The sequence below is a fragment of the Campylobacter australis genome (assembly GCF_050586305.1).
Lineage (GTDB): Bacteria > Campylobacterota > Campylobacteria > Campylobacterales > Campylobacteraceae > Campylobacter_A.
This window is the reverse complement of sequence record NZ_JAXUAA010000001.1, coordinates 461,371-519,041: the sequence shown is the minus strand read 5'-3', so window position 1 is coordinate 519,041 and position 57,671 is coordinate 461,371. Positions and strand designations below refer to the sequence as shown.

At 37.0% G+C, this 57,671-nt stretch carries 63 protein-coding genes; 33 read left to right on the top strand and 30 right to left on the bottom strand.

Annotated features, from left to right (window positions below):
• The first annotated feature begins 252 nt into the window (after window positions 1-252).
• The 10 genes from U5B17_RS02675 (at window position 253) to U5B17_RS02630 (ending at window position 8,925) form a co-directional block, all read left to right on the top strand.
• Window positions 253-1,035, top strand: a complete 783-nt coding sequence (locus U5B17_RS02675; protein ID WP_430803811.1) for a MetQ/NlpA family ABC transporter substrate-binding protein — start codon at window positions 253-255, stop codon at window positions 1,033-1,035.
• A 59-nt stretch (window positions 1,036-1,094) separates the two neighbouring features.
• A complete protein-coding gene (locus U5B17_RS02670; RefSeq protein ID WP_430803810.1) occupies window positions 1,095-1,874 on the top strand; it encodes a MetQ/NlpA family ABC transporter substrate-binding protein in 780 nt (259 codons plus the stop codon).
• A gap of 68 nt (window positions 1,875-1,942) precedes the next feature.
• A complete protein-coding gene (locus U5B17_RS02665) occupies window positions 1,943-2,716 on the top strand; it encodes a MetQ/NlpA family ABC transporter substrate-binding protein (protein WP_430803809.1) in 774 nt (257 codons plus the stop codon).
• A gap of 81 nt (window positions 2,717-2,797) precedes the next feature.
• Window positions 2,798-3,439 carry a LysE family translocator gene (locus U5B17_RS02660; protein WP_430803808.1) on the top strand — a complete coding sequence of 214 codons (642 nt, stop codon included), beginning with the start codon at window positions 2,798-2,800 and terminating at the stop codon, window positions 3,437-3,439.
• Window positions 3,440-3,447: 8 nt separating this feature from the next.
• Complete coding sequence (locus U5B17_RS02655; protein WP_430803807.1) at window positions 3,448-4,053, top strand: DedA family protein; 606 nt, start codon at window positions 3,448-3,450, stop codon at window positions 4,051-4,053.
• A 43-nt stretch (window positions 4,054-4,096) separates the two neighbouring features.
• A complete protein-coding gene (locus tag U5B17_RS02650; protein WP_430803806.1) occupies window positions 4,097-4,975 on the top strand; it encodes a lysophospholipid acyltransferase family protein in 879 nt (292 codons plus the stop codon).
• Window positions 4,972-5,862 (top strand): ELM1/GtrOC1 family putative glycosyltransferase, encoded by an 891-nt coding sequence (locus tag U5B17_RS02645; protein ID WP_430803805.1) that lies wholly within the window; start codon window positions 4,972-4,974, stop codon window positions 5,860-5,862. Before U5B17_RS02650 ends, U5B17_RS02645 begins: the two co-directional genes overlap by 4 nt.
• Window positions 5,859-6,938 carry a glycosyltransferase family 4 protein gene (locus U5B17_RS02640; RefSeq protein WP_430803804.1) on the top strand — a complete coding sequence of 360 codons (1,080 nt, stop codon included), beginning with the start codon at window positions 5,859-5,861 and terminating at the stop codon, window positions 6,936-6,938. The genes U5B17_RS02645 and U5B17_RS02640 overlap by 4 nt, the downstream gene beginning before the upstream one ends.
• Window positions 6,935-8,167: an O-antigen ligase family protein gene (locus U5B17_RS02635; RefSeq protein WP_430803803.1), complete on the top strand. Its 1,233-nt coding sequence runs from the start codon at window positions 6,935-6,937 to the stop codon at window positions 8,165-8,167. The genes U5B17_RS02640 and U5B17_RS02635 overlap by 4 nt, the downstream gene beginning before the upstream one ends.
• The gene (locus tag U5B17_RS02630; protein ID WP_430803802.1) at window positions 8,164-8,925 is read left to right on the top strand and encodes a glycosyltransferase family 2 protein; all 762 of its coding nucleotides are present in this window, start codon (window positions 8,164-8,166) and stop codon (window positions 8,923-8,925) included. The genes U5B17_RS02635 and U5B17_RS02630 overlap by 4 nt, the downstream gene beginning before the upstream one ends.
• Here U5B17_RS02630 and mog read toward each other — a convergent pair.
• Genes mog through U5B17_RS02575 form a run of 11 tightly spaced genes read right to left on the bottom strand, consistent with a single transcriptional unit; the run spans window position 8,922 to window position 20,767 of the window.
• Entirely contained in the window at window positions 8,922-9,461 is a 540-nt protein-coding gene (mog, locus tag U5B17_RS02625; RefSeq protein ID WP_430803801.1) for a molybdopterin adenylyltransferase, read from the bottom strand. The two genes, U5B17_RS02630 and mog, sit on opposite strands and share 4 nt — an antisense overlap.
• A gap of 9 nt (window positions 9,462-9,470) precedes the next feature.
• Window positions 9,471-11,135: an AAA family ATPase gene (locus tag U5B17_RS02620; protein ID WP_430803800.1), complete on the bottom strand. Its 1,665-nt coding sequence runs from the start codon at window positions 11,133-11,135 to the stop codon at window positions 9,471-9,473.
• Complete coding sequence (gene mtaB, locus U5B17_RS02615; RefSeq protein WP_430803799.1) at window positions 11,122-12,369, bottom strand: tRNA (N(6)-L-threonylcarbamoyladenosine(37)-C(2))-methylthiotransferase MtaB; 1,248 nt, start codon at window positions 12,367-12,369, stop codon at window positions 11,122-11,124. Before mtaB ends, U5B17_RS02620 begins: the two co-directional genes overlap by 14 nt.
• On the bottom strand, window positions 12,362-13,975 hold the full coding sequence (locus U5B17_RS02610; protein ID WP_430803798.1) for a mechanosensitive ion channel domain-containing protein: 1,614 nt from the start codon (window positions 13,973-13,975) through the stop codon (window positions 12,362-12,364). The genes mtaB and U5B17_RS02610 overlap by 8 nt, the downstream gene beginning before the upstream one ends.
• Complete coding sequence (gene aroB, locus U5B17_RS02605; RefSeq protein WP_430803797.1) at window positions 13,972-15,012, bottom strand: 3-dehydroquinate synthase; 1,041 nt, start codon at window positions 15,010-15,012, stop codon at window positions 13,972-13,974. The genes U5B17_RS02610 and aroB overlap by 4 nt, the downstream gene beginning before the upstream one ends.
• 13 nt (window positions 15,013-15,025) lie before the next feature.
• Window positions 15,026-16,438 (bottom strand): COG3400 family protein, encoded by a 1,413-nt coding sequence (locus U5B17_RS02600; protein WP_430803796.1) that lies wholly within the window; start codon window positions 16,436-16,438, stop codon window positions 15,026-15,028.
• 48 nt (window positions 16,439-16,486) lie between these two features.
• On the bottom strand, window positions 16,487-17,038 hold the full coding sequence (locus tag U5B17_RS02595) for an ABC-type transport auxiliary lipoprotein family protein (protein WP_430803794.1): 552 nt from the start codon (window positions 17,036-17,038) through the stop codon (window positions 16,487-16,489).
• Window positions 17,035-17,955, bottom strand: a complete 921-nt coding sequence (locus U5B17_RS02590) for an MlaD family protein (RefSeq protein ID WP_430803793.1) — start codon at window positions 17,953-17,955, stop codon at window positions 17,035-17,037. The genes U5B17_RS02595 and U5B17_RS02590 overlap by 4 nt, the downstream gene beginning before the upstream one ends.
• Window positions 17,945-18,694 carry an ABC transporter ATP-binding protein gene (locus U5B17_RS02585; protein ID WP_430803866.1) on the bottom strand — a complete coding sequence of 250 codons (750 nt, stop codon included), beginning with the start codon at window positions 18,692-18,694 and terminating at the stop codon, window positions 17,945-17,947. Before U5B17_RS02585 ends, U5B17_RS02590 begins: the two co-directional genes overlap by 11 nt.
• A complete protein-coding gene (locus tag U5B17_RS02580; protein WP_430803792.1) occupies window positions 18,694-19,797 on the bottom strand; it encodes an MlaE family ABC transporter permease in 1,104 nt (367 codons plus the stop codon). Before U5B17_RS02580 ends, U5B17_RS02585 begins: the two co-directional genes overlap by 1 nt.
• A gap of 52 nt (window positions 19,798-19,849) precedes the next feature.
• A complete protein-coding gene (locus U5B17_RS02575) occupies window positions 19,850-20,767 on the bottom strand; it encodes an AEC family transporter (RefSeq protein WP_430803791.1) in 918 nt (305 codons plus the stop codon).
• A gap of 130 nt (window positions 20,768-20,897) precedes the next feature.
• Here U5B17_RS02575 and U5B17_RS02570 point away from each other — a divergent pair, with 130 nt between their 5' ends.
• The 6 genes from U5B17_RS02570 to U5B17_RS02545 all read left to right on the top strand — a co-directional run bounded on the left by U5B17_RS02570 (window position 20,898) and on the right by U5B17_RS02545 (window position 28,912).
• Window positions 20,898-22,076 carry an efflux RND transporter periplasmic adaptor subunit gene (locus U5B17_RS02570; protein ID WP_430803790.1) on the top strand — a complete coding sequence of 393 codons (1,179 nt, stop codon included), beginning with the start codon at window positions 20,898-20,900 and terminating at the stop codon, window positions 22,074-22,076.
• On the top strand, window positions 22,073-23,998 hold the full coding sequence (locus U5B17_RS02565) for a MacB family efflux pump subunit (RefSeq protein ID WP_430803789.1): 1,926 nt from the start codon (window positions 22,073-22,075) through the stop codon (window positions 23,996-23,998). The genes U5B17_RS02570 and U5B17_RS02565 overlap by 4 nt, the downstream gene beginning before the upstream one ends.
• A gap of 1 nt (window position 23,999) precedes the next feature.
• Window positions 24,000-25,337, top strand: a complete 1,338-nt coding sequence (locus tag U5B17_RS02560; protein ID WP_430803788.1) for a TolC family protein — start codon at window positions 24,000-24,002, stop codon at window positions 25,335-25,337.
• Window positions 25,338-25,437: 100 nt separating this feature from the next.
• Window positions 25,438-26,556 (top strand): tRNA guanosine(34) transglycosylase Tgt, encoded by a 1,119-nt coding sequence (gene tgt / locus U5B17_RS02555; RefSeq protein WP_430803787.1) that lies wholly within the window; start codon window positions 25,438-25,440, stop codon window positions 26,554-26,556.
• Window positions 26,557-26,678: 122 nt separating this feature from the next.
• Window positions 26,679-28,154, top strand: coding sequence for an aldehyde dehydrogenase family protein (locus U5B17_RS02550; RefSeq protein ID WP_430803786.1), 1,476 nt, complete (start codon window positions 26,679-26,681; stop codon window positions 28,152-28,154).
• 80 nt (window positions 28,155-28,234) lie between these two features.
• Window positions 28,235-28,912: a metallophosphoesterase gene (locus U5B17_RS02545; protein WP_430803785.1), complete on the top strand. Its 678-nt coding sequence runs from the start codon at window positions 28,235-28,237 to the stop codon at window positions 28,910-28,912.
• A 55-nt stretch (window positions 28,913-28,967) separates the two neighbouring features.
• On the opposite strand, the gene U5B17_RS02540 is transcribed toward U5B17_RS02545, so the two are convergent.
• The 6 genes from U5B17_RS02540 to U5B17_RS02515 all read right to left on the bottom strand — a co-directional run bounded on the left by U5B17_RS02540 (window position 28,968) and on the right by U5B17_RS02515 (window position 33,965).
• Window positions 28,968-29,822 carry an EamA family transporter gene (locus tag U5B17_RS02540; RefSeq protein ID WP_430803784.1) on the bottom strand — a complete coding sequence of 285 codons (855 nt, stop codon included), beginning with the start codon at window positions 29,820-29,822 and terminating at the stop codon, window positions 28,968-28,970.
• Window positions 29,815-31,047 carry a TolC family protein gene (locus U5B17_RS02535; RefSeq protein ID WP_430803783.1) on the bottom strand — a complete coding sequence of 411 codons (1,233 nt, stop codon included), beginning with the start codon at window positions 31,045-31,047 and terminating at the stop codon, window positions 29,815-29,817. The genes U5B17_RS02540 and U5B17_RS02535 overlap by 8 nt, the downstream gene beginning before the upstream one ends.
• Before the next feature lie 243 nt (window positions 31,048-31,290).
• A complete protein-coding gene (locus U5B17_RS02530; protein WP_430803782.1) occupies window positions 31,291-31,608 on the bottom strand; it encodes a TolC family protein in 318 nt (105 codons plus the stop codon).
• Between the two features lie 75 nt (window positions 31,609-31,683).
• On the bottom strand, window positions 31,684-32,415 hold the full coding sequence (fliP, locus tag U5B17_RS02525) for a flagellar type III secretion system pore protein FliP (RefSeq protein ID WP_430803781.1): 732 nt from the start codon (window positions 32,413-32,415) through the stop codon (window positions 31,684-31,686).
• Between the two features lie 9 nt (window positions 32,416-32,424).
• On the bottom strand, window positions 32,425-33,195 hold the full coding sequence (locus U5B17_RS02520) for a flagellar motor protein MotB (RefSeq protein WP_430803780.1): 771 nt from the start codon (window positions 33,193-33,195) through the stop codon (window positions 32,425-32,427).
• 5 nt (window positions 33,196-33,200) lie between these two features.
• Window positions 33,201-33,965: a motility protein A gene (locus tag U5B17_RS02515; protein ID WP_430803779.1), complete on the bottom strand. Its 765-nt coding sequence runs from the start codon at window positions 33,963-33,965 to the stop codon at window positions 33,201-33,203.
• A 124-nt stretch (window positions 33,966-34,089) separates the two neighbouring features.
• Between U5B17_RS02515 and glmU the strand changes: the two genes are divergently transcribed.
• Genes glmU through truA form a run of 7 tightly spaced genes read left to right on the top strand, consistent with a single transcriptional unit; the run spans window position 34,090 to window position 40,400 of the window.
• A complete protein-coding gene (gene glmU, locus U5B17_RS02510) occupies window positions 34,090-35,397 on the top strand; it encodes a bifunctional UDP-N-acetylglucosamine diphosphorylase/glucosamine-1-phosphate N-acetyltransferase GlmU (protein ID WP_430803778.1) in 1,308 nt (435 codons plus the stop codon).
• Entirely contained in the window at window positions 35,384-36,550 is a 1,167-nt protein-coding gene (gene coaBC, locus U5B17_RS02505) for a bifunctional phosphopantothenoylcysteine decarboxylase/phosphopantothenate--cysteine ligase CoaBC (RefSeq protein WP_430803777.1), read from the top strand. Before glmU ends, coaBC begins: the two co-directional genes overlap by 14 nt.
• Complete coding sequence (locus U5B17_RS02500) at window positions 36,547-37,227, top strand: hypothetical protein (protein WP_430803776.1); 681 nt, start codon at window positions 36,547-36,549, stop codon at window positions 37,225-37,227. Before coaBC ends, U5B17_RS02500 begins: the two co-directional genes overlap by 4 nt.
• Before the next feature lie 2 nt (window positions 37,228-37,229).
• Window positions 37,230-37,901 (top strand): polyprenyl diphosphate synthase, encoded by a 672-nt coding sequence (gene uppS / locus U5B17_RS02495; protein ID WP_430803775.1) that lies wholly within the window; start codon window positions 37,230-37,232, stop codon window positions 37,899-37,901.
• A complete protein-coding gene (locus tag U5B17_RS02490; RefSeq protein WP_430803774.1) occupies window positions 37,901-38,653 on the top strand; it encodes a prepilin peptidase in 753 nt (250 codons plus the stop codon). Before uppS ends, U5B17_RS02490 begins: the two co-directional genes overlap by 1 nt.
• A complete protein-coding gene (locus U5B17_RS02485) occupies window positions 38,650-39,678 on the top strand; it encodes an LptF/LptG family permease (protein WP_430803773.1) in 1,029 nt (342 codons plus the stop codon). Before U5B17_RS02490 ends, U5B17_RS02485 begins: the two co-directional genes overlap by 4 nt.
• Window positions 39,678-40,400, top strand: a complete 723-nt coding sequence (gene truA, locus U5B17_RS02480; RefSeq protein ID WP_430803772.1) for a tRNA pseudouridine(38-40) synthase TruA — start codon at window positions 39,678-39,680, stop codon at window positions 40,398-40,400. Before U5B17_RS02485 ends, truA begins: the two co-directional genes overlap by 1 nt.
• 8 nt (window positions 40,401-40,408) lie before the next feature.
• Here the strand turns inward: truA and U5B17_RS02475 are convergent, their stop codons facing one another.
• The 4 genes from U5B17_RS02475 to U5B17_RS02460 all read right to left on the bottom strand — a co-directional run bounded on the left by U5B17_RS02475 (window position 40,409) and on the right by U5B17_RS02460 (window position 43,107).
• On the bottom strand, window positions 40,409-41,023 hold the full coding sequence (locus tag U5B17_RS02475) for a trimeric intracellular cation channel family protein (RefSeq protein ID WP_430803771.1): 615 nt from the start codon (window positions 41,021-41,023) through the stop codon (window positions 40,409-40,411).
• A 153-nt stretch (window positions 41,024-41,176) separates the two neighbouring features.
• Window positions 41,177-41,395, bottom strand: a complete 219-nt coding sequence (locus U5B17_RS02470) for a suppressor of fused domain protein (RefSeq protein WP_430803865.1) — start codon at window positions 41,393-41,395, stop codon at window positions 41,177-41,179.
• Between the two features lie 573 nt (window positions 41,396-41,968).
• Window positions 41,969-42,757, bottom strand: coding sequence for a peptidoglycan metallopeptidase Pgp3 (gene pgp3 / locus U5B17_RS02465; RefSeq protein WP_430803770.1), 789 nt, complete (start codon window positions 42,755-42,757; stop codon window positions 41,969-41,971).
• A 140-nt stretch (window positions 42,758-42,897) separates the two neighbouring features.
• Complete coding sequence (locus U5B17_RS02460; RefSeq protein ID WP_230056304.1) at window positions 42,898-43,107, bottom strand: hypothetical protein; 210 nt, start codon at window positions 43,105-43,107, stop codon at window positions 42,898-42,900.
• A gap of 115 nt (window positions 43,108-43,222) precedes the next feature.
• Between U5B17_RS02460 and U5B17_RS02455 the strand changes: the two genes are divergently transcribed.
• The 10 genes from U5B17_RS02455 (at window position 43,223) to modD (ending at window position 50,548) form a co-directional block, all read left to right on the top strand.
• Complete coding sequence (locus U5B17_RS02455; protein WP_430803769.1) at window positions 43,223-43,669, top strand: Fur family transcriptional regulator; 447 nt, start codon at window positions 43,223-43,225, stop codon at window positions 43,667-43,669.
• Window positions 43,670-43,743: 74 nt separating this feature from the next.
• On the top strand, window positions 43,744-44,061 hold the full coding sequence (locus tag U5B17_RS02450; RefSeq protein WP_430803768.1) for an HMA2 domain-containing protein: 318 nt from the start codon (window positions 43,744-43,746) through the stop codon (window positions 44,059-44,061).
• Window positions 44,058-44,711, top strand: a complete 654-nt coding sequence (locus U5B17_RS02445; protein WP_430803767.1) for a ferritin-like domain-containing protein — start codon at window positions 44,058-44,060, stop codon at window positions 44,709-44,711. Before U5B17_RS02450 ends, U5B17_RS02445 begins: the two co-directional genes overlap by 4 nt.
• A complete protein-coding gene (locus tag U5B17_RS02440; protein ID WP_430803766.1) occupies window positions 44,692-45,066 on the top strand; it encodes a hypothetical protein in 375 nt (124 codons plus the stop codon). Before U5B17_RS02445 ends, U5B17_RS02440 begins: the two co-directional genes overlap by 20 nt.
• An 11-nt stretch (window positions 45,067-45,077) precedes the next feature.
• Window positions 45,078-45,362 (top strand): Cys/Met metabolism pyridoxal-phosphate-dependent enzyme, encoded by a 285-nt coding sequence (locus U5B17_RS02435; RefSeq protein WP_430803765.1) that lies wholly within the window; start codon window positions 45,078-45,080, stop codon window positions 45,360-45,362.
• Complete coding sequence (locus U5B17_RS02430) at window positions 45,359-45,670, top strand: MBL fold metallo-hydrolase (protein ID WP_430803764.1); 312 nt, start codon at window positions 45,359-45,361, stop codon at window positions 45,668-45,670. Before U5B17_RS02435 ends, U5B17_RS02430 begins: the two co-directional genes overlap by 4 nt.
• Window positions 45,639-47,726, top strand: coding sequence for a heavy metal translocating P-type ATPase (locus U5B17_RS02425; RefSeq protein WP_430803864.1), 2,088 nt, complete (start codon window positions 45,639-45,641; stop codon window positions 47,724-47,726). Before U5B17_RS02430 ends, U5B17_RS02425 begins: the two co-directional genes overlap by 32 nt.
• Window positions 47,716-48,060 carry a helicase gene (locus tag U5B17_RS02420; RefSeq protein ID WP_430803763.1) on the top strand — a complete coding sequence of 115 codons (345 nt, stop codon included), beginning with the start codon at window positions 47,716-47,718 and terminating at the stop codon, window positions 48,058-48,060. Before U5B17_RS02425 ends, U5B17_RS02420 begins: the two co-directional genes overlap by 11 nt.
• Window positions 48,061-48,240: 180 nt before the next feature.
• Window positions 48,241-49,719: an alanine/glycine:cation symporter family protein gene (locus tag U5B17_RS02415; RefSeq protein WP_430803762.1), complete on the top strand. Its 1,479-nt coding sequence runs from the start codon at window positions 48,241-48,243 to the stop codon at window positions 49,717-49,719.
• Window positions 49,706-50,548 (top strand): ModD protein, encoded by an 843-nt coding sequence (gene modD, locus U5B17_RS02410; RefSeq protein ID WP_430803761.1) that lies wholly within the window; start codon window positions 49,706-49,708, stop codon window positions 50,546-50,548. Before U5B17_RS02415 ends, modD begins: the two co-directional genes overlap by 14 nt.
• Before the next feature lie 156 nt (window positions 50,549-50,704).
• On the opposite strand, the gene glyS is transcribed toward modD, so the two are convergent.
• From glyS to leuD, 9 genes are all read right to left on the bottom strand, one after another.
• Complete coding sequence (gene glyS / locus U5B17_RS02405; RefSeq protein WP_430803760.1) at window positions 50,705-52,741, bottom strand: glycine--tRNA ligase subunit beta; 2,037 nt, start codon at window positions 52,739-52,741, stop codon at window positions 50,705-50,707.
• Window positions 52,728-52,865 (bottom strand): hypothetical protein, encoded by a 138-nt coding sequence (locus U5B17_RS02400; protein ID WP_430803759.1) that lies wholly within the window; start codon window positions 52,863-52,865, stop codon window positions 52,728-52,730. Before U5B17_RS02400 ends, glyS begins: the two co-directional genes overlap by 14 nt.
• A 3-nt stretch (window positions 52,866-52,868) precedes the next feature.
• The gene (locus U5B17_RS02395) at window positions 52,869-53,780 is read right to left on the bottom strand and encodes an endonuclease/exonuclease/phosphatase family protein (protein ID WP_430803758.1); all 912 of its coding nucleotides are present in this window, start codon (window positions 53,778-53,780) and stop codon (window positions 52,869-52,871) included.
• Complete coding sequence (locus U5B17_RS02390) at window positions 53,777-54,256, bottom strand: tRNA (cytidine(34)-2'-O)-methyltransferase (RefSeq protein ID WP_430803757.1); 480 nt, start codon at window positions 54,254-54,256, stop codon at window positions 53,777-53,779. The genes U5B17_RS02395 and U5B17_RS02390 overlap by 4 nt, the downstream gene beginning before the upstream one ends.
• 61 nt (window positions 54,257-54,317) lie before the next feature.
• On the bottom strand, window positions 54,318-55,481 hold the full coding sequence (locus tag U5B17_RS02385; RefSeq protein ID WP_430803756.1) for a tRNA nucleotidyltransferase/poly(A) polymerase-related protein: 1,164 nt from the start codon (window positions 55,479-55,481) through the stop codon (window positions 54,318-54,320).
• Window positions 55,450-55,803, bottom strand: coding sequence for a CiaD-like domain-containing protein (locus U5B17_RS02380; RefSeq protein ID WP_430803755.1), 354 nt, complete (start codon window positions 55,801-55,803; stop codon window positions 55,450-55,452). Before U5B17_RS02380 ends, U5B17_RS02385 begins: the two co-directional genes overlap by 32 nt.
• Window positions 55,800-56,045 (bottom strand): hypothetical protein, encoded by a 246-nt coding sequence (locus tag U5B17_RS02375; RefSeq protein WP_230056287.1) that lies wholly within the window; start codon window positions 56,043-56,045, stop codon window positions 55,800-55,802. The genes U5B17_RS02380 and U5B17_RS02375 overlap by 4 nt, the downstream gene beginning before the upstream one ends.
• 2 nt (window positions 56,046-56,047) lie before the next feature.
• Window positions 56,048-57,121, bottom strand: a complete 1,074-nt coding sequence (leuB, locus tag U5B17_RS02370; protein WP_430803754.1) for a 3-isopropylmalate dehydrogenase — start codon at window positions 57,119-57,121, stop codon at window positions 56,048-56,050.
• A gap of 8 nt (window positions 57,122-57,129) precedes the next feature.
• On the bottom strand, window positions 57,130-57,615 hold the full coding sequence (gene leuD / locus U5B17_RS02365) for a 3-isopropylmalate dehydratase small subunit (RefSeq protein ID WP_430803753.1): 486 nt from the start codon (window positions 57,613-57,615) through the stop codon (window positions 57,130-57,132).
• Between the last annotated feature and the right edge of the window lie 56 nt (window positions 57,616-57,671).

Genomic DNA, 57,671 nt, shown 5'->3' with positions numbered 1-57,671 from the left:
TTTAAACTTTTTTTAAACTTTTTTTTCATACAATTTCACAATTTTAAAATGAAAGGACAAACATGAAATCAGATATGTGCGAGATGTGTCGCTTTGTAAAGATTAAGGTGTCGAAAGACTAACCCTGAGCACGAATTTCTTTTTAAGTGCTTAGGAAGCTAAACATTTAAAAAGAAATTCTCCGCCCGCACTCAAAGGGCGAAATTTATCCTTTTTAGATGAGTTAGCAAACAAATTTATTAAGGATAAAAAATGTTTTCAAAAAAAATAGTTCTATCATCATTAGTTGCTCTAAGCCTATCGGTTTTTGCTACTGCAAGTGAAAAAATAGTAGTTGGTGCTACCCCTATTCCTCATGCTGAAATTTTAGAAGTTGTAAAACCGCTACTTGAAAAAGATGGTTACACACTTGAGATAAAAGAGTTTAACGACTATACTATACCAAATCTAGCTACACAAGATGGCGATCTTGACGCAAATTTCTTTCAGCATTTACCTTATTTAAATGAGTTTAACAAAAATAAAGGCACAACACTAGTTCATACTGCCGGCGTACATCTTGAGCCTATGGCTGTATATTCAAAAAAGATAAAAAATATAGCAGATCTTAAAGCTGGAGATACCGTTGCAGTGCCAAACGACCCTACAAATGAGAGTCGCGCCCTAGATGTTTTGGCTAGTGCTGGTATAATAAAGTTAAACTCAAATGCTCTAAAAACCATACTTGACATAACTGAAAATCCAAAAAATCTTAAATTTATAGAGACTGAAGCAGCTCAAACTCCTCGCTCTCTTGATGATGTTACGATAGCAGTTATCAATACAAACTACGCACTAAATGCTAATCTAAATCCAGGCAAAGACGCTTTAGTTGTTGAAAGTGGCAAGGATAACCCTTATACAAACTATGTCGTGGTTAAGGATACAAATAAGGATAGCAAAAAGACAAAGGCTCTTGATAATGCGATAAACTCAGACGAAGTTAGAGAATTTATCAAGAAAAAATATGACGGCGCCATCTTGCCAGCATTTTAATCTCGGGGGTTACTCCCCTCCCAAAAAAACACTATACAATAATAACAAAGGACAATATAATGAAAATTTTAAAACTAGTAACAGCACTACTCGTGGCTGTAAATTTATATGCAAAAAGTGATGAGAAGACAATTATTATAGGCGCAACACCTGTTCCACATGCAGAGATTTTGGAAGAAGTAGTAAAACCGATCCTAGCAAAAGAGGGCTATAGCCTTGAAGTGAAAATTTTTAACGACTATGTCTTGCCAAATCTTGCCACAGAGCAAGGAGATCTTGACGCAAACTACTTTCAAGGACTTCCATATATGAAAGCATTTAACAAAGACAACAATACTCATATCGTCCCAACAGCTGGCGTACATGTTGAACCTATGGGAATTTACTCAAAAAAGATAAAGAGTCTTGATGAGCTTAAAAATGGCGATATTGTAGCTATCTCAAATAACGCCGCAGATTCGACTCGCTCGCTAAATTTACTTGAAAAAGCTGGCATTATAAAAACAAAAGACTTAGAGTATAAAAGTCCGCACGACATCACAGAAAATCCAAAAAATTTAAAATTTGTCGAAATGGAGTCAGCCCTAACACCAAGAGCTCTAAATGATGCAACTATCGCTTTTATAAATATCAACTACGCACTTGACGCTGGACTAAAGCCGGTCGAGGATGCATTGTTGCTTGAAGGCAAAGATAGCCCATATACAAACTATGTGGCGGTTAAAGCCGGAAATGAAGACTTGCCAAAGATAAAAGCGCTTGACAATGCGATTTTAAGCGATGAAGTAAGAGAGTTTATAAAATCACGATACAAAGGTGCGGTCATACCAAGCTTTTAAAGGCTAAAACTATGCAACGCAAAAGCTTTTTCCTTTTTAGCGTTGCTATTTTTAAAAAAGGATAAAAAATGATATTTAAAAAATTACTATTAGCTACATTGCTTACACTTTGGCTAGATGCGTCTGATAATAAGATAAAAATCGCAGTCTCACCAGTCCCGCACGCACAGATTATGCAAATAGTAAAACCACTTCTTAAACAAGATGGGTATGAGCTTGAAATTATTGAGATTAGTGACTATTCGATACCAAATATTGCCACACAAGATGGCTCAATAGAAGCAAATTTCTTTCAGCATCTGCCCTACCTACAAAACCAAAACGAAACTTTATCGTTAAATTTAGTAAGTGTGGCTGGTATACATCTTGAGCCACTTGGCTTTTACTCAAACAAGATAAAAAGCCTTGCTGAGCTTAAAAATGGCGCCAAAATAGCAATCGCACACGACCCAAGCAATGGCAACAGAGCTTTGCAGATCCTAGCAAAAGCTGGACTTATAACGCTAAAAGATGATGTAAAATTTGCAAGCATTCATGATATTAAGCAAAATCCAAAAGAGCTAACATTTATAGAGCTTGAAGGCGCCTTGATACCTCGCACGCTTGACGAAGTTGATCTTGCTGCCATTAGTACGAATTTTGTCCTTGATATGGGGTTAAATCCAAGTAAAGATGCCTTGCTTATAGAAAACACTGATAGCCCATATGCAAACATCATCGTGGTAAAATCAGGCAATGAAAATAGCGCAAAAATAAAAGCTCTTATAAAAGCAACCACAAACGATGAAATAAGAAATTTTATAAAAAATGAGTATAAAGGCTCGGTTTTACCAACTTTTTAGCCATTTTTATAAAAATTTCATAAATTTTAAGCCAAACTAGCTAAAATAGCGGTTTGGCGACTCAAAATAAAACGGATAAATATGGAATTTTATACCCTTTTACCACTTATGTTAGCCCACTTTATAGCGCTCATCGTGCCTGGGCCAGATGTTTTTTTGATACTAAGAACCTCGCTTGCGCATGGCTTTAAACAAAGCGTATTTGCCTGTCTTGGCGTGGGAGCTGGTATAGTTATTTGGGTATTTTTAACCGCTTTTGGGCTTAAAACTATATTTTTAAATTTTCCATCTTTACGCATCGCTTTGATGGTTTTTAGCGTCTGCTACCTATCTTATCTAAGCTTTTTGCTTTTTAAATCAGCCAAAACAAAAAGAGACACAAAAATCAAAACAAAAGATAGCTCAAGCCACAGCGATTTGCACTTTTTTTTAGTGGGTTTTTTAACAAATTTATCAAATCCAAAAGCGATATTATACTTTGCAAGTATTTTTTCACGCTTCGTAGATAAAGCAAACTCGCTTACGCAAGTGGCTATTTTAGTCGCTGTGATATCGATTGAAAGCATGCTATGTTTTATATTGCTTGGTAAAATTTTCTCAGCAAAAAAAGCACGCGAAGCGTTTTTACGCAGACAAAATATCCTTGATGGAATTTGTGCGGCAATATTTGGTTTTTTTACTATTTTGATTTTGATTGATTTAATCCGCGAAATTTTACATTAAGACATAAAATGCTTAGCAGTATAATCGACACAATCGTATCTTATGTCTCAGCATGGGGTTATCTTGGTATATTTTTAATGATGTTTTTAGAGAGCTCTTTTTTCCCTTTTCCAAGCGAGGTGGCTATGATACCAGCTGGCTATCTTGCTAGCAAAGGCGAAATGAGTCTTACTGTAGCATGGTTAGCTGGTACTGGCGGAAGCCTTGTTGGAGCTGTGTTTAACTACTATCTGTGCTACTTTTTTGGGCGTGAGCTAGTTGAAAAATACGGCAAATTGGTTGGTATAAGTGAGGCCAAAATGCAAAAATTTGAGAAATTTTTTAACAAACATGGTGAAATTTCAACATTTAACTGTCGTCTAATCCCTGGCATAAGACAATACATTAGCCTACCAGCAGGCTTAGTAAAGATGAACATCTTTAAATTTAGCCTATTTACAACTCTTGGGGCTGGTATCTGGGTAGCCATACTGCTTGGACTGGGCTACTTTTTGGGCGAAAATGAAGCCTTACTGTCTGCTAAACTTAAACAAATAACCATCTGGCTTTTAGTCTGTGTAGCAACTATTTTTGCATGCTATTTTGCCTATTTTCGCTATTTTAAAAAAGACTAATCCTATTTTTGGTATAATAAATGAAAAAATAAAAAGGTCAGTCTTGAGGGAAAAATTTGAGTATTTTTTGACTCTTTTTGCTATCAAAATTACTAAAATTTTTCCAAATAGCGTTTGCTATGCATTTTTTAAGAGTCTTGCGATACTTCTTTTTTATATACTTGCTTCGCGCCGTAAAATAGCCATAAAAAACATCAGTGCTGCATATCCTGACTTAGAACAAAAAGAGGCTAAAAATTTAGCAAAAGAAAATTTTAAAAGCATTGCCAAAACGCTTTGTGAGGCGCTTTTGGTGTATAACGATAAACTTAAGCTTGAGCAACTTTTTATAAATGGAGATGAGGCGATAAACTTGGTTAAAAAGCTCTCAGAAAATGGCACAAGACCTATTTTATTTACGACCGCCCACTTTGGAAACTGGGAGGCTTTGTCAAACTATTTTGCGTACAAGGGCATAACGCTGCTGGTTATAGGCAGAGAGGGTAATAACAAGCTGATTGAACAAAACATAACTCTGCCATTTAGAACAAAATTTGGCAACGAGCTAGCCAGCAAAGATAGTGCTATGCTAAATATGGTGCGCTATTTAAAAGAAGGCAAAAATGTCGGTATCTTAATCGATCAGCGCCCCAGCCTACAAGGCTCACTCTCTACAACATTTTTTAACATACCATGCAAAACAGCAACACCTATAGCTCTTTTAAAGCTTAAATTTAATCCTGTTATCGTGCCGATATTTGCACTACGCGATAAAAGCGGAAAATATGAGATCATCATCAAAAATTTTGATGAAAGTGTGATAAAAGGTAGCAAAAACGATGATATTTTGGCTATAACCCAACACATTAACGATATATTTGAGCAAATCGTCAGACTCGATCCTTCGCAGTGGTTTTGGATGCATAATAGGTGGCGAAAGTGAAAAGAGTTCTTATCATTAGCGATAAAAGATCTGGGCACGAGAGCCAAAGCATAGCATTTTGCAAGCTAATGGGCTATGAATATGATGTTCTTAAAATAGAATTTACCTGTAAGTTTTTAAAATTATTAAGCTATCTACTGGACTTTTTTAAAATTTATCTACCTATTTTTTCAAAAAAAGAGATGAGCCTGACTGGCTTTGATATCGTAATCTCATGCGGTTCTGGGACATATTATGCAAATAAATTTTATGCGAAAAAACTTGGGATAAAAAACATAGCCTTAATGCTTCCTAAAGGCTTTAGAAACGACTTTAGCCTAGTTTTTAACACCTTTCATGACAAAAGTGGTGAAGAAAATGTGATAAATCTGCCAGTTAATATAAATTTTATAAATAACAAAATTTACCACACCCCAAAAGGTAAAGCCATAGGTTTTTTAATAGGCGGGGATAATAAAATTTTTAAAATGAACGAGGACATTATAGGTGTCATAAAAGAGCTAAAAAACCGTTTTTCTGACTATGAAATAATGCTCACAACTTCAAACAGAACACCTAAAAATATAGTCAAAGAGTTAGAAAAAGAGGGTTTTGAGTATTTTATAGATCCTTGCAAAAACCCGATAAACCCAATAGGAAATTTTATGCAAAGCTGCGAGTTTGTATTTATCACGCAAGATTCTGTCTCAATGGTTAGCGAGGCCGTATGTACCCCTGGTGCGAGCGTGGTTATTTTAGAGCTTAGCAACAATAAAGATAGTAAATTTGATCTTTTTATAAACAACCTTAAGCGACTTGGTTTGGCACAAATCTATACTAAAAACTGCGAGCTAAAAACAACAAAAAAGCTAAATTTAAAAGAAATTTTACAGGAAATAAAGCTGTGAAGGTCGTACAGTTACTTCCTGAGCTAAATGAGGGTGGTGTCGAGCGTGGCGTGGTAGAGCTAACTGGTAAACTAAAAAATTTTAATACCATTTCAGTTGTTATAAGCAAAGGAGGAAAGTTAGTAGATGAGCTTTTAAAAAATGGCATTAGTCATGTAAAAATGGATGTTTCAAACAAAAATTTACTTACATTTTTGCCAAGAGTGCTGAAGCTTCGAGCCATACTAAAAGAGCTAAAACCAGACATAGTGCATGTAAGAAGTCGTTTTCCAGCATGGCTTTTAAAATTTGCAAAAATTGGGCTAAATTTTAAGGTAGTAAGCACCATTCACGGTTTAAACTCACCAAATTTTTATAGCAAGATAATGACTGATGCCGCTCATATTATTTGCGTTAGTAACGCTGCAAAAGAGCATATACAAAAGCATTTTAAAGCCAATGATAATAAAATTTCAGTCATATTTCGTGGTGTAGATATAGGTAGTTTTGATCCAAATATTTTACCTAGCAAAGATGAGCTTAGGACTGAGTTTAATCTTAAAGATGAGCTTGTCATTTCTTGTGTTGGTCGCATAAGCCAAAGTAAAAATATAGCAACCTTGATAAAAGCCGTAGAGATTTTAAAGCAAAAAGAGACTAAAATTTCACTTTTAATCGCTGGCGGAGTTCATGCAAAAAAACAAAAACACTTTAAAGAGCTAAAAGAGCTTTGCAAAAAGCTAAATATTTACGAAAATGTAAAATTTCTAGGAAGCATCAGTGAAGTAGCTAAAATTTATAAACTAAGCGATGTCGTGGCAAGTCCATCGATAAAACCAGAGAGTTTTGGCAGAAGCATTGCTGAAGCTATTACGATAAACACACCGGTTGTAGCAAGCAATCACGGCGGAGTAAAAGACATCATTATAGAAGGAAAAAACGGTTACTTTTTTGAGCCATTAAATGCAAGCGAGCTAGCAGAAAAAATTTTACTTGCCAAAGAGCTTAAATTTGATGGATTTAACTACATTATAGACAAATTTTCTTTAGAGAAAATGTGCGAAGAAAATATAAAAATTTACAAAGAACTGATATGAATATACAAAATTTTAGAAAACATCTAACTTACGACAACATCTTTGCGGCGTTACTTTTTATATTTTCACTCACCCTTTATATAGGCAAGTCTTACAATATCGTAAGCACATTGATGGTGCTTGCTTTTATGTTTAAAACATATAAGACTAGGCAGTTTTTTGTATTTAAAGATAAATTTTTTATCTTTATGTCACTTTGGTGTGCTTACATGTTACTTAGCGTGATATGGGCAACACATAAAGATGACATACCTAAGTCTGTTGGGGTGCTGTTTTTATGGGTACTTTTATATCTTGCTATAAAAACCGAGCTAAACTCAACGCAAAAACTAGAACGCTTTTTTAAGCTTCAAATTTATATCGTTTTGTTTATAGCTTTTAACGCTATTTTACAGCTATCACTTGGCTATAATATCTTTGGCACAAAGCTTACTATCGGCAGAGCAACCGATCTTTTTTCTAGTGCAGATAGGATTTATCCATATATCTTACCGCTTTTTGTTGGTATGTTTGGGGCTATGCTAACTCTTAAACACCGCTCTAAATCACACTACATACTCTACGCTCTTGGGCTTTTTGGTATTTTGCTTGCTGTGCCAGCTAGTGGTATCCGCGGTCCACTTATAATACTAGCGATATTTATACCTATTATTACATGGGCTAATCCTTATAGAAAAACTGCACTGGGAGTATTTGGCTTTTTGATTTTGTGTCTTACGGTACTACTTTATACCAACCCAGCACTACAAAATAGAGTAAAAACACTCAAAAATCCATTTGAAAACCAAAAGCACCTGCGTGTAGCCATATGGAAAACAGCATTTGAGCAGTTTAAAGACAACCCTATACTTGGTGTAGGATATAAAAATTTCAGACACAGGCAATTTGAATACTATAAACCAGAATTTAAAAGCCATGAAATAGATCCAAAGAAAAATAAAACCGCTCATCATTCACACAGCCCTTGGCTTGATATACTTGCAGAGCAAGGAGTTGTAGGGCTTTGTTTTTTAATTGTGTTATTTTTTGGCGTACTAAAAAATGCATACAAAAAGGGTGCTTTTATGTTTATTAGTCTATTTAGCGTGATGTATGCTTTTTCATTTTTGCACTCAACTTTCGTACTTTCAAGCAGTAGATGGTCATTTTTTATGATTTATGCGGTTACGATTTATGTGCTGCTTTCAAAATATTATGAATTTTTAGTACAAAATGAGCAAAAAACATGATACCAGCCTCAGTTTTTATCATCTGCTTAAACGAAGAAAAACATATCAAACGAACACTTGAGGCTGTTAAGGAATTTGATGATATTATCATTGTAGATAGTGGCAGCACTGATAACACATTAGATATAGCGCGCCTTTATACAGATAAAATTTTCCACAAAAGCTTTAGCAACTACGCAAGTCAAAAAGAGTATGCAAAAAGCCTTTGTTCGCACGAATGGGTTTTAAATATTGACGCTGATGAAAGGCTATCTGACGAACTAAAAAATGAGATAGTAAAAACCATTCAAAACAACGACACGGACGCACTTGAAGTAAGCATAGTAAGTTTATATATGAACTCATTTAACACACTTACAAAGCCCATAACAAGAATCAGATTTTTTAAAAAATCAATGGGTTTTTATCCGCAAAAATTGGTTCATGAAAGTGTAAATTTTAGTGGTCGCGTACGAAAAACTAGCGCACTGCTTTATGACTATGGTAGCAATAGTATAACTACACACATAAACAAGATAAACAGCTACTCAAGCCTAAGAGCTCAAGAGAAATTTCTTACGCAAAGACGATCAAATACATCAAAACTTCTGTTTATTATGCCACTTGCATTTTTTAAGTCCTACTTTATAAGGAGAAATTTTTTAAATGGCAAAAGAGGCTTTATAGCGGCGATGTCAAACGCCTTTTATGCATTTTTAAAAGAGGCAAAACTTTACGAACTAGAGCTACAAGGTGAGCAAAACCCACCTTGTAGTTAAGAAATTTTCTTTTGTTTTGGGCGAAATACCTTCATTACATTTTCATCTGTTTGGATAAATGCACCCTCTATAAGATCGATACAGTAAGGAATAGCTGGGAAAATTGGCTCCAAACACTCTCTTATAGCTTTTGGGTTGCCTGGTAAATTTACAATTAGTGCATGACCTCTAATGCCAGCTGTTTGACGCGAAAGGATAGCCGTAGGGACATATTTTAGGCTTGCCGCGCGCATAAGTTCGCCAAAACCAGGCATCATCTTCTCACAAACTGCCTCTGTTGCCTCTGGCGTTACATCACGAAGCGCAGGACCGGTCCCGCCAGTAGTTAGTACAAGATCACAACCCACCTCATCACACATAAACTTTAGTCGCTCACAAATCAACTCATACTCATCAGGTATAATCTCATAAATATACTCAACTTCACTTGTTATCCACTCGCTTAAAACCTGCTTTATCGCAGGACCAGAAAGATCCTCATAAACGCCCTCGCTTGCGCGGTCACTTAGTGTTAAGATACCTATTTTTGCTTTCATTTTTCTCCTTTATTCGTATTGTTTGCTTAAAATTTTAGAAATTTCATCTTTTTCAATGCTCTCGTTTGCAAAAAGCTTTTGTGCAATCTCTGCTGTCTGTGTATTCATCTTACCTAAAAACTCAGCTATCTCATCACGCGCCTGTCTTAAAATTTTCTCAACATCAGATGGATTTGCCAAAAACGACTCGCCCATGGCATACTCATAAACCATCTTTTGAGCAAGCTCTTTTGCGGCCGCGATATCCTCGCTACTATTTGAAAATACATCACCATATTCAAGCTCAAGCTTTACTACGCCAGCCAGCAACACCTTAAGTTTTGAAAGTAGTTGCGTTCTTGAGCTTATCTCGTGTTCTAAGTCGCAAAATCTCTCTTGTGTGAGTGAAATTTTTTCAAATTTTACCTCAAACCAATAGGCACTAAGTGCTTTTGCGGCTTGATAAAGTGACTGTATGCGTTTTTCATTTTCACTAAAGCTAAATGCCCTTTTTTGCCCAAAAAGAACCTTTTGCTGAACTTGCTCAAAGTCGCCAAGCTCTATCACATCGCTTTCTCGGCGCAAAGCATTTATGGCTGCTTCATTTACTAAGGTACTTAATGCTGCACCATTAAAACCGACACTAAGCTTTGCAATGTCTTCAATATCTCCACTAAAATTTTTATCTCGCAGATATGAGCGCAAAATTTCTACGCGCTCCTTTGCGTCAGGCAAAGATAAGAAAATTCGCCTATCAAAGCGCCCAGCGCGAAGCAACGCCTCATCTATCATCTCAATGCGATTTGTTGCAGCGATAACTATCACGCCCGAGTTATCCAAAAAGCCGTCCATCTCGGTCAAGAGCTGATTTAGCGTGGCTTCTCTCTCATCATTGCGCCCATCCCCCCTACTTTTACCAACAGCATCTATCTCATCTATAAAAACAATGGACGGTGCCAAAGCTTTTGCGCGAGCAAAAAGCTCTCTAACTCGCTTTGCGCCAACGCCAACATAAATTTGTACAAAGCTTGCACCATTTTGATAAAAAAACGGCACATTTGCCTCTCCAGCAACAGCCTTTGCAACAAGCGTCTTACCCACACCTGGAGGTCCAACCATAAGAACACCTTTTGGCATTTTTATGCCGTGCATGCGGTATTTGGCTGGATTTTTAAGAAAATCAACTATCTCATTTAGTTCTATTTTAACATCGCTAATGCCTGCTACATCGCTAAATTTTACATTTGAAAGTACAGGACCTAACTTTTCTGAGATAAGCTCTCCCACCTCAAGCATCTGGGCTGTGTTTTTGTCAGCTGGCTGAGTTAGTTTTAAATTTTTCCTAGCAAGCCTAAACATAAAAAACACAAAAGCACTAACAAAAAGCACTAAAAACAGCAACACAGATAGCAAAAACGGTGTAAGATCGCTAGGCTCTTTTGTGGTTGGGATACTTCTTGAAAGCACTCCTAGGTCAATAGCATAGGCAAGTATGCGAAAATTTCCTTGCGTAGTCTGCAAATAAACATATCCATCATCAATCTTTGCTTTTTGTATTGCATTTTGACTTAACAAAACCTCATATCTGGTGTAGCTAATGTCTTCTGGCTCATATCTAAACCAAGCAACCGCAAGAACCGACACAAGTAAGACCGCGGCTATAACTATGATGTTTTTTTTATTAAATTTGCGCATAATTTGCCTCCATCTTGGCTTCAAATCGCTCTAAAACAACCCATTCTTTTAATATATCTCGGTTAGTTTTTATAAAAACTTTGTTATAAAACTCATCAAACCCCTCATAAAAAGCCCCATTTTTCTGCTCAACTAGAACATTTAATGGCTTTTTTATATTGCTTCTAAATTTAAAATTATTCTGCGTAACTATATCTTTTAAAATTTTAAGTCTTGACTTTGCTATATCGCCCCTAATCTCATTTTTAAGCGTTGCTGAGTGCGTACCAGAACGCGGCGAATAGGCAAAGGCGTGAAGGTGCGTAAGTGGAAATTTCTTAAAATTTGTAACTGCTTCAGTCCAAACTTCATCGCTCTCGCCCGGATGTCCAACTATAAAATCAGTACCCAACGCAAAGCCCATATCTGCGAGCTCGTTAAATAGTTCGATATCGCGAAAGGCTGTATTTCTGCGACGCATAATAGTTAGCATAGCTTGGCTAGTGTGCTGAAGCGCTATATGAAGATGGCGCTCCAGCCACGGTTCTTGCAAAATTTCACGAAACGCCTCATCTATCTGACTAGGCTCAATACTACCAAGTCTAATACGCCTAATCCCTGAAATTTGCCCTAAATTTTGAAGTAACCTTCCAAGGCTAGAGCCCGTGTCTTTCCCGTAGCTACCGATATTTGTACCAGTTAAAACAAGCTCATTATAGCCATTTTTAGCCAGAGTTCTAGCTTCATTTATAATGGCATTTTCATCCATGCTACGAGCCTTGCCACGCACGCTTGGTATGATACAGTAGCTGCAAATAAAGTTGCAACCTTCTTGAATTTTTATAAAAGCCTTTGTGTGATTTTCATAATTTGTAACGATGTTTTTGTCAATACTTTTTAAATTTCCAAGCTCAAAAAATGGTTTTTGTGCCTTTAAAAGCTCATTTATCTTACTTTTTTCACTAGCACCAATAACCCCAAAAACGCTGCTTTTTTCAAATAGCTCTTTGCCCTTACTAACAGCACCACAACCAGTTAGTATAACGCGTATGCCTCGTTTTTTTAGTCCGTTTATATAAGCTCTAGCGCCGCTATCAGCTGAATTTGTTACAGTGCATGAGTTTATCACTACCACATCGGCGTTTTCTTCATCGCCAACTATCTCATAGTCTTTAACATAGCTCTTCATCAGCTCAGTGTCATATATATTTGTGCGACAACCAAAGGTCTTAAAAAACAGCCTCTCTTTACTCATTTAGCCCCTCATCTATCTCGCTATGAATATTTGGCGAAATTTTGCGTGCAGTATAAAGAGTTTGCGTTGGATATGCAATACGAATGTCATCTTCCTTGCTAAAAGCATCTATAAGCTCAGCACTTATTGTACTTCTAAGTGCTAATGGTGCGTAGGAATTTGCCATATACCAAATCGATATACAAATTCCATAAGGTTCAAAAAGAGTAAAAACTCGCGGGTCTACATTTGAGTTTTTAATGCTGTATTGCGCACGAAGTTTTCCCATCTGGCGCTTTGCAATGTCTGTATAGCCTTTTGAATATTTTCTTGCGATAGTTTTTGCTATATAGACGGCCTTTTTATGGTTACTGTCAAAACTTACAAATATATCAAGCCCATCCCAAACTGTCTTCATACCATAATGAGCATAGTTTGAGATAAGCTCTGTAAAGATATAGTGGTTTGGCACAAATACTATACGCCCTGCTCTACGGCTTTTTTCAAGATATGAGGCCATAGTAACATCTTCAAAAACAGTCATTCTAAGTAGCGATATATCTATAATATCGCCAACATAGGCTATGTCGCCCTTTTGCACCTTTATCCTGTCACCAACATGAAATGTCCCGCCAACAGTTATAACAATCCAACCAAGCATACTCATAAACATATCTTTCATAGCAATAGCAAGACCTGCGGAGGCAAAACCAAGCACAGTTACTATATAAGTTACATTTTCTATATAGGCAAAGAGTAAAATTAAGATTATCAGTAAAAAGTTGATGAAATTTATAAATTTATTTACCGTATAAAAACGATCATCATCGCTAATAGTACGCTTTGCAACAAATTTAAAAAAGAAACTAAGACCAATGATAGCAAGTATAAGTATAGCGATAGTAGCTAGGCTTATTACCTGCGACTTTACTTCGTTTTTAGTAATATTTATCGCCTCTTCAGCACGCTTTTCATAAACGCTAAAAGTAGTATCAGCTATCTGTTTTGTGCCTTTAAACTCAGCTATCTGACGAGTAAGATCTTCAAGCATACTCTCATCAACCACACTAGAGTTTATGTCATTTGTAAGCGCTATAAGATCGGATAGTAAATCTTCTTTATTTTTTAGTTTTTCGATAATAGTATCAAGCTCGCGAATATGCTTTGCGTATTCTTCTTTATCTGTTGCTACTTTTTTCATATATGAAAAACCGCCAACAAGAGCTATTGGGTTACTTATGCGCGGAGGCAAGTTGATGTCTGGAGAGGCTAACATCTGAGAAAAAGGCATTTTCTCAAATTCTTTTAGTAAATTTATCTGCTCGTTTAGTGTGTTTATCTTTTTATCTAACTCTTCGGCTTTGCGACTATTTTTATCTATCTTTTTATATTGCGCCTCACTTTTTTCAAGCTCAACTTTGATCTTTTCATATGTTCTGTAATTTGCATAACGCGTAATCCAAATATTATTTTTTAAGGCTAAATCAATAGCATCAATTTGCTTTTGAAGCTCAGATATTTTAGCGCTATTCTCTGGACTATAAAAGCTGGAATTTACATCAATGCTAGCATTTATCTCACCAAATGCTAAAACTAAGAATAGACTTAAACAAAATAAAATTCTCATTTAAATTCTCTTAAAATTTCTAAAACTTGCTCTTTTTTTATGTCACTTCTTATCTCGTGAGCGCCTATACCTTTTGGCAGGATAAATTTTATCTTTTTATTTTCACTCTTTTTATCCATAAAAAAAGCTTCATAAAATGAATTTTCATCAGCTATTTTATAGGTTGTAGGTAGTGAAAATTTCTCTAAAAGTCTCTTTATCCTGAGCTTTTCTTGCTCGCTCATAAGTCCAAGACTAACGGCAAGGGCATTTGCCATATTCATACCTATCGCCACTGCCTCTCCGTGCAAAAACTGCTTATAATTTGTCTCATTTTCTATCACATGAGCAAAGGTGTGCCCATAGTTTAATACCGCACGAAGTCCTTTTTCATGCTCATCTTGCTGCACTACATCAGCCTTTAACCAAACTGCACTATAAATAATCCTAGCAAGTGCACTTTCATCTTTTATATTAAAATTCTCAAGCATGTCAAGCATCGAGCTATCAAACATCACAGCCATCTTTATAGCCTCAGCCAAACCAGCCGAAAATTCACGCTCTGGTAGCGTTTTTAAAAACCTACTTTCGCAATAAACAGCCACTGGCTGATAAAACGAGCCGATAAGATTTTTACCAAATTTGTTATTTACACCTGTTTTTCCGCCTACACTAGCATCAACTTGAGCTAAAAGCGTAGTAGGAATGTTTATAAAGTTTATACCTCGCTCATAAATGCTGGCAACAAAGCCAGTCATATCGCTAACAACTCCGCCACCAAGGGCTATAAGCGTAGAATTTCTATCAAATTTACTTACAAAAAGCTGCTCCAAAATTTGCTCCACACTAGCCATATTTTTATACTCTTCACCATCAGCAACAGTGATGATAAAATACTCATCACATTTTAACCGCTCAAGCAACCAACCAAGCCAAAGTCCAGCCACTTTTGGATTTGTTATGATACCAACTTTGCCATTTAGCTTTATCTCATCTAGCTCATCGATATAGACATTGTATTTTTGCGTTGCTTTATGTAAATTTAACTCTACTTTCATAATTTTCCTAACTTCATGAACTAGCTGGTATAAATAGCTGTGCGTTCTTTTTCATTTTGCCATAATGGCGCGAGATACTTGTTGATAAAAGGGTTGATAAGCCACCTTTTAGTAAGTGCTCATCAAATGTTATAAACTGCAACATGGTATCAATTTGCGATAGTTTTAGCAGTGGATTTTTCTTGCTATTTTCTATGCTGATGTCCTTTTCAAAAAGACTGCTAATACTTTCAAAATGCTCTGTTATATCCTCATCTTTTGTGTTTTTTACATTAAAATAATAAAGCTTTATCTCCATTTTTAGCTGAGATGCGATATCCATGATGACGGCTGATTGATTTTCTATATTTTCCTTTCCATCACTAAGGATAGCCACCTGCCTTATCTCACTAAAATCTCGTTCTCCAAGCTTTAAAATCGGTAGTTTTAGCATATAAAAAAAGCGTTTAAATTTATTAAAATACCCATCATCAGTTATCACAAAACCTATGTCGTTGCTAGAAATATCTGCTATAATCTGCGAGTTATCAGCAGTCATATAGTCAATCACAACAGAAATTTTCTCCTCATGTATCTCTTTTAGCATTGTAAAAGTTGTATTAAAAGTTGGATTGACAACCCTAAATATAAGTCGCTTATTACTTAAATTTTCATGCAAATATAAGGCGTTTGCGACTATTTTTTGCATTCTTCGGTTGCTCATTACTTTCATATCTAAAAATACATAGATATTGCTACCAAAAGGGCTTGGGAACTGACCTGGCTCACGCTTTATTGAACGATATACTGCATGCAAAGCCTGCGGATCGCCTACTATTAAAAGCGTATCATTTGGGCGGATCATTAGGCTACTGCTTGGCAAAAGAAGCTCGCCACTTCGATATATAAGTGCGATACGCCACCTTTTTTGTTGCAATGAACTTAGATGACGATACATATATGAACTTCCTATCGGGACTTTAACCTCCATGATCTCGCCTTGCCCAAGACCGATATTATCAGCTAGCGATGGCATATCTGGTAAGTGCCCAACAAAGTGTGTTGAGATAATAGAGTTATTATCCACAAACTCAAGATGCTTATCCTCGCTCATGCTCTCATGCTTGATGTTCCATAAATTTAAAAAAACTATGTCTGTTTTTGTACTAATCTGGCGTAAATTTTCATAGCTAGCTATGGCATCGACCTCATTTTGCATAATGATGATAAACTGACTAAAATAGCCACTTATCACAGCTTTTAGCCTTGAAAGAGATGTTGGATCAAAGTGATGATATGTAAAATTTTCGAATGAATTTTTTGTATCGATAATATCTTTATCGTTTGAAATAACGACATAATGGTGCAAATTTGAGCGTAAGCCATAAAGCTTGTCTATAAAACTTTTTGCAAAAAGCCCATCTGCTATGATTAAAATTTTTTTCATTATAGCTCCATTAAAATAGACATTATAGCAAAATGGGCTTAATCAGGCTTAAATAACACTTCCTAAAAGCTCATCGATGGCTAAATTTACACTTTTATTTATGCTATCAAAAATACTCTTGCTGCTTGGGTCTGGACAAAAAACATTTTTTACAACAACTCCTGAATTAACGCTTTTATCAAGACTAAAAAGCTCATAAGCCAAAATAACCTCAGCCTTATCACCTCTAATTTGCAGCGAAACTACATTTACTTTAAGGCGTAAATCGCTTGAATTTGGCGAAAATATTGGCTTTACTCCACAGTTAGCATAAGCTCCTTTTATAAGTGCCTTATATATCATTTCGCTTGGTTGAGCTATAAATTTAGCGTCATAAAGGTGGTGTATTTTATTGTCTTCAGCCACTATAAGTATCTCTCTTTTATCAACTAAATCAAGAGCGGATACATTTTGAATGTATATATTTTTTGGCGTTTTGCTCTTTGTAACACACTCTTTTTGTGAGTAATATATCTCATACATATCAGCTCTAGCAACGCTATTTTTAAGCGAACAACCATTAATAAACACAGCCAAAAATACTACTAAAATTTCTTTCATCTACCGTCCTTTGATGTTGGATCTTTAAAGAAAAAATCATAAGGATTATCCTCAAGCCTATCCATCGCACCTCGAAATTCTCTTAATGTCTTAGAAAAGTCATTTATAAATATACTAGCTTCATTAAGTAGTGGCGTCATAGCCTCTTTGATGTTTAACTGACCTGAGTTTATCTTACTTTGTGTGCTTCTTGCAAGCTCGCTAAAAGATGCCGTTGCAGCGTTGGCGCTTAGTAAAAATTTATTCGCATTAAGCAAGATAGAGTTTAGGTTTTTGCTTAAATCACTCACATTTGCCTTACTTACATCAGAGCTTATAGCGTTTAAATTTGCCAAAAGCTCACTTAGGTTTTTAGAGTTCTCTTTGCTTCCTATAAGCTTGCTAAACTCATCTAAATTTTCAAGCGTTGAGCTAAGATGCTTAAAATTATCTTCAGAAAGGAGCGAATTTAAGCGTTCTAAGCTTACATTTATCTTTGATGTTATATCTTGTGCTTGGTTTCTAAGCTTTGTAAGCATACTATCTTCTAGCTTGATAATAGGATGCTTTTCATCTTTTATACTGTTTGCAACACCACGAGAGATATTAATACTAGCCACACCACTTATAGGCTGAAGCTCTATCTCAGCGATAGAGTCGCTTTTTATATCTATATCATCGCGTATTTTCATACTTATCTCTATCTTGCCATCATCTAAAAAATCTATCTTGCTTACACTTCCAACACCAACACCAATAAATTTAACTTGAGAATCAACCCTTACACCAGTTGGCAACTCATGGGTTTGTATGTAATAATTTTTTTGTTCAACGCTCTTGCCATCGCTTCCGCTCATCCACCACATAAAAACACCAAGAAATGAGGTCGAAATAAGAAAAAATAGCCCAACTATCGTGTATGAGTTTTTATTTTCCACTGTTATTCCTTGTTTTAAATAGCTCTTCAAGCGGATTATATTCAGCCATTTCAAGCTCTTTAAGATCGCCTTCAAAAACTATTTTTTTATTTTCAATTATTAAAAATCTGTCAAGTATATCAAAAATACTATCAACATCATGCGTTACCATAACGACGCTTATACCAAGCGCTTCTCGCAAATTTACAAGAAGTTCGTCCATAGCTCTGGCACTCATGGGATCAAGCCCACTATTAGGTTCATCTAAAAAAAGTACTCTAGGGCTAAGCGCAAGAGCTCTAGCTAAGGCTACGCGCTTTTTCATCCCACCACTTAACTCACTTGGATAAAGCGTAGCACTTTGTTTTTTAAGTCCAACCTTTTGTATCCAAAAATTTGCAATTTCATCTATTTCGCGCTTATTAAATTTTGAATACTCACTAAGCAAAACACCAACATTATCAAGCACACTCATAGAGCTATAAAGCGCGCCAAACTGAAACATAGTCCCACACTCAAGCTTTATGTCTTGCTTTGTTTTTGCGTCGCTATTCCACATATCTTTGCCATCAAAAAGCAATGTCCCACTCTTTGGTTTATTTAGATATATCATCGTTTTTAAAAGCGTAGTTTTACCACTTCCACTTCCACCTAAAAAGCCATAAATTTCACCCTGTTTTATGCTCCAGCTGACACTATCATGCATTATGCGTTCGCCATAATTTGTCGTTATATCTCTACCTTCTATAATATTTTTTATCATAAATTTATCCACATAAAAAATATCGCAAAAAAAGCATCTATGGCTATAACCCAAAATATAGCATTTACAACACTTAAAGTTGTAAGTGTTCCAAGGCTTTGCGAGTCGCCACTAACAGCAAAACCGCGCATGCAGCCGATAATAGCGATAACTATACCAAAAAACGGCGCTTTTATCATTCCAACCAAGAAGTGGCGCATCTCAACCATATCTTTAAAACGGCTAAGGTAGCTTGAAAACGATATATCAAGTAAATTTTCACAAACTATCATCTGACCAAAGATACTAACCGCGTCAGCTATGAAGATGACTAACGGGACACATATCATCATAGCTATAATCCTTGGCAAAACAAGAAAGCTAAAAGGATCAAAGCCCATTGTTTTCATAGCATCTATCTCTTCAGTAAGCTTCATGGCTCCTATTTGTGCAGTAAAACTTGACGCTGAGCGTCCAGCTATAACGATAGCGGCTATAAGTGGGGCGACTTCACGTAAAGTTAGCATACCCATTATCTCAACTATAAATATACTCGCACCAAAATTTGCAAGCATAGAACTTCCAAGATAAGCAAGAACGACACCTATTAAAAAAGATGTCAAAGATACGATAAAAACAGCATTTACTCCAGCATCTTTTATGTAGTTACTAAGCTCTCTTAAACGAAGTTTTGTTGGATTTAACAAAATGGCAAAACATTTTATTATAAACTCCCCTAAAAATCCAGCCAACTCAAAAACATTATAAAAGCCTTCTATAACCCTTTTTCCGAGTCGTTCAAGCAAATTTAGATTTTTTTGTGGGGATTTATATTTAAAGTCTATATCTTTATCATCAAGCATTAAAAGAACAGATTTTATACTATCATTTGCATTTTTAATGCTTACTTTTTTAGCATTTATAGCACGCTTTAAAAGTATAGCACAAGCATAATCAAGCCTCAAAAGCAAGCTAAAATCATACTCCACTTCGCCCTTAAAACGCAATGAATTTGATAAAATTTCACGCACTTTTTTGGCATTTTTATAATCAAGCTTGCCCTTAAATTTATACAAAAGTAGCTGCTTGGTTTTTAAAACCTCTATACTAAAATGATCCAAAAATTTTCCTTACTTAAAAAAGTGAATTATATGTTACATTTTTAAACAAATTCTAACTTGCAAACAGCATATAAATTATGGGTAAAGTAACAAAACCAAAAGCCACTCCAAGCGCAACAGAGCTCACAGCAAGAGAGCTATCAAGCTCAGCTTTCATTATCATAGCGCTAGCTAAAACCATAGGCGGCATAGTCGATAACATCATGCCAACTAACCATGTTTGATTTATCTCAAAATTAAAAATTTTCACTACTAAAACAAAAAATACCGCAGGTGCCACCATCCTACAAAGCATTACAATACAAACGCCCTTGTATGAACTTTTTACTCCGCCAAAATTTAAGCCAAGTCCAACTGCAAAGAGTGCAACAGGAGTTACGCTAGAGCTTATCATGCGAAGCGGAGTAAAAAGCTCTTGTGGCAATACAAAAATATCAGAAAAGCTCTTTGCTGTCAAAGCTAAAGTCACAGATATAAATGGCGGAAATTTTAAAATTTTCATACAATTTTGCAAAAGACTTACTCGCTGTTTTACGCCAAAAGAGAGTATAACAGGTCCAAGTATGGCAATGGGTATAGATGTTGTTACTTGATCATAAAATATGACCATATCAACTGCGCTACGACCAAAAAAGCCCTCTATAACTGGTATGCCAACAAAAAGCGTATTGCCAAAAAAGCTAAGCATAACAACACTAACAGTCGTTGCGCGGCTAAATTTAAAAAGTAGCGATATGCAAAGCGATATAGTAGCTCCAAAAGCAGAAGCAAAAAAGCCAGTTGTAACGATATTTAAAAGATGTATGTCGATATTTATGTGATAAATTTTATCAAATATTAGTGCAGGCAAAGCAAAGCAAAGGACAAAATTTATAAAAACAGATGAATTTTTTTGCTCTAAAATTTTCATCTTTTTTGCAAGAAAACCAAGCACAACTATAAAAAATATCGATAATAAAGGAATATACACAACAAACTTCTTAAATTTAAAAACTAAATGCGGATTATAAAGCGTTAAAGTTTAAAACCTAATAAATCACTTTAACCTTTTGTTAGTATTTTTTAATTAAAATTAGCAAAACTTAAAGAAAGTCCAAGCAATGTTTAAAAAAATTACACTAATTTTTATACTTATCGTAGGTGGGTACTTTGCCTATGAAAAATTTTACAAAAAAGAACAAAAGATCGAGTATATAACTCAAAAAGCCATAAAAGGCACACTGTCAAAACGCGTTCAAGCAACTGGAGAAATTTTTGCGACCGAGCTTGTTGATGTGGGTGCGCAAGTTGGTGGACAGATAAAAAAACTCTATGTTAAGCTCGGCGATAATGTAAAAAAAGGCGACATGATAGCCGAGATAGACAGCCAAACGCAAAAAAACAATGTAGATAACCGCAGGGCTCAGCTTGAAATTTACACAGCTCAGCTTGAAAGGGCAAAAGTAGCTCTTGATATAGCAAAAATACAGTTTGAAAGAGAGCAAAAGCTTTATAAAAATAGTGCCACTTCAAGGGTTGAATTTGAAAATGCCAAAAATTCATACACAACAGCAAATGCAAATATAAAAGAGTTAAAAGCTCAGATAGAACAGGCAAAAATAGCTCTTGATACAGCTCAAATAGATCTTGGTTACACTAAAATCACAGCCCCAAGAGACGGCACTGTAGTTTCGGTGCAGGTTGAAGAGGGGCAGACAGTAAATGCTAATCAAACCACTCCAACTATCGTAAATATAGCCGACCTTAGCAATGTCAAACTAAAAATGCAAATTGCAGAAGGCGACATAACAAAAATTTCAGTTGGAACTCGCGTCGAGTACTCTATACTTTCAGAGCCAAATAAGAAATTTAACACCACCATAAGCTCCATAGACCCAGCCCTTACTACCCTAAGTGATGGAAAATACTCAAACAAATCCACATCAAACATAAGCTCAGGCTCATCTGCTATATATTATTATGCACAAAGTATAGTTCAAAATAGCGAAGGTATCTTGCGTATAGGCATGACAACAGAAAATGCCCTTTTTGTAGATGAGGTAAAAGATGCAATCATAGTGCCTAGTATAGCGATAAAAAACGATGATAAGCAAAAATTTGTAGAGGTTTTAACAAATGGAAAAAATGTTGAAAAAAGAGTTGTTACAACTGGCATAAGCGATAGCCTAAGGACACAAATTTTAAGCGGTGTAAGTGAAGGCGAAACGATTATAACATCACAAGGCACAAGCGAAGAGATAGCAAGCCTTGTATCAAAAGAGCGAAGAGGTATGAGGTGATAGAGCTAAAAAATATCACCAAAAAATTTAAAACTGGCGAAAACGAAGCTACTGTCTTAAAGAATGTAAATTTAAAGATAAAAAAAGGCGAGTTTATCGCCATTATCGGACAAAGTGGCTCAGGTAAATCAACTTTGATGAACATACTTGGCTGTCTTGATAATGCCAGCAGTGGCGAGTATTTGCTTGAAGACAAGGATATAACAAATTTTAAAGCGGACGAGCTAGCAGAGCTTAGGCGTGAAAAATTTGGATTTATCTTTCAAAGGTATAACCTTCTCTCTAGCTTAAATGCCACACAAAATGTCGCCCTTCCTAGTATCTATGCTGGTGTAAATAAAAAGTCTCGCCAAGAGCGTGCGGTTGAAATTTTATCAGATCTTGGTCTTAGTGATAAAACACAAAGCTTGCCAAACAAACTAAGTGGCGGACAGCAGCAGCGTGTTAGCATAGCTAGAGCTTTGATGAATGGCGGCGAGATAATCCTTGCAGATGAGCCAACTGGCGCACTTGATAGCAAAAGTGGCGAGATGGTTATGCAAATTTTACTTGATTTATATAAACAAGGTCATACCATAATAATAGTCACACACGACCAAAATATCGCAAACTACGCAAATCGAGTGATAGAGATAAAAGATGGCAGTATCATCTCAGATAGCGTAAAAAAAGATGAAATTTTTCTAAAAAAACCAAGCCAAAAACCTAAAAAAAGTATATTTACCTACTACAAAGATCAACTTATAGAAAGCTTTAAAATGTCAGTTTCAGCCATCGTTTCGCACAAGCTACGCTCTATATTAACAATGCTTGGCATCATCATAGGCATTGCAGCAGTCGTTAGCATGGTAGCACTTGGCAAAGGCTCACAAGAACAAATTTTACAAAGCATACGAAAAGTTGGCACAAATACCATCGACATTATGCCAGGAAAAGGCTTTGGAGACATGCTTTCTGGTAAAGTTAGAACGCTTAGTATTAGTGATGTGGCTTTACTTCAAGAGCAAGACTTTTTAGAGTCAGTCACACCAAACACCTCAACAAATGGCACAGTAACTTTTAGAAATTTATCACTCACAGCATCGCTTAGAGGTGGTGGAATTGATACACTAAAAGTAAATGGGTTAAATATAGAAACCGGAAGGATGTTTAATGCCGATGAGGTAGCAGCCTCTGCCTCGGTGGTGGTCATAGATCAAAACACAAAAAGGTCATTTTTTAAAGATGAAGACCCTATAGGCAAGGTCTTACTTTTAAACAAAAAACCTTTGATGATCATTGGCGTTATAGCGCAAAACTCAAATTCATTTGGCGACCCAAGTCAGCTTAGAATTTACGCCCCATATTCAACCGTGATAAACAAAATAACAGGAGATCGCTATATTAGTTCTATTACAGCAAAGATTGATGAGGAGGTTAATGCACAAGTTGCCGAAAAGATGATAACCGAGCTTTTAACCATCAAACACGGCAGACAAGACTTTTTTACAAGAAACTCAGACAGCATAAAAAAAACCATGGAAGAGACCATAGGTACCATGAGACTGCTCATATCATCAATAGCCGTTATATCGCTCATAGTTGGCGGTATAGGAGTGATGAATATAATGCTTGTTTCAGTGACTGAGCGGACAAAAGAGATAGGAATAAAAATGGCAATAGGCGCCAGACAAACAAACATCTTACAGCAGTTTTTAATGGAAGCTATTTTGCTTTGTATAATAGGCGGAGTGGTCGGTGTTGGGCTTGCTTATGGAGTTGGCTATATCGTAAATACCTCTGGCTTGTTTAAGATGATATTTTCTAACGAATCAGTCATCGCAGCACTTGCAACTTCAATGGGTATAGGCATAGTCTTTGGCTACATGCCCGCAAGAAATGCAAGCCTTTTAAACCCAATAGACGCACTTTCAAGGGAGTAGGATGTATAAAATTTTTGTTTTAACTTTGGCAATATTTTTTAGTGGTTGCACTGTTTCAAAAGTAGATAAAAATTATCAAGAAATTTTAGTTGATGAAAACCAAACTATACAAATAGACAAAGAGTGGTGGCTAGGGTATAATGAGGATTATCTAAACGAGCTTATAGATACTGCTTTAAAAAACAACATAGACCTTAAAAAATCAGCCATAACTATAAATAAAGCCTTAGCACAAGCAGGCATCATATCAGCCGATTTGCTCCCAAATTTTAATGCAACCTTAAGAGGGGAGGCGTCGCGTGATATAGGGTCTAATAGCCAGTGGCAAGAGAAATTTTCCACCTCCATCTCGGTAAGTTATGAGCTTGATTTATGGCAAAAACTTAGAGATTCTAAAGACGCTGCTGTGTGGGAAGTAAATGCCACACAGTGGGACTTACAAGCAACAAAACTAAGCCTTATAAATAGCATTGCTAGTGGATATTTTAACGCCATATATCTAAAAAATGCCATAAAACTTTACAAACAAACTTTGCAAAATTATGAAATGTTAGGAAAGATAATTGACTACAAAGTTAGTTTTGGCAAAGATGAGCAAATATCACAAAAACAGGTTCAAAGTCAAATTTTATCTATAAAAAACCGCATACTTCAAACACAAAAAAACCTTGATACAATCAAGCAAACATTAAAAAATTTACTGAATGAAAGAGGCGATTTTGAGTTTAAATTTAAAGAAATTTTTGAAACAAAGCCACTTGGTGTAGATATTGAAGTTCCAATATTTTCACTATCAAATAGACCTGACCTAAAAGCAAGTATCGCACGCATAAATGAAGCTCTTTTAAATGTAAAAGTAAGCGAGAAAAATTTCTACCCAAGCCTTAGCATAGGCGCTTCATTAAGTGATAGTGATGAAAAACTAAAAAAAAGCTTTTCACTAAATTTACTAAATGGCAACATAGCCTTAAATCTACCATTTCTTAACTACTCTAGACTAAAGGCAAATTTACGCGTAAGTGAAGCTAGTTTTCAAAGTGCAAAGCTTGAATACATATCTCGTTTAACAACTGCTATAAATGAAGTTTATGGCGCATATAAAGAGCTGGAAAATGATAAAATTTTACTTAATAATTTTACGGAGCAAGCAAAAAATTACGCACAAATAAGCAAAATTTATAAACTAAAGTATGACTATGGCAAGGTTGAGCTAAAAGAGCACTTAAATGCTAAAAATAGCGAACTAGAAGCCATCATAAGCGTTTTAGAGCAAAAATATAAAATCATAAACAACGAGATAAATATTTTTAAAGCGATGGCTGGCAGAGTGCAAAAGTAAGACAAAAGCCCAAAAATAATCACCCTCGCAAAGCCTAGCTTTAAAATTTCAGCCACTTTTTGCTATCCTTTTGATCAAAAATAGATTTTTAAGGAAAATAATGGAATTTAAAGTAACTAACACCGATGGTAACGCTCGTGCAGGCGTGCTAAAAACAGCTCATAGTGAAATACAAACTCCCGTTTTTATGCCAGTTGGCACAGTTGGGGCTGTAAAGAGCCTAGACGCAACCGATATGCGTGAAATTTTAGACGCTAAAATCATCTTAGCAAACACCTATCACATGTATCTACGCCCTGGCTCAAAGATAGTAAAGGAGTTTGGCGGACTTCATGGATTTAGCAAATTTGATCGCTCGTTTCTTACAGATAGTGGCGGTTTTCAGGCATTTAGCCTAAGGGCAAATACCAAAAATGATGATGGCGGGATAAAATTTAAAAGCCACATTGATGGCTCTATGCACTATTTTACGCCGCGTTCGGTGCTTGATACTCAGTATGATTTGGGATCTGATATCATGATGATACTTGATGATCTAGTCGCACTTCCTGCGACAAAAGAGCGAGTAGAGCTAAGTCTAAAACGCACGATAAAATGGGCAGATGAAGCGATACGCTATCATAGATCTCAGCAAAGTAAGGGCGTTGGAGTGCATCAAAATATCTTTGGCATTATCCAAGGTGGCACGGATTATGAGGCACGCAAATTTTGTGCGCAAAAGCTTTGCGAGATGGATTTTGATGGGCTAGCAATTGGCGGATTAAGCGTTGGCGAGAGCAATCAAGAGATGTATGACACGGTCCAGGGCGTGATGCCGTTTATCGATGCGAAGCGACCACGCTATCTTATGGGAGTTGGCACGCCTGAGGATTTAGTCGAAAATGTCGAGCGTGGCGTTGATATGTTTGACTGCGTGATGCCAACTAGAAACGCCAGAAACGGCACACTCTTTACTAGTTTTGGCAAGATAAATGTAAAATCCGCTCGTTTTATAAACGACCATGAACCAATCGATCCAGAATGCTCATGCTACACCTGTCGCAACTATTCGCGTGGATATCTTAACCACCTGTTTAAGGCGCGCGAGCTTACATTTTTTCGCCTTGCAAGCATTCACAACTTACATTATTATTTAAATTTAATGAAGCAAATAAGAGAGGCGATCATAAACGCCAAATTTAGCGAGTTTAAGCGAAATTTCTACGCAAAAAGAGCTTAAAATATTTAATGGCTAGCAACTCTAGCCACTCACTTTTGTAAATCCAAAATTTCTTTTTATTTAAAAACTTTTAACCTTTTTAGGAATATAATGACAACATTATATTTTATAAGGAGAACACTATGGTAAAACTATTATCAGAATATGGTTTATACATCAATGGTGAGTGGCGTTCAGCAAAAGATGGCGCAACACTTGAAGCGCACAACCCAGCCAATGGGGCACTCCTAACAAAGATCGCAGACGCAACACAAGATGATGTTGATGAAGCAGTTAAGGCGGCTCGTGCTGCATTTAAAAAATTTAAGCATAGCACAATCTCAGAGCGAAGCACTCTGCTAAATAAAATAGCTGACATAATCGACGCAAACACAGAACATCTTGCAAAAGTAGAAACTATGGATAACGGCAAACCTATCCGCGAGACAATGAATGTAGATATCCCGCTAGCAGCAAAGCACTTTAGATATTTTGCAGGCGTGATACAAGGCGAAGAAGGTAGTGCAAATGTCTTAAACGAGCAGCAGCTCTCGCTCGTGCTTCGTGAGCCTATCGGCGTTGTGGGTCAGATAGTTCCGTGGAATTTCCCATTCTTGATGGCAGCTTGGAAGCTAGCTCCAGTCATAGCTGCTGGCGATGCAAGTGTCTTTAAGCCAAGCTCAGAAACCAGCCTTAGTGTGCTTGAGCTTTTTAGATTAATAGGCGACATATTGCCAAAAGGACTAGTCAATATCGTTACTGGTCGCGGAAGCAAATCTGGCGAATGGCTAAAAAATCACCCAGGACTTGACAAGCTAGCATTTACTGGCTCAACTGAGATAGGCCGCGATATCGCTATCGCAGCAGCTCAACGCATCATACCAGCTACGCTTGAGCTTGGCGGAAAAAGTGCAAACATATTCTTTGCGGACGCAGACTTGCAAAAAGCTCTTGATGGCTTACAGCTTGGAATTTTGTTTAACCAGGGTCAAGTTTGTTGCGCTGGCTCAAGGATATTTGTAGAAGAGAAATTTTATGATGAGTTTATGGCGGCAGCTGTTAAGAGATTTGAAAATATAAAAGTTGGAGATCCACTATATCCAGCCACTCAGATGGGCTCACAAGTTAACGCAAAGCAAGCTAAGCAAATTTTAGAGTATATAGAGATAGGCAAAAACGAGGGCGCAAAAGTTGCCGTCGGTGGTGAAGCTTATACTGCAAATGGTTGCGAAAAGGGAGCATTTGTAAAGCCTACACTTTTAACAAATGTTACAAATGATATGCGAGTAGCACAAGAGGAGATTTTTGGTCCTGTTGGAGTTGTAATAAAATTTAAAAATGAAGAAGAGCTTATAAAAATGGTAAATGATAGCGAATACGGTCTAGGTGGAGGTGTCTTTACTCAAGACATCACAAAAGCCCTTCGTGTCGCGCGCGCAATAGAAACTGGTCGTGTATGGGTTAATACTTACAACCAAATTCCAGAGGGTGCGCCATTTGGCGGATATAAAAACTCAGGCATCGGCAGAGAAACACACAAGACCATACTTGAACACTATACTCAGATGAAAAATATCATGATCGATCTTACTGGAAAGCCAAGCGGTTTTTACGAGTAAAATAAATTTTGGGCTAGTTTTACTAGCCCCTTCTTAAACCTCAAGCTCTTTTTTGATAAAATTTGATAAATGGAGCGAAAATGAGCGAACAAATTTACATCATCTCAGACATTCATGGTTGCTTTAAAACACTTAAAGCCTTACTTCGCAAACTACCTAAAAGTGCTCGTTTGTGCTTTGTTGGAGATCTTATAGACAGGGGCAAAGATAGCGATAAAGTTGTTGAGTTTGTAAGATCTGGCGGTCATCTTTGCGTACTTGGAAACCACGAAAGAGCACTACTTTTAGCCAAAAATGAGTTCTTGTTAGATAAAAGTGTTGATAAGCCTTGGTTTAATAAGCACGGAGGAGCGCAGACATTTGCCACTTATAAAGGTAAAAATGAGCTAAAACTAAAACACCTAGAGTTTTTACAAACACTGCCTACTTATATAGAATTTGAAAATTTCCTTACGGCTGACGGACGAAAACTCGTTGTCTCACACTCTGCTGTCGGGAAGATATGGAAAGAAAGACACAACGACAAAGAAACAGAAAAATTTAAAACACATCTACTTAGTAGCAGGGGCGATATAAGCGAAAATGATGATATATTTAACATCTATGGTCACGAAGTTATGTGTGAGCCAGTCATAACAAAAGGACGAGCAGCCATCGATCTTGGTGGGGTTTATCGCCACTCAAAGCAAGATCCAAGAATTTGCGCCATAGCATTTCCAAGTATTAAAATATTTACTCAAAAAAATGTCGAAAGATAAATTTTCTATGTGAAAAACTCTTACTTATTCACTTTTTCACATAGAATTTCACATGCTATTTTATATAAAATTTTATTATGCGCTTATGTATCAGCAAAGATATGTAAAGCAACACTCCTCCAGCAACAAGGCGAAGCACATCAGCAGCTTTTTGCCAAAAGATTAAATTTATAATGATAGCAGCTGGTATAAGTGCATTATTCATAATAGCAAGCACCCCACTATCAACCTCTGTTGCACCCTTATTCCACAAATAATAACCAAGTCCACTAGCCATCACACCAAGCCAAAGTAAAACAAAAATTTGTGTCGTACTAGGGGTTATTTTGCTAAAATTTCCAAACAGCAAAAACGCCACAAGTGTTACAAAAAATGCCCCAAAATGAAAATATCCAAATATGCCTTTTTGCTCTACTCTATTTCGCTCAAGTAAAATTTTATATGCACTTTGACCAAATCCAAAGCAAATGTTTGCCCCTTGAACCAGCAAAAAACCCTTTAAAAAGCCCTCATTTATACCGCCATATTTTATAACAAACGCTCCAAGTACAGCAACTCCGACACTTATAAGATAAAGTGAGTGAAATTTTTTCTCAAAAGCATCATAAACAAGCGTTACATAAAACGGCGTAAATATTGTAAATAAAGCAACTTCTGGCACACTAAGATACAAAAATGAGTTATAGTAAAAAAGATACATCGCGCCTATTTGCAAAGCTCCTATCCCCATAACAGCTAGCTTTAAGCGTGTAGGCACACCTTTAAATCTTGTAAACGGCAAAAAGACAAGACTAGCAAGCGCAACACGAGTAAATACGCTAAAGTAGCTATCTAGTTTACCTGATAAAAACTCGCCTATCAAAGAGAAGCTAAATGCCCATAAAATGGTAACAAAAATAAGTTTATTCATCTTTTATCCTTTTTAAAATTTCATCCCCACGCTCGTAATAATACTCCATTTTGCGTATCTCAAGCTCATCTTTATCAAGCCAAAAGCCATTTAGCCAAGCAGTATTATCATCTAGCAAAAACAAAAACTCACTATAAGAAATTTTACCCCAAGCATAAAGCCTAGCCAAATTTTCAAAGCTTTTTTGCACACTTGATACTTTGGTCTGTTTTATCTTTTGCTCCGCGTCAAGGCGTTTTATCAATGTCTCAAGAGTATCTAGTTGCTGTAAGCTCATATGCTCTTCTTCGCTTAAAGCAAGTGCTATTTTTTGATATTTGGCTTCATTTTTTTGCTGCTCAGTGCTTTTGTTTAGCGAGCTTGGTAAACTCCAGCTAAGCTCTAGTAAAGGCTTATTTGTATCAAGATAGCGTTTAGCCATCTGAGCAGAACTTGAGTCGCCCTTTTTAAAACTGTTATCATTTAGTACTTGAAAATCTTTAAGATAAATTTTTGGGATGAGCTTGCTTTGTGATTGGGTTGTACTTTGTTCATTTATAAGTGCTTCTTTTTTCTTTGCTTGTAAATTAGCATTTTTTGCCTTGTTCCAAAACTCAGGCATTTGCATCTTGCTACCGCGTATAAAATTTAGCTTTGCGTTTGATAGTAAATTTAGCCTTGAGATCAGCTCTACTTGACGCAAATAAAGCTCATCAAGCTCTGATTTAGCGGTGTTTAAAGCATCATTTAATGCGCTAAACTCGACCTCATCTATCTCACCAAATTCGTAAAAAAACTCACTATCAGCATTTGCTATATTTATCGCATTAAGCTCATTTTGCTTGTTTTGTATAAGCGCTTCTATGGCAATAGCATTAAAGTAAATTTTACCAACTTGCAGGCTTATTAGGTTTTTATATGCTTCGCTTTTGTAAATTTCACTAGCGTTTTCATAGCTTTGTATCTTTTGCATAGCATCTCTTTCGCCACCATCAAAGAGCAGATACTCAAATCGCAAAAGCATTGAACCAGTCTTGGTTTTATACTCGCCATCCTTTTGCATCATCGTATATCTACCGCTTATATCAATGTTTAAGTCCTTTTTTGTAGCATTTTTTGTGTAGATATTTTTTGAAAATTTTATAAATTCCGCCTGTTTTGCACTTTGTGCCAAATATATAAGCTCACTTAAATTTCCAGCATTTAAGAGTAAAAAAGTAGCAAAGATGATAAGAATTTTAACCATCTAAAGGTCCTTTTTATAAAATTTTATAAACCAGCTATCTATCTTATAGGTTATGCCAAAAAGCATTTTAATATGTAAAAAAATATTTGCCAAAGTTACCTTATAAAAGACTTAGCTTTAACACTTATCGCCTCGCTCTCATCAAGACTTGCAAGTCCTGCATTCTTAAATTTATCAAGTCTATTTTTGGCTTCAGCTAAATGTTTTATCTCTGCTTTTTTGCGTTTATCTGCTCATTTAAATTTAAGGCGCTAAAGTAGAGTAAAACAGATTGTAGGGCAAGGTAATTTTTGTCTCTAAACTTCTTAACTCTTTTGCATTTTGGCTAAATTTTAAAGCATCAAGCCTAGCCTCCATGGCTCCTCCATCATAAAGTATAAAATTTACACTAGCAGATGCAAGCAAACTCTCTTTTGGAGCCAAAAGCTGTCTATCTCCACTTATTGCACTATAGCTTGCATTAAGGCTTAAGCTTGGAAAGTAGCCACTTTTCACACTATCTCGTTCTAAGTGTGCTTGTCTAGCCTCAAACTCTTTTATCTTGGCTGGACTTGGCCGCAATGATGATGTCTTTTAGGTTAGCTCCACTTGCAAACAAAACAAGTAAAAATATCGGCAAAATTTTACGCATTTTATCTAATGAAAGCTTTTTACGAGATTTTCGATTAATAAATTCCAACCATCGACTAACACAAAGATAAGCAGCTTAAATGGTAACGAGATAGTTACTGGCGGAAGCATCATCATACCCATCGCCATAAGCACAGAGCTTACAACCATGTCAATAACCAAAAACGGCAGATAAAGTAAAAATGCTATCTCAAAAGCTGTTTTAAGCTCGCTTATCATGAAGGCTGACATAACGATAGAAAGCGATAGATCATCTATGCTAGCTGGATTATCAAGCCCACGAATACGATAAAAAAGAGCAAGATCTTTTTCTCTAGTATTGCGAACCATAAAGTCCTTAAAAGGCTTTATGCCTTGCTCAAATGCTTGCTCATAGCCTATTTGCTCGGCTAAATATGGGCGAATTCCTTGGTCATAGCTTTGTTTTGCGACTGGCTCCATGATAAAAAATGTAAGTACCATAGCGATAGAGAGCAAAACCGTTGATGGCGGCATTTGTTGTGTTCCCATTGCTTGACGCAAAAAAGAAAATACAACTATAAGTCGCAAAAAACATGTCATCATAAAAATAAGCCCAGGGGCTAAAGTTAAGATCGTAAGGACAATCAAAACATTTAGCGAAGTTACGAGCTGACTTGCGTTTTGTGGAGAATTTATGGCTAAATTTATAGTTGGCAAAGGTGGCTCAACACCAAAGCTAACCAACGCCACGGCACAAAAGATAAATAATGCTCTCAAATTTTGCCTTTAGTTATCCAAAACACTCTTTTTAACGGCACTTTGCTTAGTTTTATCAAGAGATGTAAAGTGAATTTCTACTCTGTTGTTTTGTGCTCTGCCGTCACTTGTAGCATTTGTGGTAAAAGGCTCAAACGAAGCCCTGCCTGAAGCTATTAGTTTATTTGGCGATACTCCGTCTTTAACTAACTCGTTTACAACGCTAATAGCACGCGCTGATGAGAGTTGCCAGTTGTCTTTGTATATTGAGTTTATATCTGGGTTTTGGTTGTCTGTATGCCCTATAACATTTACATCAACCTCTGGAGGCATCTTTGCAGCTATCATAGCAATTCTCTTTAAAAATAGCTTTGCGTCATCATTTGCTATCTCTGCCTTACCGCTTTCAAAAAGTAAATTTGAAGGCATTCTTACGATAAAACCATCCTCACTTTCTTGCACTATCACCTCTGGCGCACCGCTAGCGTTTAAAATTTCATTTATCGCCTTAACTGACTTTTGTAGAGCATTTTCTGAAGTTGAGTTAAGCTTTGTCTTTTTTATTTGCGACTGAAGCTCTGTCTCTCGCTCATCTTGCGTTTCAGGGCGCGCACCACCCTCAAGCACACTAAGGGCTCCAGCAAGTGAACCCACAGCAGTTTCAAATTTTTTTGCATCCATAGTACTCATAGAAAGTAACAAAACGAAAAAACAAAGCAAAAGTGACATCAAGTCTCCAAAGGCAGCGAGCCACTCAGGCATACACTTTGGACACTCTTCAGGTTTGATTAATTTAGCCATTTTTACTACTCAAACTGGCTTTTTCTATCTTTTGGTGGCAAGTAAGCAAGTAACTTACCTTCAAGTGTTCGCGGATTATCTCCAGCCTGTATAGACATGATACCTTCTATTATTATCTGCCTTTCAAGCTCCTCATCAGCGTTGCGGATACCCAAGATATTTGCCACTGGACCACCTAAAATATTGCCTATCATGGCACCATAAAGCGTCGTAAGCAAGGCAACTGCCATTGACGGACCGATAGCCGAAGGATCTGACATGTTCATAAGCATTGCAACAAGACCAATTAGCGTTCCTATCATACCCATCGCGCCAGAGTAACCGCCCATCTGCTCATAAATTTTGATATAGCTACCATGTCTTGCGCTAGTTTGCTCCATGTCTATCTCAAGTAACGACCTAATGGCGTCTGGCTCGTTGCCATCAACAGCCATAGAAAGACCTTTTTTTAAAAATTGATTTGTCTCGTTATTTACATCACCTTCTAGCGCTAAAATACCATCTCTACGAGCTTTTGATGAGTAATCAACAAGCTTTTTGATAGTCTCTGGCAAATTTACTAAAGTTGGCTTTATAGCGATACCATAGCCTTTTCCTATGGCTTTTAAAGTCTCCATCTTAAAGCCAACCATCAAAACACCTATCGTTCCACCAAAAACAATCATCACAGACGGAATGTCAATATATGGTCCAACGCCAACACCAATTGCCATCGAACCAACAAGTAGCGCCATGGTCAAAACCCAGCCGACAACACTTCCTAAATCCATACTTTCTCTCTTTTTATTTTTATTAAATCCTGCCATTTTACTTAAATTTTGTTGAAAAATCGTTAAATTCAAAATTTTATTTGCATTTTTTTGATACAATCACAAAAAATTTTAAAGGTGGATTGTGAGTAAAATTTCAGTTATTATACTAGCAGCTGGACTTGGCACCAGAATGAAATCAAAAACACCAAAAGTAATGTTTAAACTTAGTGGCATTTCGATGATAGAGCATGTGTTAAATAGAGCTTATGAGCTAACAAATGATGTATCTGTCGTACTTTATCATCAAAAAGAGCTGATAGAAACGCTAATAAAATCAGCATATCCGCAAACTAAAATTTACACCCAAGATCTGCAAAATTTCCCTGGCACGGCTGGCGCACTAAAGGAGATAAAATTTAGCGGAGAAAAAGTGCTTGTAAGTTGTGGAGATATGCCGCTTGTGCAAACCCAAGAACTTGAAAATTTATGCCAAAGCAACGCTGATGTAACGATGAGTAGCTTTATAGCAAATGATCCTTTTGGCTATGGCAGAGTGGTTGTAGAAAATGGGCAAGTTACGCAGATAATTGAACATAAAGATGCAAGCGATGAGCAAAGGCAGATAAAGCGAGTAAATGCTGGCTGTTACTGCTTTAAACGCGAAAGCTTAGAGAGTATCTTACCTAAAATAAACAATCAAAATGCCCAAAACGAATACTATCTAACAGACGCGATAAAAATCGCAAATCAAATGGGCTTAAAGTGCGCAGCCATAGATGTTTGTGAGCAAAATTTTATGGGTATAAATGATAAATTTCAACTTAGTATCGCTGAAAAACTTATGCAAGATAAAATCAAGCAAAATTTAATGAAAGATGGCGTCTTGATGCGCCTACCAGATACTATATTTGTCGATGTAAGGGCAAAATTTGTCGGAGAGTGCGAGCTTGAAGAAAATGTAAGTATCATAGGAGAGTGCGAGATACAAAGCTCTATCATAAAAAGTGGTAGCGTCGTTGAAAGTTCAAAAATAACAAACTCAGACATCGGACCACTTGCACACATACGCCCAAAATGCGAGATCACAGACACACACATCGGAAATTTTGTCGAGCTAAAAGCAGCAAAACTTAATGGCGTAAAAGCAGGACATTTAAGTTATCTTGGAGATTGCGAGATTGATAGTGGTACAAATATAGGCTGTGGCACGATAACTTGCAATTATGATGGCAAGAAAAAATACAAAACCATCATCGGCAAAAATGTCTTCGTAGGCTCAGACACTCAGCTAGTAGCCCCAGTAACCATCAAAGACAATGTCTTAATAGCAGCAGGAAGCACCATAACATCGGATGTTCCAAGCGGCGCACTTGCTATAAGTCGTGGTAAACAAGCTATAAAACAGGGCTTTTTTTATAAATTTTTTGGCGATAGCGATGTTAAAAAATAAGAAAATTTTACTTGGAGTTTGTGGCTCAATCTCATTTTATAAAGCATACGAAATTTTATCACAGCTTAAAAAACTTGGCGCAGATGTATATGTGGCACTTAGTGATGGTGCGCTAAAATTTTGCTCGGTGGCTGGCTGGGAGGCTCTTACTCCACACCCTATTTTAAGCAGCCAGACTGAAAACTGGCAAGCTGGAATAAGTCACATATCTTATGCTAAAATGGACTTGATACTCCTAGCTCCAGCCTCAGTAAATACGATAAATAGGCTTGCAAATGGTATTTGTGATAATGTTTTTATGCAAACACTTATAGCCTCAAACGCTCCACTTCTGATCGCACCAGCCGCAAATAATAAAATGCTAGAGCACTTTTCTACACAAAAAAGCATAGAGTTTTTAAAAGCAAACAGGGCAAATTTTATCGAACCAATAAAAAAGACTCTAGCTTGCGGAGATGTTGGAAAAGGGGCATTAGCGGAAGTTGAAGATATTATAGCGCACACCATAAAAGCACTAACACCACAAAAATTTACAGGCAAAAAAGTTATCATCACAGGCGGAGCAACAAGTGAAAAGATAGATGATGTAAGGGCTATAACAAATTTTTCAAGTGGAAAGATGGCGCGAGCGATGGCTGATGCATTTTTTTATGCTGGCGCTAATGTCTGTCTTATAACTAGTATAAAAGACACAAAAGCGCCTTATCAAATCATAAATTTCACCAACACAAAAGAGCTTTTAGACATTTGCCAAAAAGAGTGTAAAAATGCCGATATTTTAGTAGCTTGCGCTGCGGTTAGTGACTATGTGAGTAAGCAAAATTTTAAAGGAAAACTGAAAAAAAATGAGCTTGGGGATGAGTGGAATTTAACACTTACAAAAAATATCGATGTGCTCGCTAGCCTTAATGGCTCAAAATGTAAAAAAATAGGCTTTAAGCTAGAAACAGATCCTAAAAATGCTATCAAAAACGCAAAAGATATGCTTGATAAAAAGGGTCTTGATGGAGTTTGTTTAAATATCATAACCCACTCTAACAACTTTGGAAGTGAACAAAATGAAATAAGCTTCATTACAAAAGATAGCGTGCAAAATTTTACGCTTCAAAACAAAAATGATCTAGCCAAAAAGTTAGTGGAGCTTTTGGTGTGATAAGCAGAGTTTTACGCGTTAGTAGCGCAACCCAAAGCACACCTGCGATACTACTAAACACCTCTCTTCCTGTGAGCATTAAAGTAACAGAAAAAACGGGCTTTAACCGATACAACCTTAAATTTCATAACCGAAATCTTAGCACAAAAAGCCAAAAACAGCTCAAAGTCGGAGCAAACTACTGGGGCGAAATAGAGAGTGCTAATGATATGATCGTTATAAAAAATCTTTATGAAAAGCCGGAGTTTAATGAGAGCGAATTTCTTGAAGATGGACTAAGTTTTATTGAAAATTTAGTAACAAACGATACCCTTGAGTGGCTCTATGAGCGCATTTATAAAGAGCTCATCTCAGCCAGTAGCAAAGAGATCTTTGAAATTTATGCAAATATATTGCTTGCACTACAAAACAACACTGTGCATATACCGTTTGTTTATAGTGGAATTTTTGGTATATTTCAGCTTAAAAAAGAGGCTAGTCTAACACGCATTTACCTACTTTTTTCAAATTTTGCACCACTTATATTTGAGATAAAAAATGGTAATATAATAAAAATTCAAACACCATTTGCAAAGGTAGCAAGAGCCTTAAAACAAGCATTTATGGCTGAAATTTTAGTTGGTGATGTAAAGCCATTTTGGCAAAAACAAACTAACATAATAGACCTCAAAGGATAAGAGTGAACAAACTAAACCACCTTGCTATCATCATGGACGGAAATGGACGCTGGGCAAAAAATCATGGCTTTTTACGCATAAAAGGGCACGAGAAAGGCGCGCTTGTTGTTGAGCAAATGTGCGAGTTTTGTATAGATAATGAGATTAAAATTTTAAGTCTTTACGCATTTAGTACCGAAAATTGGAAGCGCCCAAAAAGTGAGGTCGAGTTTTTAATGACTTTGCTTAAAAAATTTCTCATCTCAAAGCGTGAAATTTTTATAAAAAACGGTATAAATTTTCAAACCATTGGCGAACTAGAGCCATTTTCAAGTGATCTTAGACTTGAAATTTTAACAACAAAAGAGGCAACAAAAAATAACACAAAGCTAAAGCTAAATTTAGCCATAAACTACGGTGCAAAAGATGAGATGGTGCGCGCTATAAAAAGACTAAATGAAAAAGGGCTAAGCCTAAATGAGCAAAATTTACAAAGTTGCTTAGATGAACCCTGTGATATAGACTTGCTTATTCGTACTGGTGGAGAGTTTCGTATATCAAATTTTATGCTCTGGCAAGCTAGTTATGCGGAATTTGCTTTTACGCTAACACTTTGGCCAGAATTTAACAAGCAAGAACTATCACAAATCGTATCAGAATTTGGCAAAAAAGAGCGTAGATTCGGTGGAATTTGATGGTTAGCATGGCTTTTTTTGCGCTCATAGGACTTTGTGTTGGGTCATTTTTAAATGTGCTTACATATAGACTTCCGCGTAATATTGATATATTTTTTGCACGCTCGCACTGTGTTGGGTGTAAAAAAAGCTTAAGCTTTTATCATCTAGTTCCTATATTTTCATGGCTATTTTTAAACGGAAAATGCGCTTTTTGCAAAGGCAAAATAAGCCCAAGATACCCGATAGTCGAGCTTTTATCATGCGCTATATTTATGCTAGTAGCTATAAAACTTGAGCCTACAAATTTACAAGATCTGGCATTTGCAGCCCTTTTTGCACTCTGCTTTTCCCTGCTTTTTGGGCTTAGTATGATAGACATAGAGTACAAAGCAGTTCCTGACACACTTTTGTTTTTCACGCTTGGTCTCTCTTTATTTTTTGCAATATTTGCACGAGAAAACTACCAAAACCTACTTGCAGCAACCGCCTTTGCGCTTGTTTTTTTTGCACTTCGTTTTATAGTAAGTAAAATTTTAAAAAAAGAAGCCATGGGAAGTGCCGATATATTTATAGCTGCTATTATAGGTGCCTTGCTTGGCTTTACAAAGGGGGTGTTTGGTATATATTTGGGTGCTGTTTTTACGCTACCATTTTACTTTTTTGCAAGAGATAAAAACTACGAGCTAGCTTTTGTGCCATTTTTGACAGCTGGTGCATTTATATCATTTTTGGCTGGCGAAGAAATTTTAAAACAGATAGGTTTTTTATGAATAGAGTCAATAAATATCTTTTTTACAACTTTTTAAGTACATTTGCATCGCTTTTTAGTACGCTTTTTTTGGTAATGTCTATCGTATTTTTTCTACAAATTGCCCGCGTGACATCATATATAGAGATAGACTTCCTTGAGCTTTTAAAGTTGTATCTTTTTATGCTACCAAGAGTATTGCTTTTTGTAGTTCCTATTGCTTTTTTTGTTGCGTTAGGTATGACGCTTTTTCGACTATCAAAAGAAAATGAAAGCACCGTCATCTTTACGCTTGGACACTCGCCAATGTCAGTGGCTAAATTTTTTCTTTTTGTAGCTAGCATATTAAGCGCTACATTGCTATTTATAGCTATCGTTTTGATACCTAAAGCAGCGGAACTAAACTCAAATTTTGTTGATTATAAAAAAACTATTGCCAAACTAAATCTCAAAGGCGGGCAATTTGGACAAAAATTTTCCGACTGGATGGTCTATATAGCAAGTGAGACAAATGAAGGCAATAATACAACCTACAATAACATAGTAATGTATAACCCATTTTTTAATGAGCAAAAATGCCTCATCGTAGCAAACCATGCTCGTATTAGCAATGATAAAGGCGTTATAGAGCTTAGTCTAAGCGATGGCAAGTCCTACGATATGGGCAACCAAACTTACCACATAAGCCAATTTAAAGAGCTAAAAATTCGTACCAAACAAAATGACAGCATAAGGCAAGTTGGCGATGTTATGCAATACTGGGGTCAGATGAGTAAAAATGTAAAGCGCAAAAAGGACTTTAGCACCTATGTTTTAGTCGCGCTCTTTCCACTAGCCTCAACGCTCTTTGCATTGTCATTTGGGATTGTGACATATAGATATGATAAAGGGATTATTTATTTTGGAATTTTTGGTGTACTTTTTAGCTATTTTGCTATCATAATGTTGCTTGGAGCGCATCCGCAAATAGCCATACCATCGCTATTTTTAGGCTCAATTGTAGCAAGCTATACCGTTTTTAAAATGAAAATTTTACGCAGATACTAATGAAGTTAAAAATCACTTTTAGCTATGATGGCTCTAAATTTCAAGGCTCGCAAACTCAGCCACATCAAAACGGCGTAGAGGACGCACTAGCCCTAGCACTGTCTCATGTGGGAATTTTTACTAAAATCATCTCAAGCTCCCGCACCGATAAAGATGTTCATGCAAATAACCAAGTTGCATGTGTAGAAGCAGGCGAACATTTTAAGGATTTAAACCGCCTTACAAGCCTTATAAACCGCCACGCACACCCTTATATCCATATCAAAAATATCACCCGAGCAAATGATAGCTTTCATCCAAGATATGACGCCAAAGCACGCTCATATCGATATATCATAAGCCATGATAAGTTCAGTGTATTTTTATCAGACTATCAAGTCTTTGCACCAAAAATTGATATAAAAAAGGCAAATTTACTGCTTAAAAATTTTATCGGCGAGCATGATTTTAGCCTATTTATGAAAACTGGAAGCGACACAAAAAGTCCTATTAGAAGCGTTTATAAGGCGTTTTGCTACGAGTACAAAAATAAAACTATCATCGTTTTTAAAGCAAATGGCTTTTTAAGGGCGCAGGTAAGACTGATGGTAGCTTGCGTATTAAAAGCACTCAAGATACCAAACGGTGAGGGGCTTTTAAAAGCTCAGCTTAACGCCACCGCACCACTTACTCGTATACCTGCTCCACCACAAGGACTTTACCTAAACCGAGTTTTTTACTAAAATTGACTTTAATCCTTAAGCGCGGGCAGTGACCAGCCTTTATAATATGCAAACATACGAAGAGTTATCCCTGCTCCAAGCAACACAAAAACTGTCGCTATACCTCCAAGTCTACTAATATAAAGAGCATAGTAGCAAGCTCCCACGCCCATACTTATGGTTCCATAAAGCCCTGTTCTCAAAAACCACGGAACTTCGTTAAGCAAAATATCTCGTAAAATTCCTCCACCAACACCGTTACAAAATGCCATCATAGCCACACCAAATATATTATAACCATACTCAAAAGCTATCATGGCGCCCACTATGGAAAAGATAACCATATCAATAGCATCAGCAAAGATAAATATAAATTTTTTCTCCAAGCCATCACGACGCGAGTGTAGGTGTAGATTGTAAGAGATAACAAGCATTGCTAGCACGATGATGATAGGCGCATAGTTAGTGAAACTATAAATAGGACGGCTAACAAGCATATCTCGCACGATACCACCGCCAAGAGCAGTCAAAAAGGCAGACAAAAACACACCAAGCCAGTCACAGCCCTTTTTTACTGCAAATAAAAATCCAGAAAGCGCCGCAGATGCGATACCTATATACTCCACAAACAAAATAAAATCCATCTAGCTCTCTTTGAATTTTTTGCTTGATTGTAGCGTGAAAGTGGTAAAATTTGGCTAAAATTTGCCACTTTATACGCCTTTATACGAGTCAAATTTTCTAAACATGCCCTTTGATGCGATTTAGTTCTGTTATAAGAAGCGGATTATAGGCTCTCATTTTACCAATAAGCTCCTTTGCGTAGCTAGTTTTTTTGAATCTTGCCATAGCCAGCTAAGCTCATACTGCGTAACACCAACCATTTGCAAAAACACAACCTTGCCATTTAGTGTCAAAATTTCTCTATTTTCATCACCTAGCCTAACATCAGGTACGAAAACTATGTCAGCCAGCTTAGTGTCTGTCTGGGCACGGATTGGCAAGCTGGTCTGGATAAAATGATATATCTCAAACCACTTATTGTTCTCATAGACATAGCGTACTAAAATTTTGCATTAAATTTACTGCCTAGTGTGGCCAACTTTTAGCCTTTCTACCATCAATATTTTCGCCACTATCACCTACAAACGACACTATGCGCATACTAACATACTAAACTCAAAGTCCTAGCAGCCAAACTCTACTTCTGTGACACTTGACTCACAATAAAGCTACCCATACCATAGCTTACAATATGGTGGCAAAATTCCTGCTCGTGACAGTCAAAGATACTTACCCCCCCCCCATCATCAAGTGCGTTGCCACCAAAATATACTTTATGAATTTAGAGCAATGGCACTCTTTAGCTTCTGGATAGATTTGCTAACTCATCACTGATAGCATCCCAGTCAGACGATTTGTATTTGCTAAATTTTGCTATACTCATACATATTTGGCGTTTTTCCACTCGTTTTACTCTTTAGTACTAGGCTTATTTTTCAGATTCTTTTTTGTATAAAATTTTATGAAAAATACTCATTTTATCTCTTTTTTGAAATTTTATTAAGTATCATAGCTAATGCAAAAAATCAGTTTAAAAACTTGTTTATTTTTTCAATAAAATTTAGCGGATTTACCTGTACGCCATCGGCTATGACTCCAAAATGTAAGTGCGGACCACTAACTCTACCACTAGCACCACTAAGCCCTAAAATTTCGCCCCTTTTTATCTCTTGTCCAAGTTCTACTGAAATTTTGCTTAGATGATAATACTGAGTGTAAATGCCCTCTCCATGATCTATAACAACAGATCCACCTGCATAGTAGCGATCTTTGGCGATAACAACGACACCATCATTGCTAGCAGCCACCTCTACGCCAACAGCAGCTCTAAAGTCTGTCCCACCGTGATAACTTTTAAGCATTTTATTAAAAACGCGAGCTGAGCCAAAATGGCTTGTGATAGGCGAGTTTAGTGGTAGTATAAATTTTTGGCTGATTTTTAAGCCTAAATTTTGCGTGTTGTAAATTTTATTTGCCTCTTCTCTCTCATCATTTATTCGTTTTTGTACCTTTTTTGGAGGATTTACTTTTTTACTATTGACACTTATTTGCTCTTTTTTATAATCTCCCAAAACAACATTATAAACCACACTTTCATCACCATTTTTAAGCACTATCTCGCCTCTTTTATGATAATTCGCCGCAACTATTGCAAATTTTAAGTCTGAGTTTTTAGCACTTATCCAGCGTTTTTGAGCACCATCAATAGTTAAATTTTTAGGGCTTGATGTAGCATAAATTTCCACATCGCCATTTGTTATATCATTTGCGTTTAAGCACAAAAAAGCAAGTACCAGAAGTATAAATTTGTTCATTTTTATCCTTTTTTGGGTATTGTATCTAAAAAATTAAAATTTTTAAATCCGCAAAAGCGCTAGTATGGATAAAAAAGTTGTGATAAAAGGAGTCAAAAAGCTAGCAAATACATCAAAAATGTAAAAGCTAGCTAACAATCTTAGATCATAAAGAGGGAAACGAAGCGTTTTTTAGAGATGGGTGAGAACTGCGTCATATATTCAAACGCCTCCTCGTAATCGCCGTCCGTAAAAGTGGCTACATGCTCGATAAGTTCATAAAGCTCCTCATCATCCATGCTATCAAAACTGCCACGATTTTCTAAAATTTCAAGCAAAACGGCGTCTAGTTCAAGCTCGTCGTAAGTCATTTGCATTCCTTAGTTTTAAAAAATTGCGAAACTATACCAAAAAAAGCTTAATTTTGCTTGATTTTATCGCTCATTAAGCGCAAATTTTATAAAATTAAGAGTATAAAGGTATTAAATGGGTGATTTTGAGAGCTTTTACAAAAATTTTTCATCATTTCTTAGCCAACTAAACTATAAAAACTCATACATAAAAGAGCGAATTTTAAGCATTTTATACCAAAGCCAAAGCCATTTAAGTGCGGCTCAGATCCAACAAATTTTTTCGCAAAAATATGGCGAAACTATCTCACTAACTGCCATTTATGGCTTTTTAAATTTTCTTGATGAGTGCCACCTAACAAACACATATGAAACAGATGGCGTGCAAAAATATGAGCTAAACTTAAAATCTCATCACGATCATCTAATATGCGAAAAATGCCACAAGGTCATAAGCTTTAGCGATGAGACGATAGAATCCAGACAAGATGAAATTTGTGCCAAACATGGTTTTGTGTGCAAGTCACATTCGATGATAATTTATGGGATTTGTGCTGAGTGCAGTTCTATCAAAAATAATTGATAACGATATGCAAAAAACTTTAAGTTGCATTTAAATAACAACTCGTCATAATCATACAAAAATAAAGGAAAAATATGGAAATTTCGCCACAACTACTTGTTAAAATAGCCTCTTACTTTAATCCCATTAGCCATACACCAGGTAGGATAAGGGTGCGTGTAAGTAGCAAGATAAAAGAGTTTGCAAGTAGTGAAAATTTGGGTTCACTTGATGAGATAATACAAAAAATAGATGGCATAAAAGATGTAAAGCTAAATAAAATAATCGGCTCATTAACCATACATTATGACCCAAAAATTTTTGCAAAAGAGCTTTGGGATGAGCTACTTGAAGGTAAAAATTTAGCTCACATTAGTGAAAAAATAAACTCAATAGCAAAGAAGATAGCATGAGCAAAGAACTCTTAAATATCGCATATATAAGCGAAAAGACTGGCGAAAAACTCTATGAGTGTTTGGCTAAATTTGGTGATACTTTTGAGCAAATTTTAAAAATAAGAAAAAATGGACTAACACTTCTTGAAAACTATGCCCAACTTTCAAAAAATGAGCTTGATGAAGCAACAATAAAAGAGGCTTTAGATGCTCAAAATTTTGAGGCTAGCAATACTTTTGAAGCATATATTTTTGCTCTAAATTATGAGCTAAGTCTAAATAAAAACTATGACAATCTTTGTAAAATTTGCGAAGATGAGACACTAAAGGATATGTTTTTTCGTCTCTGGGCAACTTCAAACAACGAATATATCATGTCATTAAAAGCAGAGCTTGCGGACTGCTTGATAAAAAAACCAAGCCAAAGCCATAAAACACAAGAGCAAAATTTTGGCGAAAATATTTTAAATAATTATCAAAAAAATTTTAACGATATGAGCGAACAAATAAATCAAATAATAAGCGGAAAAATGGATAAAGAGCAGATCTCAAAACTACTTTTAAATCCAAATTTCCCATTTTTTAGTGGTTTAGCTTTAGGTGCATTGGGCACACAGATGACAAGCAAAAATTTAAAGGAAAATCAAGATGAAAACAATACCAAATAAAGGATCAAACATGGCACTACCATTTATCACAGGAGCCGCGCTTGGCGCACTAGCTGTTGTTGCGTTTAATAAGCGCGAAAAAATTTTTGATATAGCAAAAGAGGGGCTAGACAAGGGTAAAGATCTGGCTGAAGATGGACTAGAAAAAGGCAAAGAAGTTTTACAAAAAGGGAAGAAATTTGCTAATGAGATTGTAAAAACAACTAAAAAACAAACAAAAGAGCAAATACAAGCTGATAATGCTAACAAAACAGTAAAAACTTCAGCAGCCAAAAAGCCAGCAAAGCGTAAGCCAGCTCAAAGTAAAAACAAGACAGCCACTACGCTAACTCCAGCCCCAGAACCAATCGCATAAGGAGCTAACCGATGAATAGCTTTTTAACAACAACAAGAAGCCCCGCCGATCACTTTATCAGCGGGGCGCTTATAGCTGGTATCGGTACGGTAACGCTAAATTTAAATGAAAAAGATAAGCTAAATTTAGCTAAAAAAACGATAAAAATGTCACTAGTTGGCGGGATAACAACTGCTGTTGCGATACACGCATCAAATCAAATTGCAAGCGCAAAATACCTAAACGCAGCTCTTAGTGTTGGTGCTGGCATTGGCTCTGTTTTAATTATAAATAGCCTAATCAAGGAGGAAAAATGAAAAATCCATACATTTTACAAGAGGGCGAGCAAGTCATAGTTCAACAACCAACCCAGCCAAATGCAGTTGATAGTGCCATAAATGAGGCAGCTCAAAATTTACCATTTGTACCTGAAAATTTCAATGTCGCTGGCTTTGTAAAAGGTCTTGCACTTGGTGGTATTGCAGCGTATGTTTTAACCAATCCAAAAGCTCAAGAGTGCCTATTTAAAGCTATTATAAAAGGTGGCGAGCTAGTAAATGCTGGCATAGAAGAGCTAAAAGAGCGATTTGAAGATGTTAAAGCAGAGCTTGAAGCACAAAAATAACCTGCGCATAATACATATATGTAAAAATCGCGCGAGAATTCACTGCGAATCACTAAATAATCGCAGCGATGTAAGCTTTATAGAGGCTAGTATAGGCGAACACAGACTTGTAAAAAGCGTGCGCGTGAATAAATACGCAAAGAGCATTATCGTAGAGCATACTGGTGAGTTGGATGAAATTTTGGTATTTATAAGAACGCTACAGATGCCAACAAAGCCAAAGGACAAAAGTCTGCCAAGCAAAGCCCCTATATATAAGGCTGGCGCAGTTATGGCTTTATCGCCACTTATATCAAGTAGCTACGCCAAAACTGCACTTGGTCTTTACGCAAGTAGCGCAAATTTGCTCCAAGGCATGCAAGAGCTTAAGGACGACGGCATTACATCAAAAGTTCTTGAATCAATGGCTATTGGCGTAAGCCTTGCCAGAGGCGATCATCTAGCAGCAAACAGCACAAATTTTATGCTAAATCTTGGCGAATACATGGAAGAAAGCGCCTCGCACAGAAGCGATGACCTAATAAAAGAGCTAGCTAAGCCAAACATCGAAGAGGTCTGGGTAGAGAGCAGACAAAATGGCAAATTTGTGTTAAGTAAGGTAAAAACCAACACGCTAAAAAAGGGCGATATCGTTGTAGTAGGAGCTGGTGAGACGATAGGTGTTGATGGTTACATCGTAGATGGCAACGCAAGTGTTAATCAAGTATCTATGACTGGTGAAGCTGAGCCAGTAGCCAAAATGCGTGGAGATAGAGTTATAAGTGGCACGGTCGTTGAAGATGGAAGGATAAAAATTTGGGCTGAAAATGTTGGCGACGAAACAGCCACAGCACGCATTAAAGAGTATATCCAAAGCTCGCTAAATGAAAAATCAGCCATTGGACTAAAAGCCACAAAGCTAGCCGACAAACTGGTTCCAGTAACGCTTAGCCTAGCAGGAGCAAGCTATCTTTTAAAGCGCGACATGAATAGTGTTGCTAGCGTGCTTCAGGCTGACTACTCCTGCGCACTTAAGCTTGCCACGCCAGTTGCCTTTAAGTCAAGCATCTCAAAAGCTGGCAGAAACGGCATCCTAATCAAAGGTGCAAAGGCGATTGAAGCACTAAATAGTGCCGATACTTTCGTATTTGATAAGACAGGCACGCTCACACATGGGAGACTTAGCGTTGTTGAAATTTACTCATTTAAAGATGGCATGAGTGAAAGTGACATACTAAATTTAACCGCAAGCGCAGAAGAACACTACTTTCACCCAGTTGCCGAAGCTATCGTAGATGCTGCAAATAAGCGTGGCTTTAGCCATATCCATCACGACGAAGTCGAGTTTATAGTCGCTCACGGCGTAAAAACCTCTATGAACGGCAAAGAGGTTGTGATCGGATCGCGCCACTTTTTAGAAGATGATGAGTGTATAAATTTTGCCCCACACAATGCCGTAATACAAAAGGCTCTAAACAGTGGTCTTACCCTACTTTATGTAGGCTATGACAAACAGCTTGTTGGCGTTATAGCGATGAAAGATGACATGAGAGAAAACGCTAAGCTAACTCTTAGAAAACTACGCGAGCTGGGCGTAAAAGAGATCATAATGCTAAGTGGAGATGTTAGACAAAAAGCCGAAGAAGTAGCACTCGAACTAGGCTGTGATAGGGTTTTTGCCGAGTGCTTGCCGACCGATAAAGCACTCATTATTGATGAGCTAAAAGCACAGGGCAAAAAGGTGGCATTTGTTGGCGATGGCATAAACGATGCCCCTAGTCTTAGTAAAGCAGATGTTGGTATAAGCATGCATAAAGGTGCCGACATCGCAAAGGCTACAGCAGACATTAGCCTGCTAAAAGATGACATCGCAAGCGTTGCGATTGCAAAAGAGCTTGCAGTAAATACCATGAAACTCATCAGCTCAAATTTCAACGCAACCGTTGGCATCAACACAGCTATTTTAGGCGCTGCAACGATTGGAATGCTAAACCCTATCGCAACAGCCGTCCTTCACAACGGTACGACCATTTGGCTACTTTTAAACTCAATGAAAGGTGTGAAATTTGCAAAGTAATATAAAAAACAGCATTCAAGGTTCGCTACTAAATTTAGAAACTCAGAGAAAAGTAGCAAAAATAGGGCTTGGAGTATCGCTTGGACTTGTGACAATTAGCGCTTTTGGCATGAAAAACAAAGCCATAAAAGCCGCACACATTATATCTGGTATCGCACTTGTGGGATTTAGCATCTATCATCACGGACTTTATAATAATGGCTTTGCGCAGCGCATGATAAATAACGCACGCAAAAAGCGAAATTTACGCATACAAAAGGATGAAGTTTTGATAAAAACCAAACAAGCTCCACTTAAAAAACGCAGAACTCGCAAAACACAAACTGCAGTATAAATGATATAAAAAGCATTTAAAGTAAATTTTAAGTGCTTTTTGTGTTTTTAAAATCTGTGACTTTACAAAAATATTTTTTATTTTTTTGATAAATAATAAATTTTAAAAATTTTCATCTCAAAAAGCTATTTCTAAATAATTTTTAAATATAATATTTTAAGAAAAAACAAAGGAGCTTACTTGAACTTAACTGAAATTTTAAATGCTATAAATCTTAAACTTGACGCCACTAACGGCTTTTTGTATGGATCGTTTCTTATTATTGCGCTTATTGCTGCTGGCATATATTTTAGCTATATTACGCGCTTTGTTCAGTTTCGTATGGCTTTTGAAGCACTTCGAGTGCTTGTAGAAAAAAAAGATCGCTACAACAGACACCATCTTACGCCATTTCAAGCCCTTATGATCTCAACTGCCTCACGAGTTGGCATAGGAAACATCGCAGGCATATCAGCTGCACTAGTTGCTGGTGGTCCTGGTGCGCTTTTTTGGATGATGGTCATGGCATTTTTTGGTGCAGCATCAGCATTTGCTGAAAGCACGCTAGCTCAAATTTACAAAACAAAGGATAATCTAGGCTTTAAGGGCGGTCCAGCATACTATATCAAAACAGGGCTAAAGCTTCCATGGCTTGGAGCAATATTTGCTGTTATACTTATCCTTGCCTACGCTTATGGATTTAATGGGCTACAAAGCTACACGATGACATCGGCGTTTGAAGTGTATTATGATCAACTTGGCGCGGATGTAAAATTTGCAGATAGTTCAATGCCGCTAGCCATAGGACTTATACTAATGGCATTTGCAGCCATCATCTTTTTTTCAAAAGGTCATGTTATTGGCAAGATAAGCTCTTACATAGTGCCATTTATGGCTATCGCCTATGTTGGACTCTCTTTTATATGTGTCTTTATGAACTTAAGTGAAATTCCATCCGTAGTAAAGCTTGTACTAGATAGCGCATTTGATTTTGAAGCGATTTTTGGTGGATTTGCTGGAAGTGTGATAGTTATTGGTATTAAGCGTGGTCTTTTTTCAAACGAAGCTGGTATGGGCTCTGCGCCAAATGCTGCGGCGGCTGCGCACACGAGCCATCCTGTAAAGCAAGGGCTTGTTCAAGCTGTGGCAGTTTTTATAGATATGACTATTTGTATCGCATCTGGAATGCTAGTACTTTTTTCGCAAGCCTACATCACAAAACAAACAGGTGCAAGTGGCGAAATTCTCACTGCTTTACCTCTTGTGCAAGCTGCGATGAGAGAGTATTATGGTAACATAGGCATGCACTTTACTACCGTTGCAGTCGTACTTTTTGCTATCACTTCACTTATTGGCAACTTTTACTATGCCCAAGCAAACATAAAATTTCTTACCAAGAACAAGACTGTCATCAATACATTCAAAATAAGCGCTATCATTATGATCTTTATTGGCGCACAAATGAACCTGTCACTTGCGTGGAATTTTGCCGATATACTTATGGCAGCGATGGCAACTATAAATATCATAGCCATATTTATGCTTTCACGAGTTGTTTTAAAGGCACTAAAAGACTACGAAAACCAGCGAAAAGCCGGTCTAAATCCTGAGTTTGACCCACAAAAGCTTGGCATCTCTGACACAACTTGCTGGAAAAAGGACGAAAATGTATATAAGTGATAGTGAAATTTTAGCCTACATTGCCGAGGATTTGCCATATTTTGATCTAACAACATCGCTTCAAGATATTAAAAAGCAAGCAGTTTTAAAAATTTTTACCAGAGAAGAGGTGGTGGTTAGCTGCATTGATGTAGCCGCAAGAGCGGCGGAATTACTTGGATGTGAAGCTAAAATTTTGATACAAAACACTCAAACAGCAAAGACAAACGATATGATAGTGCAAATTTTGGGTAGTTACAGCAATGTTCATAAAGCATGGAAACTAGTACAAATCATGCTTGAATACACTTGCAAAATAGCCACCTACACAAATCAAATGACTCGCCTTGCAAAGGCTGAAAATGAAAAATGTGAAATTTTAGCCACTCGTAAAAGCTTTCCATTTGCCAAAAAGCTCTGCTTAAAAGCCGTGATAGAGGGTGGTGGCGGAGTGCATAGGCTAGGACTTAGCGATAGCATTTTATTTTTTAAAAACCACATCATAGCCTATGCTAGTTTTGATGAGTTTTTAGCGCAAATTCCAAGCTTTAAAGCCAAAATGCCAGAGCGAAAGATAGCGGTTGAAGTCGAGAGCTTAGAGCAAGCAAAAGAGCTTTTAGGAGCCGGCGTGGATGTAGTGCAGTGTGATAAATTTAGTCCACAAATGCTTGAAAATACAGTTGCTTTGCGCGATGAAATTTATCCAAACGCAAGAATAATCGCAAGCGGTGGTATAAACGCTAAAAATGTCGCAGAGTTTGCAAGAACGAATATTGATGCCATTACGACTTCAGCTCCATACGCACAAGGCATGGCAGACCTTACTTCAAAGCTTGAAATTTTAGACTAAAATTTATAATCTTAGCACTAACTCTATGCTACTCCAAGCCGTATTTATACTAACGGCTTGGATGACAAATAATATTTTGACTCTAAGCTCATCATATGAGTAAAATGTTACAAACGCTGAGCCATTGTTTTAAATATTCAAAGCTTTTTGCAAGCTTTATAAACTTATCTCTTTTATATCAGCGATTTTTAAAAACTCACTGTAAATTTCACCCACCAACGCTTGGCGGTTGTGGCGGATTTTAGGATCTTCAGCATTTATCATAACCGCATCAAAAAAGCCATCTATTGCTCCTTTTAGCGCAAAAAGCGCATTAAGCTTATCCTCATCGCTTAACTCACACTGTTGCACCACTTTCTTAAACTCAATATAAAGCTTTCTCTCAGCCTCCACCTCAAACAAGCCCTCATCAACTCCTGTTTTTATCTCATCTTTTATGATGTTTGCAAGGCGCTTAAATGTGCTGAAATTCTCTCTAAAACTCTCACTATCACATACCTTCTCAAGCGCTTTTATAGCTGAAATTTGCGCTAATAAGTCGCCCTTTGCCGAGCTTAAGCAAGCTTTGATGATAGAAGGATTACACTCAAAAAATGTATAAAGTCGCTCATTTATAAAGCCCACAAGCGCGCCTACATCAAAGTTCGCGTATCCTTTTGCTATATCGTTTAAAAACTCTGCCATATCAAAGCTAAGCTCATTGTCTTGCAAAATTTTTATCACGCCATTTGCCGCACGACGAAGTGCGTATGGGTCTTTGTTTCCGGTTGGAATTTTACCTACGCTAAATAGCCCAACAAGCGTCTCAAGCTTTATCGCAAGTGCAACAAGTGCGCTAAATGCGGTGCTAGGCATAGCGCTTGCCTCGCCATTTGGCAGATACTGCTCGCTTATCGCCGTTGCAACTGCCTCGCTCTCGCCCTTTGCTCTTGCATAGTAGCCACCCATCACACCTTGAAGCTCGGTAAATTCATATACCATACCACTTGTAAGATCCGCTTTACTAAGCATTACAGCGCGTTTTAACAGCTCCTTAAACTCTGCTCCGACTTCGGCCTTTAAGCGATCGGCGAAAATTTCAGCCAAAGCAAGAGCGACCTTTAACTCACGCTCTGTTTTTTCGTAAGTGCTTCCAAGCTCTTTTAGATAGGTGATGTTTTTTAGCTTTTCATGGCTAAACTCCGCCCTTAAGTCGCTTTGCCAGAAAAACATCGCATCGCTAAGCCTTGCGCGTAAAACCTTCTCGTTTCCACGCACTATGAGTGAATTTTCGCTACTTAGCGAGTTGCTAACAACAACAAAGTGATTGCTTAATTTGCCGTTTTTAAAGGCTGGGAAGTAGCGCTGATTTTCCTTCATCGAAGTGATGATGACCTCGCTTGGAACCTGCAAAAACTCCTCTTCAAAGCTGCCAAGCAGTGCTGTTGGAGCCTCCGTGATAGCCATAACTTCATCTAGCAAATCCTCATCAAGCCCTATTTCTATGCTGTTTTTGCTTTCAATAGCCTTAAACTGCTCTAAAATTTTAGCCCTTCGCTCATTTGCATCAAGCACTATGCCACGCTCTTTTGCACCGCTAAAATACTCAGCAATACTTGAAATTTTAACCTTGTCATAACCAATGCTTCGGTGAGGAAAACTAGCCGCCTCGCTTGCAATGCCAAATTTAACAAACTCAACATTTTCATCGCCAAAAAGACACAAAAATGATCTTATCGGACGGATAAACTCAAACTCGCCACTTCCCCATCGCATAGACTTATCAAAGTTTAGGCTTAGTAGAAATTTCTCAACCATATCTCCAAGCAAACTCTGAATTTTCGCGCCTTTTTCCTCACGCTCAAAATACAAAACCTCTTTGCCATCTATCTCTTTAAACCTCAGCTCACTCTCGCTGATGCCACATTTTTTCGCAAAGCTAATCGCCGCAGGACTAAACGCACCATCCTTTATCGCCACATGCTTTGGTGCTCCTATCATCTGAGCTACGCTATCAGGCTGCTTTAAAGCAAAATTTTTGTGAAAGAGCACAAGTCTTCGTGGCGTAAAATAAAACTCAAACTCACTTGCCAAACGATACTCTTCAAGCACTGCCTGCCACTTTGATCTAATGTTTGGCAACTCTTTTAAAAACGGTATCGCCGGCAGTTCTTCTACGCCGATTTCTATTAAAAGTTCTTTATTCATTTTCATCCTTCTTGTTCTTTTTTTCTCGTCTTTTCTTATCTTTTTTCATGATTTGCACAGTCATTCCGCGTAGCATAAATAGCAAAAATGCCATAAAAGCCACGAGCATGACCCAGTCTAAAACACCCATTTTTCACCTAAATTTTAAAATTTTATCTATTATACCGCAGCGTTGTTTTATATCGGTTGAAATTTCAAAAAACAATGGAAGATGATCAGAATAAAGGCGTGATTTATCATATCTTTTTACAAACCCACCATCCATCATAAAATCAGGCTTAAACACATTAAAACTATCACAAACATAAACAAGCTTGCCATTAGTCAAGAATTCTCGTGAAAGTAAAATATGATCGATCGCCCGCTTTTTGCCATAAGCAGCAAACGAGTAGCGCTCCTTATAGGCAAGCTCATTCCATAAATTTGTATAATTTTTTGTGGTCATGATATCGTAAAGAAGGTTTGTTTTACCGCTACCAAATGGCGTATTAAAATCACCCAAAACAATCACATTTTTGCGCTCTCCAAGAGCGGTTTTTAGCGTTATTTCAGCGTGTTTTTGTGCTTTAAATCCATTTCTTTTATAAGCTGGAAAATGAACAACAAAAAGTTCAAAACGCTCGTTATCAAGCCTAAAACCAAGCCGCAAAATATCTCGAGTTTTTACTCCAGCTACGGTAAAACGCTCGCTATCTTCGGGGCGAATTTTAGAAAGTACGCCAAGACCTATGGGTGCATTTTTGGTTATAGCAAAGGTAGCGTAAGTGTATTTTGTACCTTTTGCTAGCTCTTTTAAAATTTGCTCATTTTCAACCTCTTGAAGCGCTATAATATCAGCATCAAGGGCATTTAAAACCTCTCTTATGCGATAAATTTTTTGGCTTGCTTTTTGCTTGCTCCACTTGCCTTTTTCGATACGAAAATCAGGATATTCATTGCCATTATTTTCGCCGTCAAATAAATTTTCAACATTATAAGTAGCGATCTTTAGTGTGCTTCCAAAAGCAAAAATACATAGTAAAATCAAAACCAAAAAAGCTCTCATAGTGGCTTTCTAAAATCAAATTTATCAATATTTTGGCGTATAGCTTCATATGCGACTATGCCCACGCTTGTGGCTTGGTTTAAGCTTCTGCCATGCTTGCCCATCGGTATGGTAATAGCGTTTGTGAAATTTAAAGCCATAAGCTCCTGTGGCAAACCCGTGCTTTCACCGCCAAAAAACAAAAAATCTCCTAGCTCATAACTAGCGTCAAAATATAGCCTATTTGTCTTTGTGGTCGCAAAGAAAAATCGCTCTTTATACTTCATGTTTTCTTGCAAAAACTCATCTAAACTCTCCCAAATTTTTGGCTCAAGCTGCGCCCAGTAATCAAGCCCAGCTCTTTTTACAGACTTCTCGCTTATCTCAAACGTCGTCGGTTTTACAATATGTAGTGCAAGATTTGCATTCACGCACATTCTGCCTATAGAGCCTGTATTTTGAGGAATTTGCGGATGAACTAAAACGATGTTAAACATAAATTTGCGCCTTTGACATAAATTTGAAAGATATTTTAGCCAAAACGCCCTTTTAAGCGGTTTAATCGCACTTTTTAAGGCTTTGCAAATATAGCAAAATGGCTTGATCTTGACGGCGATTTAGCTCGGCACCAAATTCCTTTCCTTTAAAACCAAGCGACATTATCTCGCTAGTATCAATATTTGGCGTAAATTTTTCATCATACACGCCAAGCTCTTTTGCGCGCTTTATGCGCTCAAGCCTATTGCATCCAAGCCACTTACTAAGTGGCATATCAAGCGAAATTTTCATCATCTCAAAATCGCTTGGCATTTTATTGTAAAATGGATGCTTTAGTACACTTAAAAAGCTATTTGGCAAAGCTAAATCATGCACGATATTTTTGATATCTACACCACAAAATCCAGCCAAAACATACAAAAACACTCGCTCATCTTGGATGAAATTTCGCGCATTTTTTAGCTCATTTATTAACTCTTCAAGCTCATTTTTATCTAAATTCAAACCAAAAAATTTCTTAAAAAGTCCTAATTTATAAAGATAATACACACCTTTTTCAAGGTGTTTTGCACGCATAAATTTTATAAGCTCATTTGAAATACGCGTCTTGCTAAGGTGCGACAAATCAATACTTTTCATAAGCCTTAAAGTATCGTTTGCAATGTCAAAATTTAAACGCGATGCAAACTGCACCCCACGCAACACCCTAAGCGCATCCTCACAAAATTTTTCATTATCAATATGACGCAAAATGCCATCTTTAAGGCACTGTTTACCATCCCAAAAGTCAAGTATATCGCCACTAAATATATTTATCATCATAGCATTTATGCTAAAGTCGCGCCGCTTTGAGGCTTCACGCTCATCATTGCAGTAACTTACTTTAAAGTCAGTATGTAGTTTGCCAGTTTTACTCTCAGTGCGCGGCAAGCCAAGGTCAAACGCATCAAATTTGTAGATAAAATAACTCTTGCCAACGCCACTTGCACCTACACTTTGCATAATCTCATCAAAACGCTTAGGATTGATATCATAAACCTCGATGTCATAGTCATAAACTTCTCGTGCAAGCAAGGAGTCACGCACGCAACCGCCGACCAAATATGCACGCTTTGTATGCGGTGCGAGCAGTTTTTTTACACTACTTAACTTATCATCTGATATAAGTAGCGCTATAGTATCTTTAATATTGCTACTTGTTAAGGTTTTCGAGGCGGTTTTCAACATTTGCTAGGACAAACTCTAAAAATTTTAGCGTCAGCTCTAGTCGCTCATTCACAAGCTCTTTTGGTAGCTCATTTAGCCCTTCAAATAGTACCTCTGTGCGCTCTTTTAAATTTATTAAAAATATCTTTTCACTACTTAAAATCTCACCATTTTCTATTTGCTCGCTTACGCTTTGAGCTTCATTTATCTGAAATTTTGGCTTTTGCGCTTGTGATTTTTGCTCTGTATTTTGAGTATTTAAAGCATGTAAATTCTCGATCTTTTCAAGCTCTGCACTAACCTCATTAATCGCCATTTTTGCTATATCATCAAGTTTCATAATCTTATAAGCCACCTTTTAAACTCTGTTATCTCGTGTTGTGTTCGCATTTGCAAGAAAAATTCTTTCATCTGCTCATTTGCTATCTTGCGAGATTTTCTAATCCCACTCAAACGCCTTATCGCAGCAAGCGCATCTTTGTTATCTGCGTCGTTTTTTAAGATATTTTTATACACTTCAAGTGCATCATCTTTTAGTCCTTGCGACTCGTAAATAAGCGCTTCTGTTATTGTATTTTTCATCGTTACTTTTGCTCTATAAACTTAACCACAACATCGCCCATATCGCTTGTTGTGCAAATTTCTTTTGCGTCAAACGCAGCTAGGTCCTTAGTCCTGTAACCTTGAGCAAGTGTACTTTTTACGGCTTTTTCAATACAAAGTGCTGCTTCTTCTTCATTTAATGCATATCTTAACATCATAGCAGCACTTAAAATAGTTGCCAAAGGATTTGCTATGCCCTGCCCTGCTATATCTGGCGCACTACCATGGATGGGCTCATAGATACCGACTTTTCCGCCTATACTAGCGCTTGGCAAAAGCCCTATTGACCCAACGACCATACTTGCTTCATCACTTAAAATATCCCCAAATAAATTTTCAGTCAAAATAACATCAAACTGCCTAGGATTACGCACGATCTGCATTGCGGCGTTATCAACATACATAAACTCAAGCAAAACATCTGGATAGCTTTTTGCAACATCGCCAACCACCTCGCGCCACAACTGGCTAGTCTCAAGGACATTTGCCTTATCGACCATGCAAACCTTTTTTTTGCGTTTTAGTGCTGCTTCAAATGCAACTTTTGCAATACGCTCAATCTCATCTTTTGTATATATCATTGTATTAAACGCGCTAGTTTCACATTTTTGCCGCGGCTGCCCAAAGTAAATTCCACCTGTTAATTCACGCACAACAAGTATATCTACGCCTCTAACAACTTCTGGTTTAATGGTACTAGCACTCACAAGCTCATCATATATCATCGCTGGGCGCAAATTTACAAAAGCTCCAAGCTCTTTTCGTATCTTTAAAAGTCCGCTTTCAGGGCGTTTGTCTCGTGGCAAACTATCCCACTTTTCACCGCCAATAGCACCAAAAAGCACAGCATGACTTTCAAGGGCACTTTGAAGTGTTTCATTTGGTAACGGCTCACCGAAAACATCGCAAGCTGCACCACCCATAAGCTTATAGTCATATTCAAAGTTTATATCAAATTTCATACTTATAGCATCAAGAACCTTAACAGCCTCATCAACTATCTCAGGTCCGATACCATCGCCTTTTATCATACAAATTTTATATCTTTTTGCCATTTTTTACCTTATTTTATCTTTTTACTTGCGTATTGCATCAAGCCACCCTCTTTTAAAAGCTCCTGCATAAACGGTGGAATAGGATGAAATTTATACTCTTTAGAAGTAGTAACATTTTTTATGACACCATAATCAATATCTATCTTAACTTCATCGCCTTCATTTATCTCGTCTATCTCATTTATCTCTAGTATCAAAAGCCCTGTGTTAAAACTATTTCTATAAAAAATTCTTGCAAAACTCTTTGCTATAACAGCGCTCACACCAGCCGCCTTTAGTGCTATAGGTGCGTGCTCTCGGCTACTTCCGCAACCAAAATTTTCACCAGCAACTATAACATCTCCAGCTCTCATCTTTTTAACGAAGTCAGGATCGCCATCTTCCATTATGTGTTTTGCTAGTTCATTTTCGTCAGATGTATTTAAATATCGCGCAGCAATGATAATGTCAGTATCTATATTATCGCCAAATTTCCATACTTTTGCCTGTGTCATTTTCGCCCTCTTGTAAAATTTTAGTTCAATTTTAGCAAAATAAATCTAAATAACAA

Bases quoted from the DNA above. Each gene is read 5' to 3' on its own strand.
- U5B17_RS02610 (WP_430803798.1), bottom strand. From the start codon at position 13,975: ATGAGAATTTTATTTTGTTTAAGTCTATTCTTAGTTTTAGCATTTGGT.
- U5B17_RS02520 (WP_430803780.1), bottom strand. From the start codon at position 33,195: ATGGCTAAATTAATCAAACCTGAAGAGTGTCCAAAGTGTATGCCTGAG.
- U5B17_RS02635 (WP_430803803.1), top strand. From the start codon at position 6,935: ATGAATATACAAAATTTTAGAAAACATCTAACTTACGACAACATCTTT.
- U5B17_RS02400 (WP_430803759.1), bottom strand. From the start codon at position 52,865: ATGGGTGTTTTAGACTGGGTCATGCTCGTGGCTTTTATGGCATTTTTG.
- U5B17_RS02535 (WP_430803783.1), bottom strand. From the start codon at position 31,047: ATGGTTAAAATTCTTATCATCTTTGCTACTTTTTTACTCTTAAATGCT.
- mtaB (WP_430803799.1), bottom strand. From the start codon at position 12,369: ATGAGTAAAGAGAGGCTGTTTTTTAAGACCTTTGGTTGTCGCACAAAT.
- leuB (WP_430803754.1), bottom strand. From the start codon at position 57,121: ATGGCAAAAAGATATAAAATTTGTATGATAAAAGGCGATGGTATCGGA.
- U5B17_RS02595 (WP_430803794.1), bottom strand. From the start codon at position 17,038: ATGAAAGAAATTTTAGTAGTATTTTTGGCTGTGTTTATTAATGGTTGT.
- glyS (WP_430803760.1), bottom strand. From the start codon at position 52,741: ATGAAAATGAATAAAGAACTTTTAATAGAAATCGGCGTAGAAGAACTG.
- U5B17_RS02445 (WP_430803767.1), top strand. From the start codon at position 44,058: ATGAGCAAAGAACTCTTAAATATCGCATATATAAGCGAAAAGACTGGC.
- U5B17_RS02655 (WP_430803807.1), top strand. From the start codon at position 3,448: ATGCTTAGCAGTATAATCGACACAATCGTATCTTATGTCTCAGCATGG.
- U5B17_RS02450 (WP_430803768.1), top strand. From the start codon at position 43,744: ATGGAAATTTCGCCACAACTACTTGTTAAAATAGCCTCTTACTTTAAT.
- aroB (WP_430803797.1), bottom strand. From the start codon at position 15,012: ATGAAAGTAGAGTTAAATTTACATAAAGCAACGCAAAAATACAATGTC.
- U5B17_RS02670 (WP_430803810.1), top strand. From the start codon at position 1,095: ATGAAAATTTTAAAACTAGTAACAGCACTACTCGTGGCTGTAAATTTA.
- U5B17_RS02490 (WP_430803774.1), top strand. From the start codon at position 37,901: ATGGTTAGCATGGCTTTTTTTGCGCTCATAGGACTTTGTGTTGGGTCA.
- U5B17_RS02545 (WP_430803785.1), top strand. From the start codon at position 28,235: ATGAGCGAACAAATTTACATCATCTCAGACATTCATGGTTGCTTTAAA.
- U5B17_RS02485 (WP_430803773.1), top strand. From the start codon at position 38,650: ATGAATAGAGTCAATAAATATCTTTTTTACAACTTTTTAAGTACATTT.
- U5B17_RS02675 (WP_430803811.1), top strand. From the start codon at position 253: ATGTTTTCAAAAAAAATAGTTCTATCATCATTAGTTGCTCTAAGCCTA.
- U5B17_RS02475 (WP_430803771.1), bottom strand. From the start codon at position 41,023: ATGGATTTTATTTTGTTTGTGGAGTATATAGGTATCGCATCTGCGGCG.
- tgt (WP_430803787.1), top strand. From the start codon at position 25,438: ATGGAATTTAAAGTAACTAACACCGATGGTAACGCTCGTGCAGGCGTG.
- truA (WP_430803772.1), top strand. From the start codon at position 39,678: ATGAAGTTAAAAATCACTTTTAGCTATGATGGCTCTAAATTTCAAGGC.
- U5B17_RS02380 (WP_430803755.1), bottom strand. From the start codon at position 55,803: ATGAAACTTGATGATATAGCAAAAATGGCGATTAATGAGGTTAGTGCA.
- U5B17_RS02550 (WP_430803786.1), top strand. From the start codon at position 26,679: ATGGTAAAACTATTATCAGAATATGGTTTATACATCAATGGTGAGTGG.
- coaBC (WP_430803777.1), top strand. From the start codon at position 35,384: ATGTTAAAAAATAAGAAAATTTTACTTGGAGTTTGTGGCTCAATCTCA.
- U5B17_RS02455 (WP_430803769.1), top strand. From the start codon at position 43,223: ATGGGTGATTTTGAGAGCTTTTACAAAAATTTTTCATCATTTCTTAGC.
- pgp3 (WP_430803770.1), bottom strand. From the start codon at position 42,757: ATGAACAAATTTATACTTCTGGTACTTGCTTTTTTGTGCTTAAACGCA.
- mog (WP_430803801.1), bottom strand. From the start codon at position 9,461: ATGAAAGCAAAAATAGGTATCTTAACACTAAGTGACCGCGCAAGCGAG.
- U5B17_RS02440 (WP_430803766.1), top strand. From the start codon at position 44,692: ATGAAAACAATACCAAATAAAGGATCAAACATGGCACTACCATTTATC.
- U5B17_RS02395 (WP_430803758.1), bottom strand. From the start codon at position 53,780: ATGAGAGCTTTTTTGGTTTTGATTTTACTATGTATTTTTGCTTTTGGA.
- leuD (WP_430803753.1), bottom strand. From the start codon at position 57,615: ATGACACAGGCAAAAGTATGGAAATTTGGCGATAATATAGATACTGAC.
- U5B17_RS02540 (WP_430803784.1), bottom strand. From the start codon at position 29,822: ATGAATAAACTTATTTTTGTTACCATTTTATGGGCATTTAGCTTCTCT.
- U5B17_RS02425 (WP_430803864.1), top strand. From the start codon at position 45,639: ATGTTAAAGCAGAGCTTGAAGCACAAAAATAACCTGCGCATAATACAT.
- U5B17_RS02515 (WP_430803779.1), bottom strand. From the start codon at position 33,965: ATGGATTTAGGAAGTGTTGTCGGCTGGGTTTTGACCATGGCGCTACTT.
- U5B17_RS02570 (WP_430803790.1), top strand. From the start codon at position 20,898: ATGTTTAAAAAAATTACACTAATTTTTATACTTATCGTAGGTGGGTAC.
- U5B17_RS02665 (WP_430803809.1), top strand. From the start codon at position 1,943: ATGATATTTAAAAAATTACTATTAGCTACATTGCTTACACTTTGGCTA.
- modD (WP_430803761.1), top strand. From the start codon at position 49,706: ATGTATATAAGTGATAGTGAAATTTTAGCCTACATTGCCGAGGATTTG.
- U5B17_RS02430 (WP_430803764.1), top strand. From the start codon at position 45,359: ATGAAAAATCCATACATTTTACAAGAGGGCGAGCAAGTCATAGTTCAA.
- U5B17_RS02600 (WP_430803796.1), bottom strand. From the start codon at position 16,438: ATGAAAAAAATTTTAATCATAGCAGATGGGCTTTTTGCAAAAAGTTTT.
- U5B17_RS02660 (WP_430803808.1), top strand. From the start codon at position 2,798: ATGGAATTTTATACCCTTTTACCACTTATGTTAGCCCACTTTATAGCG.
- U5B17_RS02620 (WP_430803800.1), bottom strand. From the start codon at position 11,135: ATGCGCAAATTTAATAAAAAAAACATCATAGTTATAGCCGCGGTCTTA.
- U5B17_RS02390 (WP_430803757.1), bottom strand. From the start codon at position 54,256: ATGTTTAACATCGTTTTAGTTCATCCGCAAATTCCTCAAAATACAGGC.
- U5B17_RS02560 (WP_430803788.1), top strand. From the start codon at position 24,000: ATGTATAAAATTTTTGTTTTAACTTTGGCAATATTTTTTAGTGGTTGC.
- U5B17_RS02435 (WP_430803765.1), top strand. From the start codon at position 45,078: ATGAATAGCTTTTTAACAACAACAAGAAGCCCCGCCGATCACTTTATC.
- U5B17_RS02460 (WP_230056304.1), bottom strand. From the start codon at position 43,107: ATGACTTACGACGAGCTTGAACTAGACGCCGTTTTGCTTGAAATTTTA.
- U5B17_RS02375 (WP_230056287.1), bottom strand. From the start codon at position 56,045: ATGAAAAATACAATAACAGAAGCGCTTATTTACGAGTCGCAAGGACTA.
- U5B17_RS02630 (WP_430803802.1), top strand. From the start codon at position 8,164: ATGATACCAGCCTCAGTTTTTATCATCTGCTTAAACGAAGAAAAACAT.